Source organism: Lentibacillus sediminis (assembly GCF_002763455.1).
In the GTDB taxonomy this organism is placed as follows: domain Bacteria; phylum Bacillota; class Bacilli; order Bacillales; family Amphibacillaceae; genus Lentibacillus_D; species Lentibacillus_D sediminis_A.
The window spans coordinates 1-57,173 of the sequence record NZ_NIXK01000009.1 but is presented as its reverse complement, the minus strand read 5'-3'; the positions used below and the strand labels follow the sequence as shown (position 1 = coordinate 57,173).

The window sequence follows — 57,173 nt, the reverse complement described above, 5'->3', positions numbered from 1 at the left end:
CCATATATGAAGACTGTAAATCCTATCGAAAGTATTAAGGCCATATAAACTTTCGTTGCTCTTAAATACGTCATTGCGACAAAAAGAAAAACTGGCGTTACTATGAAATATCCGATAACATCTATAAGAATTATATACAGAGCTATCAAAATGGTAAAAAGGACCACTCTCTTGACGTTTATCTTTTCAGCCTCTTTCTTCACCGCACTCTTTACGTCTGTTTTCTTATTTTTAATAAAAGCTTCGATAAACATCCCAATAGCTAACAAAGCCACTAATATAATCAAAATTTGCGGTAGCCTTGCAGCAGAAGCAGGATAATTCAGAGATTCTAAAAAGAAAACAGTACAAAAAATTAAAACTAATACACTTGCAATTGAATGTCTTACTAGATATGTCATTGTTCAACCCCCCCTATAATCGCCTGTAAAATGAGAGAAGAATTACTTCCTTCTCTCATTTTTACAAGTTATTGTTCATATTGATCTTTTACATTTTCCCATAGCTCAGCCGCTGCCTCTTCCTCTGCTTGAAGGTAAGAAGCATAATCCTCTCCTAATTTCAGATCCATAGGAAGAGCTAAATTTTCTAAGCTTTCCTTGAATTCCGCGTTGTCTTCTAGCTGAGCAAAGGCATCAATTAGCGTTTGTTTTGCCTCCTCTGGTATACCTGCTGGTGCACTATATCCTCTAGAAGAACCTGAGACTAAATCTAATCCTAATTCTTTCGCAGTAGGAACATCAGGTATTGACTCAATTCTCTCTTCGCTAAAAACAACTAATGGCTTTAAATTACCTTCACTAACTTGTGGATATACTACACCTAGATTGTTAAAACTCGCATCTACGTCTCCACCAGCAGCCGCCTGCCAAGATGGACCATCTCCCTCATATGGAATAAGTTCCATTTCCAATCCGGTTTCTTCCATCCACTTTAATTGAGTGAAGAAATCATCTCCTCCAACCCCCGAGTTAGAAGCATTCAATTCGCCAGGGTTCTCTTCTAAATAAGTTGCGAATTCCTCATAAGTATCAAACTCACTATCCTCTGGAACTACTATAATTCCTGGGTCTGTAACAACATTTGCAATAGGTTCAAAGTCCTCTAAACTATAGGTGATTTCAGAGTTCATTATATAATTCGTCATAAGCATCGGACTGTTTGTAATACTAATTGTATATCCATCATTCTCAGATTGTTGGGCAAGCCTAGTCCATCCAACTGCACCTGCAGCACCTGGAACATATTCATTAGTGAAAGACACACCCAAGGATTCTTGAAGATGAGGCTGTGTTACCTGAGCCAATTGATCACTTCCACCACCTGGGTCGAATCCTTGAATAACTGTAATTGAGTTATTCGGAAAATTTGATGCACCATCGGCACCTTCACTACCACAAGCTGCTAAAACTAAGATCAATGTAAACATAAACATGGTTAAAAACATCTTTTTAAAATTTACAGTTTTCATTTCCATCCCCCTTGTTTGATAACGCTTACTTTCGTAATAAAAAAATAAATCTTGTTTCTTGGATAGACTTTCTTATAGTTATACAAGAAAAATTTCTTACCGCTCGTATCTCAAAATCTCTAGACCGTTAAGATCCCTCCTTACCATTGTTATCCATTTGTGCTTCTTAAGATTAATCGTTTTCATTAAACCATAATGCACAACCACCTTTCCTTTATCGCTAAAAAATAAGCAAACAAATAAATGTTAGGTGAAACCAATCCCTATTCAAAATAAGGGTTGAAGCTCTCTTCTTACTAGTTCTTATATAGATGTATTCAAATAGCTTACAGGGTTGATCATATCTTTCATATACCTGCCGCATGTTATACTAGTACATCAACAAACAAATATCTTTTTTAACTATGAAACTAAAGATGACCGTATGGCATGGAAATTTCTAGCATAATTGTTCTGATGAATTTATAATACATCGGATGTAAGCGGTTGTCAACACATTCTTTGAAATTAATTTTTATTTTCTTAATAACAATTTAGCTCGACCATATAATTGAGCTATATTGACAGATAGGTATTGTATTGAAGATCAAATGTACAATATTTCTAATGATATAAAGAAGATATTTAGTTAATTATGTCGCTATATCACTGACATAACACCCACAATGCAACGATTTTTTTGGTAATAAAATTTATTCTTAGGACTGAATTTCTTGAATTTTATTCATGTGTTGCAAATGATGCCTCCTAAAGCGGATTATCCTATTAATTACCTTTCAATTCATCAGATGATTAGGTTGGCACTCTAAAAAAACATTCGGAAAAATTTATAGGAGATCAAATTTACTTAGAGTAGAATCTCCTGTTCAGTACTCCTCATTTCAATAAGGTTTTCCTTACACCGATTTCCCCAACAACCGGTTAACCGCTTTAACAACTAAAGAAAATCAATTAACCATATCGGAGTGTCTGGTTCTTCCAAGAACGGACACAGTGAAACTTATCACTTACTGAAAGTAGAACTACTAAAAGCAGTACGCAGAATTGCCGGAGGAATGTTGTAATAACCTAATGAAAGTGCCCTCTGCGGTACAGACATTGGTAGTTATTGTAACCAGACGAAAGCATGCCACAGTATGCTTAACCATAAAAAAAGACCCTCAACCAACACGATTGAGAGCCTTGTATAGTTACTAATCTTAACGCTTCGAAAACTGAGGAGCACGACGAGCTTTTTTAAGTCCGTATTTCTTACGCTCTTTCATACGTGCATCGCGAGTCAGGTAGCCTTCGCGTTTTAGGCTTGGGCGGTATTCCGGGTCTGCTTCGAGCAGGGCGCGGGCAATACCGTGGCGGATAGCGCCAGCCTGTCCGGTAAATCCTCCACCATGAACATTTACCAGAACATCATAGGTTCCTTCTGTTTCTGTTGCAGCAAGCGGCTGGTTCAGAATGAGAAGCTGTGTTTCATATGGAAAATAGTCTTTAGCCACACGGCCATTGATGGTGACGTTTCCTGTACCTGGTACAAGACGTACACGTGCTGTTGATTTTTTGCGGCGGCCTGTGCCGTAATATTGTACTTGAGCCAACTTGATTTACCTCCTTTGATTACCCGCGAAGCTCGTAGACTTCCGGTTGTTGTGCTTGATGTTTGTGTTCATTGCCTCTAAAGACATGCAGTTTTTTACCCATTTTGCGGCCAAGCGGACCTTTTGGAAGCATCCCTTTAACAGCCTGCTCGATCATTTGCTCCGGGTAGTTGTTACGCATTTCGTTTGCATTGCGTTGTTTTAACCCACCTGGATGGCCAGAATGACGGTAATACATTTTGTCATTCATTTTCTTCCCAGACAGTTCGATTTTTGATGCATTGATGATGATCACATTGTCACCAGTGTCCGCATGCGGTGTATATGTTGGTTTGTTCTTGCCGCGAAGGATGGAAGCCACTTCGCTTGCCAGACGTCCCAGACGCTTTCCTTCTGCATCCACAACATACCATTTGCGTTCAATGTTATTTTCATTTGCCATGAAAGTTGTGCGCATGATTGATTTCCCTCCATCTTTCAAGTTTCGTTTCATCGTTTTTTTATTATCTTAACACAATTAGTTTCCGGGGCTAATCATGGTTTAGAAATAAATTGCCATAGATCATAATACCTCATCCCCGGCCAAATGTCAAGGCTGGTGCGAAATTTTTCACGTTTCAACGTCATATTTCACTTCCCACAAATACAGCCCCTCAGGCGGGACAGTGGTGCTTGCTAGCCGGCGGTCTTTTTGCGCGATCAGGTCGGGAATATCAGCTTCAGAGCGTCTCCCCTGGCCAATGTCCAGAAGCACCCCAACGATGATCCGCACCATGTTATACAAGAATCCGCTGCCGCGAAAGATAAACTCTATTTCGCTGCCATGGCGCTCGCACGTGGCCTCATAAAGGTTCCGCACCCTACTCCCCCTGGCAGATGCCTTGGCGGAGGAAAAAGTGGTGAAATCATGCGTGCCCATCAGGTGGCGGCACGCTTCCTGCATTGCCTCCACATCCAGCTGGTACGGAAAATTATAGCGATAATTGCGCTTAAAAATGTCCGGTTCCTTCTCATTCCAGAGATAATAGCGGTATTCCTTTTCCACCACATCATACCGGGCATGAAAGGAGGCCGGCACGAACAGCACGTCTTTCACATAAACATCATCTGGAAACACCGTGTTCAGCGCGCGCTTCCAGTTGGGCTCGGCAAACCTGAGGGCTGTTTCAAAATGGATCGTCTGGCCGACAGCGTGCACCCCGCTGTCTGTGCGGCCGGATGCGTGCACCCGCACATCCATGCCCTTATGGATTTTCTTCAGCGCTTTTTCAATTTCCCCCTGCACGGTGCGGTTTTTCGGCTGGATCTGAAATCCTGAAAACTGCGAGCCGTCATAGGCCAGGGTGCATTTGATTTTTCTCATCTTCTCCAGCCTTTCTATCCGTAGCTTCTCGTGATAAACAACCCGGCAACCACTGCCGCAAATAGCAGATAAATGAGGATATCGCGCTTCTCCACCTTTAATGCACGCAATTTGCTTCGGCCCTCGCCACCCTGGTAGCCACGTGCTTCCATTGCCATCGCCAGCTCTTCCGCCCGTTTAAAGGCACTGACGAACAGCGGCACCAAGAGTGGAACGACTGCTTTGATACGCTCTTTGATCGGTCCTGTGCGAAAATCCACCCCGCGCGAACTCTGCGCCTTGGAGATCTTCTCCGTCTCCTGCATCAGCGTTGGAATAAAGCGGAGCGAGATCGACATCATCAGCGCCAGTTCATGTACTGGAAAACGGACTTTTTTCAAGGGATCGAGCATTTCCTCAATCGCATCGGTGATCTCAATCGGTGTCGTTGTCAGCGTCAGGAGCGATGTTACCAGAATCAGCAGAAAAAACCTCAGCGAGATTGCAAACCCCTGGATTACCCCGCCGGTATAAAACTCGAAAATAAAGAAATCAAAAAAGAGCGTGCCCTCTTTTGTTACAAATAAGTGCAGAATAAAAGTAAATATAATTAAAAACCATACCGGCGTTAATCCTTTTAAAATATAGCGGATCGGCACCCGGGAAGTGAACATGGCTCCAAGGGCAAATGCTGTCACAATGCCGTAGCTTGGCACGTTATTGGCCACAAACACAACGATCACGAAGAAAAAGATAATCGTAATTTTTGTCCGCGGGTCGAGCCGGTGCACCAGCGAATTGCCTGGGACGTATTGTCCGATAATCAAGGCATTATTCATCGCGTTTTCTCCCTTCCCAGCAGCCGCTCCATTTCCTCAGCTAGTTCGCCGATGGACTGCCGATGGAAGGGAATCCGCTTGCCAAACCGCTCCTCGAAGCGGGTGAGAAACTGCACGATTTCCGGAACATCCAGTTGCACCTCTTGCAGTGCGTCGCTGCGTGTGAACACGTCTTCAGGGGCCCCTTCCATGTATTTGCCGCCATTGTTTAAAATCAGCACATGGTCGGCGTATTTAACGGCATCTTCCATGCTGTGGGTGACCAGCACGGTGGTGAGTCCCTGTTCCTGATGCATATTATAAAACATTTCCATGATTTCTTTTTGTCCACGGGGATCGAGTCCCGCTGTCGGTTCATCCAGCACTAGCACCTCCGGCTGGGTTGCCAGTACGCCAGCAATCGCCACCCGGCGCATCTGCCCGCCGCTAAGATCAAACGGAGAGCGCTCAAGCAGCTCCTCGCCTAGACCGACCGCCGGGAGAATCTGCTGGATTCGCTCATTGATCGCAGCTTTGTCTACACCGAAATTTTCCGGACCAAAGGCGATGTCTTTTGCCACCGTCTCTTCAAACAGCTGATGCTCGGGGTACTGAAATACCACGCCTACCTTGCTGCGCAGTTTTTTTAGATTGTCTGGTTTTTCGTCATTGGTCAACCGGTAATCACCGATGCTCACTTCTCCCTCACTCGGGCGGACGAGTCCATTTAAATGCTGCAGCAGGGTCGATTTGCCGGAACCGGTATGGCCGATGATGGCCACAAACTTTCCAGTTGGAATGTGGAAGGAGATATCATCCAATGCCTTATGGGCAAACGGGCTGCCCTGCTGATAAATATAGCTTACGTTCTTGAATGTAATGTCCATAGCTCCTCCAGCAATTCTGCATGATTTAATGGTTCCTTGGTGATCGTGATGCCTGCCTTCTCTAGTTCATCAGCCAGCTGCGCCACAAACGGCACATCCAATCCAATTCCGCGGAGTTCCTTTTTTCGGGAAAAAATATCGCGGGGGGCTGCCTCGCCCCAGACTTCTCCCTCGTTCATGACCAGTACACGTTCCGCCTTCACTACTTCCAGAAGATCATGGGTAATGGTGATTAGCGAGAGGTCTTTTTGCATCTGCACCTCGGCCACCGTTTCCATAATTTCTTTGCGGCCGCTCGGATCCAGCATGGCCGTAGCCTCATCTAAAATCAGCACCTGCGGGTAAATCGCCAGGACGCTGGCAATCGCCACACGCTGCTTTTGCCCGCCGGACAGCCGATGCGGCTCGGTTTGACGGTAATCCTGCATGCCAACGGCGGACAGATTCTCATCAATCCTTCTTACCATCTCTTCCCGCTCGATGCCGCGATTCTCCATTCCAAACGCGACATCATCCTGTACGGTGGTGCCGACAAATTGGTTATCCGGATTTTGAAAAACCATCCCGACATTTTTTCGGATATCCCAGATCGTTTCCTGGTTCACCGGTTTACCGCCAATGATAATCTCGCCTTCCTGGGGGAACAAGAGCCCATTCAGCAGCTTGGCAATCGTCGACTTGCCGGAGCCGTTGTGTCCGATAATCGCAACCCACTCTTTTTCATCTATTTCAAAGGAGCAATTTTTCAGCACCCATGGCTGATCCTCCCCATATCGGAAGGAGACATTGTTGAACTCGATCAATTTCTTCCGCACGGCTTTTCCCCCTCTTGCGGTGTGCGTTTGCATCGCCGCACGTACTGCCAACTTTTCCAAAGTCTCTGTTGCTTATTTATTTCGCAGCTGATAGAAACTGCAACGCGCTCTCGGGCAGAAGTTTTCGTTCTCCCGCCGAAGTTCTCGTTCTCCCGCCGAAGTTCTCACTCTCGATCGGAGGAATTCCTCACTCTCGACCGAAAACACATCACCCAGCGGAGGAAGTACCCTGAGACTCCTGCGGGAAGAAAAGCCTAGGTGAGACCTCGCAGTGCGCCAGCACAAGAAGGCTCACCAGCTTCCCGCGGAAAGCGAAGGGTATTTCCGCAGCGGCAGGCTATGTCGCACTTGCCTTCTCAAATTACAAAAAAAGGGCCTGGATTCACCTCTGGAGAAGAGATTCAGTCCTGCCCTTGACGCATATCTTATCCGTTACACCAGTTCAATGATTGCCATTTTGGCGCCGTCGCCCTGACGCTCACCAAGTTTGAGGACACGAGTGTATCCGCCTTGACGTTCTTCATAGCGAGTGGCTACATCACCGAAAAGCTTTTGCAAGACACTTTCGTCTTCATTTGCTTCCTGGTTGTAAAGGAAAGATGCAGCTTGACGACGTGCATGCAGATCACCGCGCTTACCGAGTGTGATCATTTTCTCTACAACGGATTTGAGTTCTTTCGCTTTTGCTTCGGTTGTTTCCAGCCGCTCATGAATAATCAAATCAGATGCAAGATTGCGAAGCAGCGCCATACGCGCATCTGTCGTACGACCTAATTTTCTAGCCATGGACTATCCCTCCCTTTCTTGTTGCTTAGACGATAAAAGTTATGACTCCTCAGATCAGTCGTCATCCCGCAAGCCGAGTCCGAGATCATTGAGTTTTACTTTAACTTCCTCTAATGATTTGCGGCCCAGATTGCGCACTTTCATCATGTCTTCTTCGGATTTATTTGCAAGTTCCTGGACAGTATTAATGCCAGCACGTTTTAGGCAGTTGTAAGAACGCACAGAAAGATCCAGTTCTTCAATGGTCATTTCCATCACTTTTTCTTTCTGGTCTTCTTCTTTTTCTACCATGATTTCCGCTTTTTGCGCTTCATCCGTTAATCCTACAAATATATTAAGATGCTCGGAAAAGACTTTCGCACCTAATGAAACCGCGTCCGGCGGCTCAATGCTTCCATCTGTCCATACATCCAAAGTTAATTTATCATAGTTTGCCACTTGCCCGACACGGGTATTCTCCACTTGGAAAGTGGCACGGGAAACCGGGGTGAAGATGGAATCTACAGGAATCACGCCGATTGCCTGATCATCCCGCTTGTTTTCCTCGGCCGGCCGGTAGCCGCGTCCGCGCTGGGCAGTAATTCTCATATGCAAGTTGCCTTTAGCATTGAGTGTCGCGATAGGCAGTTCCGGATTCAGCACTTCTACATCACTGTCATATGTCAGATCTGCCGCCGTAACTTTTCCTTCTCCCTGTACATCGATCTCCAATGTTTTCTCGTCATCAGAGTAAATTTTCAGAGCCAGTTTTTTCAGGTTTAAAATGATTGTCGTTACATCTTCAACAACGCCTTCAATCGTTGAAAACTCATGGAGTGCTCCATCGATTTGAACGGATGTAACAGCAGCACCGGGAAGTGAGGATAGTAGGATACGACGCAAGGAGTTTCCTAGAGTGGTACCATACCCACGTTCGAGCGGTTCTACTACAAATTTTCCAAATGTAGCGTCCTCGCTGATTTCCACCGTTTCAATCTTTGGCTTTTCTATTTCGATCACAACAAAACCCTCCTTTAAAACGTCGAAACCCCGGTTAGACACTTCGTCTAACCGAAATTCCCCAAAATAGGCAGTTGGCGTTTCTGCACTATTGTATTCTACCTGCGCATTGCTTCGTACTTGTTTGTCTCGGATGCTGTATATAACGTTTTTAGCTATCATAACCCATTATTGACAGGGTGACAAATTCTATACGGTACAAATTATACACGACGACGTTTAGGCGGGCGGCAGCCATTGTGCGGAACTGGTGTTACGTCGACAATCGCTGTCACTTCCAAGCCTGCTGCCTGAAGGGAACGGATTGCTGCTTCACGACCGGCACCTGGTCCTTTAACGGTTACGTCCAAGGTTTTCATGCCATTGTCCACTGCAGTTTTTGCAGCTGTTTCGGCAGCCATTTGTGCAGCAAATGGTGTAGACTTACGAGAACCTTTGAAACCAAGCGCTCCTGCTGAACTCCAGCCGATGGAGTTCCCTTGCTTATCCGTAATCGTTACAATGGTGTTATTGAACGTGGAACGGATATGAGCTATACCGGTTTCTATATTCTTTTTCACACGGCGTTTGCGTGTATTTGTTCTGCGTGCCATGGATTAACTTACCTCCTTTACATTACTTTTTCTTGTTGGCCATTGTTCTGCGCGGACCTTTACGGGTACGGGAGTTGTTCTTCGTTTTTTGACCACGAAGCGGCAGTCCGCGGCGGTGGCGGATTCCCCGGTATGAACCGATTTCGGTCAGACGCTTGATGTTTAGAGAAACTTCACGGCGAAGATCCCCTTCAACATTATGATTATCCATTGCTTTACGGATTTTGCTTAATTCGTCTTCTGTCAGATCACGTACGCGCGTGTCCTCGGAAACACCTGCTTCTTTGAGGATCTCTTGTGCAGTAGACTTTCCAACTCCATAAATATAGGTTAAAGAAATGACTACCCGCTTGTCGCGCGGAATATCGATACCTGCAATACGTGCCATAGCGATGTGCACCTCCTGTTTTTTGCTTTCTTTGCACCCCGGTGAGTCCCACGGCTTCTTAGGACTTTTAAGGGTGCGTTTTATCCTTGTTTCTGCTTGTGTTTCGGGTTATCGCAAATCACCATTACTTTGCCTTTGCGTTTAATAACCTTGCATTTTTCACAAATTGGTTTTACAGATGCTCTTACTTTCATCCTTTTTTTACCTCCTTTTATATCGGAGCCGCTTATTTATAACGGTACGTAATTCGTCCTCTAGTCAGATCATACGGAGAAAGTTCCACCGTTACTTTATCGCCTGGCAGAATGCGGATGAAATGCATACGGATTTTACCAGACACATGCGCCAGAACCGTGTGGCCATTCTCAAGCTCCACATTAAACATTGCGTTTGGCAATGTATCGGTTACGGTGCCTTCCACTTCAATTACATCATCTTTTGCCATCGGGCTTACTCCCTTCTTCCATCAGTCATTTGTGACACGACCAGTTTCCAGAAGGCTGTTTTGGACTCTTAAGGGATGTTCAAAAAGCTCCGGTGAAAATGACACGTCGAATTTCTTCGTTGGCTTGCTTTTCCGCTACTCACGTATTTAAAAGTATACGCTCCGTTGCTCAAAGCTACGCCGCCTCGAACTTCTCGGTCATTTTCATCCTCGTTTTTGAACAAACACCTTTCGGGAAAACGCAGTCCATCTGTTCCATCGATGAGCGTTCTGTATCTTTGGCTGATCCTATCTACGTTTTTCCCCATCTGCTCACAGGACATACCGATTACCTGAAAATGTTGCAGGTAACCGCAGCCTGCCCTGCCTTAAGCTGCTTTATTATACGAATGAAGGAAAAAGAATCCTCTTCGTTTAACATTCGAATCACTTTGTTCATTATATCTTTTTTTGCGCGGATTTGCATCCTTAGGGGGTTAAAACCCCGGCAGTACTTACTAGTCGATTTTCGCCTGAATACCGCGGAAAACTTCATCAATCTCCTGATCTCCGTTCACGGTAACGAGATACCCTTTTTCCTGGTAGTAATCCAGGAGGGGTTTCTGTTGTTCCATATTCACGGAGAGGCGATTTTTTACCGTTTCCGGCTTATCGTCCTCGCGCTGGATCAATTCAGTACCGTCCTTGTCACAGATCCCTTCCTTCTCGGGAGGGTTGTATAGGACATGATACGTTGTTCCGCATGTCGGGCAGACCCTGCGGCCGCTCAGACGCTCCACTAGTTGTTCTTCCGGTACATCGACATGCACAACTTTATCCAGCTCGTCATTCATCTCCGTCAGGATTTCCTCCAGGGCATCTGCCTGGGCAATTGTGCGTGGAAATCCATCCAGCAGGAAGCCATTCTTGCAGTCGTCTTTATTCAGACGCTCTCTGACAATCCCGATCGTAACTTCATCTGGTACAAGCTCCCCCTGATCCATGTATTCCTTCGCTTTCTTTCCAAGGTCTGTGCCTTCTTTGATTGCTAAACGAAACATGTCTCCAGTCGAGATATGGGGGATGCCATACTCCGCGTTTATTTTCTCGGCCTGCGTGCCTTTGCCAGCACCAGGGAGTCCCATTAGAATTAAATTCAATTTCTTTCCCCTCGCTTCTCTTGGCAGCGGATCTTACTTGATAAATCCTTTGTAGTGACGTTTTACCAGCTGGCCTTCCAGCTGCTTCATTGTGTTCAATGCGACCCCTACAACGATCAGTAGACTTGTGCCGCCGACTTGTACTGCACTGGGCAAACCTGCAAGGCCGCCCACAATGATCGGCAGAACAGAAACCGCCGCTAAGAACAGCGCACCAACAAAGGTCAGACGTTGCAAGACACGCGTCAGATACGTTTCTGTATTTTTGCCCGGACGGATGCCTGGAATGTATCCGCCTTGCTTTTGCAGGTTTTCCGCCATTTGTTCCGGATTAACCTGTACAAAGGTATAGAAATAGGTGAAGGCAATAATTAGCGCAACATAGATAACCATTCCGACCGGCTGTGTATAATCAAAGAGTGTCTGAATGGTCGTGGCCACCTGATTACCTTCAAAGAAACCGGCAATCGTGGTAGGTGCCATAATAAAGGCAATCGCAAAAATTACCGGAATAACCCCTGCCGCATTTACTTTGATCGGCAGATGAGTGGAATGGCCGCCCACCGGCGAACGATTCACAAGTTTCTTGGCATATTGAATTGGTATTTTACGCAATGCTTCGTTCACAAAGACAACACCAACGGTCACTGCGATGATCACTAACACGATCAGCGCAACGATAATAATGTTGATAAACAGCTCATCCCCAGGATTTACGAAATACTGGCTGTACAGCTGTCCGACTCCGTTCGGCACTGCTGAGACAATCCCTGCAAAGATCAGAATCGAAATTCCGTTCCCTACACCATGTGCGGTGATCTGCTCACCAAGCCACATTAAGAATGTTGTACCACTTGTCAGGACAATCGCAATCAAGAGGAACGTAATAAAGCTTGGATTCTGGATCAGCATCCCGCCAGCCATCGCGTTAAAACCGACGGACATGGCAATTGCCTGGACAAACGCAAGACCGACCGTTGCATAGCGCGTCACCTGTGCTATCTTCTTCCGGCCCATTTCGCCTTGCTTTTTCCATTCAGTAAACTTAGGCACGACATCCATCTGCAGGAGCTGCATAATGATGGATGCAGTAATGTAGGGCATGATCCCCATGGCGAAAATGGAAAAGTTTTGCAACGCCCCACCGCCGAATGTATTCAGGAATCCAAAGACATTCTGCTGGTTCATGAAGTCAATTGCATCACGGTTTGTATATGGCACGGGAATGAATGTGCCGAGACGGAACACAATCAACATCAATAAGGTGAAAATTATTTTCTCTCTAATATCTTTTACGCGCATAAAATTGGAGATCGTACGGAACATTAAATCACCTCTGTTTGACCGCCCGCTGCCTCAATTGCTTCTTTTGCCGAAGCAGAGAACTTATTCGCTTTTACTGTGAGTTTCTTTTCAACCGTACCATTGCCCAGTACTTTGAGCCCGGCGTTCAATTTCTTTACGACGCCTTCTTCCACAAGCAGCTCAGGTGTGACTTCTGTGCCTTCGTCAAAACGATTCAGCGCATCCAGGTTGACAATCGCGAATTCTTTGCGGTGAATATTGGTAAAGCCGCGTTTTGGCAGACGCTGGAACAGTGGCATTTGGCCGCCTTCAAAACCTGGGCGGGTTCCGCCGCCGGAACGTGCTTTTTGCCCTTTATGTCCTCTTCCGGATGTTTTTCCATTTCCGGATGACATGCCGCGGCCTACACGGTTCCTTTTTTTACGAGCTCCTTCTGATGCCTTCAGTTCATGCAGTTTCATACGTGCACCTCCTCTTTACGCTCCTGAATTTATTATACTTCTTTTACTGTGACGAGATGGGATACTTTGTCGACCATACCGCGTATAGCCGGTGTATCTTCACGAACGACGGATTGGCGGATTTTCTTGAGGCCCAGTGCTTTTACTGTTTCCCGCTGTCTTTCTTTGCCGCCAATAACACTGCGTGTGAGGGTGATCTCTAACTTTTTAGACATAGTGTTTCCCTCCTTATCCTAACAGTTCTTCTACAGACTTTCCACGTAATTTTGCTACATCTTCTGCGCGTTTCAGGCTGCCTAAGCCATTCAGTGTCGCGCGGATCATGTTGATTGGCGTGTTGGAGCCAAGTGATTTGGCCTGAATGTCGCCAATCCCAGCCAGTTCAACGATTGCACGAACCGGTCCGCCGGAGATAACTCCAGTACCCTCTGATGCTGGTTTGAGCAATACGTTTCCGGATCCGAAGCGTCCGTGGATTTGGTGTGGAATAGTAGTTCCGACGATCGGTACTTCAATTAAGTTTTTCTTCGCATCGTCTACTGCTTTTTTGATTGCTTCCGGTACTTCCTGTGCTTTACCTGTGCCAAAACCTACATGACCATTTTTATCACCGACAACCACTAGTGCCGCAAAGCGAAAGCGACGTCCGCCTTTTACCACTTTAGCTACACGGTTGATGGCAACAACGCGTTCTTCCAGGTCCAATTGGTTCGGATCGATTTTTGAAGTCATATAAGGGTTCCCTCCTTTATCTGTTAAAATTCCAGCCCTGTTTCGCGGGCTGCATCTGCCAATGCTTTCACACGTCCATGATAAAGGTAGCCTCCGCGATCGAAAACAACCGCTGTGTAACCTTTATCCTTGGCACGTTTTGCAATTAATTCTCCGACTTGCTTTGCAGCATCCACATTGCCGGTTGCTTCAACACTCAGTTCATTGTCGTTTGTAGAAGCACTTGCTACTGTGGCACCCGTTGTATCATTAATCAGCTGTGCATAGATGTGTTTATTGGAACGGTACACATTCAAACGAGGGCGTTCCTGTGTGCCCGATACGTGTTTGCGCACACGCTGATGCCTTTTTTTACGTGTAACGTTTTTGTCGAGTTTCGTGATCATCCAGGTCACTCCTTTCTGTTCCTGAAGCCTTACCTTACTTCGCAGTTTTACCTTCTTTACGTCGTACATGCTCGTTTTGATAGCGAATGCCTTTGCCTTTGTATGGCTCTGGCGGACGGATTGCCCGAATGTTTGAAGCAACAGCGCCAACGAGTTCTTTGTCGATTCCTTTTACGGTGATTAGTGTGTTTTTTGGCACGTCGATTTCAATGCCTTCAATCTCATCCAGTTCTACCGGGTGGGAATAACCGGCATTAACCACGGTTTTGTTCCCCTGCTTTTGCGCACGGTAGCCGACACCAATGATTTCGAGAGTTTTTTCAAAGCCTTTGGACACACCTTCTACCATGTTGTTAATCAGTGAGCGGGTTGTGCCGTGCAATGCACGATGATCTTTATGATCGCTTGGGCGTTCCAGCGTGATGACATTATCATTCATGTTGACTTTGATATCCGGATGTAAATCTCTTGATAGTTCGCCTTTTGGTCCTTTTACGTTCACCGTGTTTCCGTTAAATGTAACTTCCACACCTTCTGGAATTTCAATTGGTTTAAGTCCTACACGAGACATTCCATGCACCTCCTTATCAAAAAATGTTGATTACCAGACATATGCCAGTACTTCGCCGCCAACAGCTTGGGACCGTGCTTCTTTGTCAGATAACACACCTTTTGATGTTGAAACGATGGCGATGCCTAAACCATTCAGTACACGCGGCACTTCATCGGCTTTCGCGTAAACGCGCAGGCCTGGCTTGCTGATTCGTTTGATTCCTGTGATTACTTTTTCGTCATTTGCACCGTACTTAAGGAAAATACGCAGAACACCCTGCTTATTGTCCTCTACAAATTCATAGTCGGATACAAAACCCTCGCGTTTCAGAATATCAGCGATTTCTTTTTTTATTGTCGAAGCAGGAAATTCTAACTTTTCATGTCTTACCATGTTCGCATTGCGAATGCGAGTCAGCATATCTGCGATTGGATCTGTCATAACCATTTGATTACCTCCTTCCCGAATCGGGGTTTACCAGCTTGCTTTTTTGACGCCAGGAATTTGCCCTTTGTAGGCAAGTTCACGGAAACAAATACGGCACAATTTGAATTTGCGGATGACCGAATGCGGACGACCGCAGCGTTCACAGCGTGTATATTCGCGCACTTGATATTTTTGCGGGCGTTTTTGTTTCGCAATCATTGATTTTTTAGCCATCATTTTCCCTCCTTGTATTTGTCAGGGGGGCCCCCAGCTTATTTCTGGAAAGGCATGCCCAGCTGACCCAGCAGTTCACGGGCTTCTTCGTCCGTATTGGCGGTTGTGACGATGACAATATCCATACCGCGCACTTTGCTTACTTTATCGTAATTGATTTCCGGGAAAATCAATTGCTCTTTGACACCGAGTGTGTAGTTGCCGCGTCCGTCAAAAGCTTTGTTGGAAATACCGCGGAAGTCACGTACACGCGGCAGGGAAACCGAAACAAGCTTTTGCAGGAATTCGTACATGCGCGCTCCGCGAAGGGTTACTTTGGCGCCGATTGGCATACCTTCACGCAGACGGAATCCGGCGATGGATTTCTTTGCGCGTGTAACCACTGGCTTCTGTCCTGAAATCAGCGCGAGTTCCTCAACAGCACTGTCCAGATTTTTGGAATTTTGCACAGCGTCGCCAACACCCATGTTAACAACGATCTTTTCGAGTGCCGGAACCTGCATTACAGATTCATAGTTGAATTTATTCATCAGAGATGGTGTGATCTCTTCTTGGTATTGTTGTTTTAATTGGTTCATCATGTCGCCCTCCTTTCACAACTCAGAATTACTTATCGATTGCTTCTCCGGATTTTTTCGCAATGCGGACTTTCTTTCCGTCACGATTCTCATAGCCAACACGGGTTGGTTCACCGGATTTTGGGTCGATCAGCATTACGTTAGATACATGGATTGCTCCTTCAATATCAAGGATTCCGCCCTGTGGGTTTTCCTGGGAAGGTTTCGCATGTTTTTTTACCATGTTGACTCCCTCGACCAATACACGGTCTTTTTTCGGGAATGCTTCTAAAATAACGCCTTCTTTACCGCGGTCTTTGCCGGATAAAACTTTTACTTTATCACCTTTTTTTACATGCATACTTGACGCACCTCCTTGACAAGTCAATTTATAAGCTTATAGAACTTCTGGAGCTAGAGATACGATTTTCATGAATTTAGCATCACGCAATTCACGCGCAACCGGTCCGAAGATACGTGTTCCTCTTGGACTTTTGTCGTCACGGATAATTACTGCTGCATTTTCATCAAAACGAATATATGACCCGTCTTTGCGGCGTGCACCGGACTTGGTACGCACGATGACAGCTCTCACCACTTCACCTTTTTTGACAACGCCGCCTGGTGTTGCTTGTTTGACCGTGCAAACAATTACATCACCAATGTTGGCTGTCTTGCGTCCTGATCCGCCGAGTACTTTTATAGTCAATACTTCACGAGCACCAGAGTTGTCTGCAACTTTTAATCGTGTTTCCTGTTGAATCATAACACTGTGACCTCCCTTCGGATCTGTATAAGCAAAACATTAGCTTATATGATTACCGCTTCTTCTACCACTTCAACCAGACGGAAGCGTTTGGTTTTAGAAAGTGGGCGAGTTTCCATGATGCGTACAATGTCGCCATTCTTTGCTTGATTGTTTTCATCATGTGTCTTGAATTTTTTGGAATACTTGACACGTTTGCCGTACAGCTTGTGAAACTTGTAAGTCTCTACCACTACGGTAATGGTTCTATCCATTTTATCGGATACAACGCGTCCGGTATATACTTTACGATCATTACGTTCAGTCATTCGAGGCTAACCTCCTTCTTGAATCAGTTATTAACACTTAGTTCACGCTGGCGTACAACGGTTTTCATGCGGGCAATCGTTTTCCTTACTTCACGAAGGCGTGCAGTGTTTTCCAATTGTCCGGTTGCAAGCTGGAAGCGCAAGTTGAAAAGCTCTTCTTTCAGCGACTTTACATTTTGTTCAATTTCGGCAGTGGTCAGATCTCTGATTTCATTAGCCTTCATTGGTTTCACCACCAATTTCTTCACGTTTTACAAATTTGGTTTTGATCGGCAGTTTATGTGATGCCAGGCGCAATGCTTCCCGGGCAACTTCTTCCTCTACCCCTGCGATCTCAAACATGATTTTTCCAGGTTTTACAACGGCCACCCATCCTTCAGGCGCACCTTTACCGGAACCCATGCGAACCTCAAGTGGTTTCTGCGTATATGGCTTATCCGGGAAAATTTTGATCCATACTTTACCGCCACGTTTCATGTAACGGGTCATTGCAATACGGGCAGCTTCGATCTGGCGGCTTGTAATCCAGGATGCTTCTGTCGCCTGGAGGCCATATTCACCAAAAGCCACGGTTGTACCGCCTTTTGCGCGGCCTTTCATTTTACCACGATGCTGTCTGCGATATTTTACACGTTTAGGCATTAACATAATGCGTCTGCCCCCTTCCTTATTTATTGTCAGATTTGGTTGGAAGGACTTCTCCACGATAGATCCACACTTTGACACCCAGTTTACCGTAAGTGGTGTCAGCTTCGGCTGTACCATAGTCAATGTCAGCTCTTAATGTGTGCAGTGGTACCGTTCCTTCACTGTAATGTTCCGCACGAGCGATATCCGCACCGCCCAAACGTCCGGATACTTGTGTTCTAATTCCTTTTGCACCGGCACGCATTGTGCGTTGAAGTGTTTGTTTTTGTGCACGGCGGAATGAAATCCGGTTTTCCAATTGACGGGCAATGTTTTCCGCTACCAATGTTGCATCAAGATCTACTTTCTTGATTTCGACAATGTTGATATGGACACGTTTGCCTGTCAGGCTGTTCAGCGCCTTGCGCAATGCTTCTACCTCAGAACCGCCTTTACCGATTACCATGCCTGGTTTGCCGGTATGGATGGTGATGTTCACACGATTTGCTGCGCGCTCGATATCAATGGAAGAAACAGCAGCAATTTTCAAGCGGTTTTCAAGATATTCTCTGATTTTAATATCTTCATGTAGTAAGTCTGCATAGTCTTTGCCGGCATACCACTTGGACTCCCAGTCTTTAATCACGCCAATGCGAAGACCTGTTGGATTTACTTTTTGACCCACTAACTATCCCTCCTTCTTTTCTGATACAACTACAGTCACATGACTTGTGCGTTTGTTGATTTTGCTTGCACGTCCTTGAGCACGCGGACGGAAACGTTTCAGTGTTTGACCTTCATTTACATATGCTTCCGAGATAACCAGATTGTCCGGGTCCATCTCATAATTGTGTTCTGCATTTGCGATTGCTGATTTCAGCACTTTTTCCACAACCGGTGAAGCACCGCGTTGGGTGTGGCGTAATATAGCAACTGCTTCGCCGACGTTTTTTCCTCGAATTAGATCCACTACGAGACGTGCTTTACGAGGAGCAATACGAACTTGTTTTGCAACGGCTTTAGCTTGCATATGGAATGCCTCCTCTCATTAGCGTCTTGTTTTCTTATCGTCGCCGGAATGCCCTTTAAACGTACGGGTTGGCGCGAATTCACCCAATTTATGTCCAACCATATCCTCTGTAACATAAACAGGTACATGCTTGCGTCCATCATATACTGCAATCGTGTGACCGATGAAAACAGGGAAAATCGTGGAACGGCGGGACCAGGTCTTCACTACCTGTTTCTTATCCGTTTCGTTCAGGTTCTCGATCTTTTTCATCAAATGGTCATCAGCAAAAGGTCCTTTTTTCAAACTGCGGCCCATGGATAAACCTCCTTCTTAGCATTGTAAGACGGGTATGGTGCCCCGTCCGTCAATCCATTTACTTCTTGCGTTTCCGAACGATATACTTATCAGATGGCTTGTTGCGCTGACGTGTTTTGTAACCAAGCGTCGGTTTGCCCCATGGAGACATAGGCGATTTACGTCCGATTGGCGCGCGTCCTTCACCACCGCCATGCGGGTGGTCATTCGGGTTCATAACAGAACCGCGTACAGTCGGGCGCTTGCCTAACCAGCGGGAACGTCCTGCTTTTCCGACACGGATAAGTTCATGTTCAAGATTGCCGACTTGGCCGATGGTTGCACGGCAAGTGGACAAGACCAAACGAACTTCACCGGATGCCAGACGTACCAGTGTATATTTATCTTCGCGTCCGAGAATTTGCGCTTGAGCACCTGCTGAACGTGCCAGCTGTGCGCCGCGTCCCGGTTTTAATTCAATATTGTGGATAATTGTACCCACTGGGATATTTGTAAGCGGAAGTGCGTTTCCAAGCTTGATATCCGCTTCTTTACCTGATTCAATCTCTGTTCCAACTTTAATTCCTTTTGGTGCCAGAATATAACGTTTTTCTCCATCGGCATAATGAATCAGCGCAATGTTGGATGAGCGGTTTGGATCATACTCAACCGTAGCAACGCGTCCTGGTATACCATCTTTGTCACGTTTGAAATCAATGATGCGGTAATGACGTTTATGCCCGCCGCCTTGGTGACGAACAGTCAGTTTCCCTTGGTTATTGCGTCCGCCGCGTTTGTAAAGCGGGGATAGCAGTGACTTTTCCGGCTGATCTGTGGTGATTTCCGCAAAGTCGGAAGTAGACATATTCCGTCTTCCGTTCGATGTTGGTTTGAATTTTTTAATTGCCATCCTGGTTTCCCTCCTTCACGATTGATTTTTAGCCTTCAAAGAATTCCAGTTCTTTGGAGTCCTCGGAAAGCTGCACGATAGCTTTTTTACGATCCGAGCGGTAACCGCCGTAACGGCCCATCCGCTTGAATTTACCTTTAACGTTGGTTGTGTTTACTCTTTCTACTTTCACACCGAAAACGAGTTCCACAGCATGTTTAATCTCTGTTTTGTTTGCTTTCGGGTAAACTTCGAACGTATATTTTTTCTCTGCCATCAAATCAGCAGAGTGTTCCGTAATGACAGGGCGCTTAATAATATCACGTGGATCTTTCATTATGCAAGCACCTCCCCTGCTTTTTCCGCTGCTTCTTTTGTCAGAATCAGCTTGTCATGCGCAAGCAAATCAAGTACATTCAATTCTTCTACTGTCTGTACATTGACTCCCTGCAGATTGCTTGCTGAACGGGCTACGGTTTCGTCTTTCGCCGCTGTTACGATCAGCACTTTTTTGTCGACATTCAATGCACCGAGCATTTTCACGACTTCTTTGGTCTTAGGAGCCTCGATTGCGATTGAGTCCAGCACCACGACATCCTCTTCCTGCACTTTTACAGACAGTGCAGATTTCAATGCCAAGCGGCGCATTTTCTTTGGAAGCTTGTAGCTGTAGCTGCGTGGTGTCGGACCGAATACGGTTCCGCCGCCAACCCATTGCGGGGAGCGAATTGAACCTTGACGAGCGCGTCCAGTACCTTTTTGACGCCACGGTTTTGCACCGCCGCCGCGTACTTGGGAGCGATTTTTCACCGCATGTGTTCCCTGACGCCGTGATGCACGCTGCATAACTACTGCTTCATGTAAAACATGTTTGTTTGGTTCAATGCCGAATACGGAATCGTTCAATTCCACATCTCCAGCCTGTGAACCGTCTTGTTTCAATAGTGCTATTTTAGGCATGACAGATCCTCCCTTCGTTTTAAATGATTACTTCGCCCTATTTGCACTCGCGATTTTAACGAATGATTTTTTTGCACCTGGTACATTGCCTTTGATCAAAAGCAGGTTCCGTTCGGTATCCACATTAACGACATCAAGGTTTTGAACCGTTACTTGGTCGCCGCCCATTTGTCCTGGTAATTTTTGTCCTTTGAAAACTTTCGCAGGGTCTGCTGCCATTCCAACAGAACCAGGACGCCGATGAAAATGTGACCCGTGGGACATCGGTCCGCGCTGTTGATTATGGCGCTTGATAACCCCTTGGAATCCTTTACCTTTGGAAGTACCTGTTACATTAATTTTATCTCCAGCTTGAAAAACATCTACGCTGAGTTCCTGACCAACTTCATATTCATCAAGAACCGCGTTACGGATTTCACGAACGTAGCGCTTAGGGTTCGTGCTCGCTTTTTCAGCATGGCCTTTCTCTGCTTTGTTCGTACGGCCCGGCTTCTGATCAGCAAACCCTAGCTGGATCGCTTCATAGCCGTCATTTTCCAGTGTTCTTTTTTGCAAAACGACATTTGGTTCTGCTTCAATAACGGTAACAGGAACTAATTCGCCTGTTTCCGAGAACAGCTGGGTCATGCCGATTTTACGACCTAAGATTCCTTTCGTCATCCGTTACACCTCCTATAGTTAACCTTTATTTTTATAGTTTAATTTCAATGTCCACACCGGATGGCAGATCCAGACGCATTAGTGCATCCACGGTCTGTGGTGTCGGACTGACAATGTCGATCAAGCGTTTATGTGTACGCATTTCGAATTGTTCACGTGAGTCTTTGTACTTGTGCACCGCACGCAGTACTGTATAAACGGATTTCTCTGTCGGCAATGGGATCGGTCCTGAGACATTTGCTCCGGAACGCTTTGCCGTGTTGACGATCTTTTCCGCTGACTGATCCAGAATTCTGTGATCATACGCTTTTAAACGGATTCGAATCTTTTCTTTTGCCATTATTTTCCCTCCTTTTCGCCCATATTATTATAGACATACTCCACGAAAATTCCTTGGCAGCCCGCCATGGCAAAGGGGCCGGGTGTGCCAACAACCTTTCGTTTCATCGCCTTTCGTGGCCAACGTTCTTATTATATAGAAATATGGCCGCTAGTGCAACCCTTTAATCAGAAACTATTGGAATGCACATCTATGTATTATACTTGCTATTGCTGTTGAATGCAAGGGTTGAGCGGGATTTTTTCGTTGATTTTTGAGGAAAATAGTGTTATTTGGGAGATTAGAGTTTTGAGTGGTTGTTTTAAGCGCGAAATTTGCGGCAGTGATTCCACTTCCAACCGAAAAAAGTGTGATGCTTTTATCGCAAAACTTATGTTTACTGACATGTGTGCGTGTTGATTTCCATAGCAGCCAAGGGAACTTTACCCTCGGTTGATATCTCCTTGCTTTTCTTACCGAACTGCCGTGATAGTCTTTTTCTCGGTCAATTCTTCCTGTTCTTCCTTCCCTATCTGCCGTGACAGCTTTTCTCTCGGTAAAAAAGCACCACGCCAGCGGAGGAAATATACGGAGACTCCTGCGGGATGAAAAGCATAGGCGAGACCCCGCAGCGCGGCAGCGCAAGGTGGCTCGACAGCTTCCCGCGGAAAGCGTAGTATATTTCCGCAGCGGTGGGCATGCACACCTTTTCTATAAACTTCGACAAAATCCGGGAAGTGACAGGCACCGCTCCCGGGCACCGCCCCCAAACACAAAAAAATGAGCAGCGTCGTCACGCTGCTCATTTTTAAAAGTTGATCTGCTTATTTTTCAATTACTGATACAACACCAGATCCAACAGTACGTCCGCCTTCACGGATAGAGAAACGGGTTCCGTCCTCGATGGCGATCGGGGAGATCAGTTCTACTTGCATTTCCACATTGTCACCAGGCATTACCATTTCCACGCCTTCTGGAAGGGTAATAACACCAGTAACGTCTGTTGTACGGAAATAGAATTGCGGACGGTAGTTGCCGAAAAATGGCGTATGGCGTCCACCTTCTTCTTTTGACAGTACATAAACTTCCGCTTTGAAGTTTGTATGCGGTGTAATCGAACCAGGCTTAGCCAGAACTTGACCGCGAGTGATATCGTCACGTGCAACACCGCGCAAGAGAGCGCCAATGTTGTCACCAGCTTCTGCATAGTCAAGAAGCTTACGGAACATTTCCACACCAGTTACAGTAGTTTTTGATTTGTCTTCTGCAAGACCGATGATTTCTACTTCATCACCGACTTTAACTTCACCGCGTTCTACACGGCCAGTTGCTACAGTACCACGGCCAGTGATGGAGAATACGTCCTCAACAGGCATCATGAATGGTTTTTCTTTGTCACGCTCTGGAGTTGGGATGTACTCATCCACAGCAGCCATCAGCTCAACGATTTTTTCTTCGTATTCTGCATCGCCTTCCAGTGCTTTCAGTGCGGAACCTTTTACTACTGGCAAGTCATCACCAGGGAAGTCATACTCAGTAAGCAGGTCGCGTACTTCCATTTCAACAAGTTCAAGCAACTCTTCGTCGTCTACCATGTCTGTTTTGTTCATGAATACAACGATAGCCGGTACACCAACGTTGCGTGAAAGCAAGATGTGCTCACGAGTTTGTGGCATTGGGCCGTCAGCTGCAGAAACAACCAGGATCGCACCGTCCATTTGCGCAGCACCAGTGATCATGTTTTTAACATAGTCAGCGTGACCTGGGCAGTCTACGTGTGCATAGTGGCGAGTGTCTGTTTCATACTCCACGTGGGAAGTAGCGATCGTGATTCCACGCTCTCTTTCTTCCGGTGCATTGTCGATTTTGTCAAACGCCATTGCAGTACCTTTGCCGGAAGTTTTGTGCATAACGGTGGTAATAGCAGCAGTCAACGTCGTTTTACCATGGTCAACGTGTCCAATTGTTCCGATGTTAACGTGACTTTTCGAGCGGTCAAATTTTTCTTTACCCATTTATAGTTCCTCCTTTAAGTAAATAAAAGTAACTTTTCATTTTTATTTTCAGCTAAGAACAAGGATAGCCCAAATTCTTTAGCCTTTACTACAAGTTATACTTCAATTTCTGTTAAAAATCAATTATTCACCAGCATTTTTCTTAATAATTTCTTCTGAGATGCTTTTCGGCACTTCCTCATAGTGATCAAAATGCATGGTGTAGGTTCCGCGTCCCTGCGTGTTTGAACGGAGTGCTGTTGCATAACCGAACATTTCAGAGAGTGGCACAAAGCCTCTGACGACCTGTGCTGGTCCACGGTTTTCCATTCCTTCTACACGGCCGCGGCGTGCCGTAACATCGCCCATAATATCGCCCATGTATTCTTCCGGAATGACGATTTCCACTTTTACCATTGGCTCCAGTAGTACCGGCTGACATTTATTTTTTGCAGCCTTTAAGGCCATGGAGCCGGCTACTTTAAATGCCATCTCGTTGGAGTCCACATCGTGGTAGCTTCCATCGTACAGTGTTGCTTTCAAATCGATGAGCGGATAGCCTGCCAATACCCCGTTTTCTGTCGCTTCTTTGATACCAGCTTCAACAGATGGAATGTATTCACGCGGCACGACACCACCGACGATTTTGTTTACAAATTCAAACCCGGCACCTTCTTCGTTTGGCTCAAATTTAACCCAAACGTGTCCGTATTGCCCGCGTCCGCCAGACTGACGGACAAACTTGCCTTCCACTTCCGCGCTTCCGCGGAATGTTTCACGGTAGGCAACCTGTGGCGCGCCGATATTTGCTTCGACTTTAAATTCACGTTTTAGACGGTCAACGAGAACGTCCAGGTGAAGTTCACCCATACCGGAAATAATCGTTTGGCCGGTCTCCACGTTTGTTTCCGTTTTGAACGTTGGATCCTCTTCTGCAAGTTTGCCAAGCGCAATTGCCATTTTATCCTGGTCAGCTTTTGTCTTCGGCTCAATCGCAACCGAGATAACCGGATCCGGGAAGTCCATGGATTCCAGAATGACAAGATCTTTCTCATGACAAAGGGTGTCCCCTGTGCTTGTGTCTTTCAAACCAACAGCTGCTGCAATTTCTCCGCTGTATACAGTGGAGATTTCCTCACGGGAGTTGGCATGCATCTGCAGGATACGGCCGACACGTTCCCGTTTGTCTTTCACCGAGTTCTTCACGTAAGAACCGGAATCAAGTGTACCGGAATAGACGCGGAAGAACGTCAGCTTACCGACATACGGGTCTGTCATTACTTTAAATGCCAATGCAGAGAATGGTGCTTTATCGTCTGCAGGCCGGGTCACTTTTTCTTCAGAATCTGGCAGAATCCCTTCAATTGGAGGGACATCTGTCGGTGCCGGAAGATAGTCAATCACACCGTCAAGCATCAATTGCACACCTTTGTTTTTAAAGGCAGAACCGACATAGACAGGGTAAAGTTCCACATTCAGGGTTGCCTGGCGAATTGCTTTCTTCAATTCATCTGTGGAAATCTCTTCCCCTTCCAGATACTTCATCATCAGGTCTTCATCCAGCTCAGAAACTGCTTCTACCAAACCGGCACGCAATTCCTCTGCTTGCTCCTTGTACTCATCCGGAATTTCGCGTGCCTCGGCACGGGTTCCCAGGTCATCGGCATAGTAGTATGCCTGCATGGTGACAAGATCGATAATTCCTTCAAAGTTGTCCTCTGCCCCAATTGGCAGTTGGACAGGATGAGCATTTGCCCCAAGGCGTTCTTTCAGTGTTCCGGTAGAGTACATGAAATCCGCCCCGACTTTGTCCATTTTATTAATGAACACGATTCGCGGTACGCCATAGGTAGTTGCCTGGCGCCATACGGTTTCGGTTTGCGGCTCCACACCGGACTGAGCATCAAGGACAGTTACCGCGCCATCAAGTACACGGAGGGAACGTTCCACTTCTACCGTGAAATCCACGTGCCCTGGCGTGTCAATGATATTAATGCGGTGTTCTTTCCATGATGCGGTGGTAGCAGCAGAAGTAATCGTGATTCCGCGTTCCTGCTCCTGCTCCATCCAGTCCATTTGCGAAGCACCTTCATGGGTTTCGCCAATCTTATGAATACGTCCTGTATAGAAAAGAATACGTTCCGTTGTAGTGGTTTTCCCGGCATCGATATGTGCCATGATCCCAATATTACGTGTCTTTTCCAAGGAGAACTCTCTAGCCATGTATTCTTCTCCTTCCTTTTCAAACAGTTATTTAGTCTTATCTGCTAGCTCCAGCGCCCAGCGCCTAGTGGACTTCCTTCACCTTCGTACGATAAGTCAACATCGACTCGAAGTTTAAGGAAGGCCGGCTAATTACGGCCTTTGCGGCCAACGCCGGCACACCCCTTTTGCAGGGGCGTGTTTCCTTTATCTCCTCCGAAGGAATGACCAGCTAAATTCACCGCTTTGCGCGGCAACGCTGATCCACCTGGCATGGCCAGGCGCAGCCCATACGCCGCTAAACGGGCGCTTCCGCTTTAGAACTTACCAGCGATAGTGAGCGAATGCTTTGTTGGCTTCTGCCATTTTGTGCATTTCCTCACGGCGTTTCACTGATGCTCCGGTGTTGTTGGATGCATCCAGGATTTCGTTCGCCAGGCGTTCTTCCATTGTTTTTTCACCGCGCAGGCGGGAATAATTTACAAGATAGCGAAGTCCGAGAGCCTGACGGCGTTCCGGGCGCACTTCCATTGGCACCTGGTAGTTCGAGCCGCCGACACGGCGAGCGCGCACCTCAAGTACTGGCATTACATTTTTCATTGCCTGTTCAAATACTTCCATTGCATTCTGGCCGCTTCTTTCACCAACCAGGTCAAATGCTTTGTAAAGAATTTTTTGGGCTTTCCCGCGCTTCCCGTCAATCATAATCTGATTGATCAGGCGAGTCACTAATTTTGATTTGTAAAGCGGATCAGGCAAGACATCGCGTTTAGGTACTGGTCCTTTACGTGGCATGCTTCATCCTCCTTTCCCATTTGTGGTCATGTCGTTTATTTTTTAGGTTTTTTGGTTCCGTATTTGGAACGCCCTTGTGCACGTCCCTGTACTCCGGCCGTGTCAAGCGCACCGCGTACAATGTGATAACGTACCCCCGGCAAGTCTTTTACACGACCGCCTCTTAAAAGTACAACACTGTGCTCCTGCAGGTTGTGCCCGATTCCAGGAATGTAGGCAGTTACCTCCATGTTGTTGGACAGACGAACACGTGCATATTTACGCAGCGCCGAGTTCGGTTTCTTTGGTGTCAGTGTACCGACACGGGTGCAAACACCGCGTTTTTGCGGAGAGTTTTGGTTTGTAGCCTTTTTCTTAAAGCTGTTGTACCCTCTGTTCAGTGCAGGAGAGTCAGACTTTTTCGGTTTACTGACGCGTCCTTTGCGTACAAGCTGATTAATTGTTGGCATGATGTTTCCTCCCTTCTTTTATCCTTATTCATGTGAAAATGAAAGCTATTGATCCCCTGTTTCGGTTGGCTTTGTAAACCCACATATCCAGGTGGTTCATCTTAACGCAAAAAATGAGCTTTCGCGGAAAAAATCCCGCCAAAACTAATGTGTTTACTTTGCTGCAAGGTTTGCTTTCAGTGTTTGTTTCGTTCCACTTGTCATACTTTTTCATAAGACGTAAGAATGTGCTTAAAAAAGCAACAAGTATCGGAAGCACCTTTGATATTCTATCACTGGCAATTTTTAATGTCAATATAAAAAATATCAATTTTTCGGTGCTTCCTTGGGATTACTTGTTTCTTTCATCCAGTCCCCGTCTTGCTACTGCACGGTTTCGGATGTTTCTATTTCTTCCTCTTCCGTCTCTTCTGCTGGCTCATCAAGCGTGGCTCCGACATCGCGGTAGCGCTGCATGCCTGTGCCGGCTGGGACGAGTTTGCCGATAATGACATTCTCTTTAAGCCCGAGCAGTTCATCACGTTTTCCTTTAATCGCAGCGTCCGTGAGCACACGGGTTGTTTCCTGGAAGGAAGCCGCAGATAAGAAGGAGTCGGTTTCCAGAGAAGCCTTCGTGATACCAAGAAGGACAGGTTTTCCGGTTGCCGGCTGCCCGCCGCTGTTGAGCACCTGATGGTTGGCATCTCTGAATTGATGCAGCTCCAAGAGGGAACCTGGCAGCACATCGGTCTCGCCCGCATCAACCACACGGATTTTCCGCATCATCTGACGGACCATCACTTCGACGTGTTTGTCACCAATTTCCACCCCTTGCATGCGGTAAACCTTCTGTACCTCACGCAGCAGGTATTGCTGCACACCTTCTACGCCTTGAACACGGAGTAGCTCTTTTGGATCCACCGAGCCTTCTGTCAGCGCTTGGCCGGCAATGACTTCATCACCGACATCCACTTTCATCCGGGCGTTATAAGGAACCGTGTAGGCACGCTGCTCAACGTCGCCTTGGACAACGATCTCCTGTCTGTCCTTGACTTCGTTTATTTCTTTCACTGTACCGTAAAGTTCCGTAATGACCGCTTGCCCTTTCGGATTGCGCGCTTCAAAAATCTCCTGGATACGCGGCAGACCCTGGGTGATGTCATCTCCAGCAACCCCGCCGGTATGGAAAGTACGCATGGTCAGCTGTGTACCAGGCTCACCGATAGATTGGGCGGCGATAATGCCAACTGCTTCACCGACTTCGACTTCATCACCGGTAGCAAGATTGCGTCCATAACATTTCTGACAGACACCATGCTTCGTATTGCAGGTGAAGGCAGAGCGAATGATTACTTTTTCAATGTTTGCATCATCTATTTGTTTTGCCTGATCTTCACTGATTACCGTGTCAGCCTCGACAATTGTCTCGCCGGATTCCGGATGGGTGACTTTTTCGAATGCCGTCCGGCCGATTAAGCGGTCGATTAATGGCTCGATCAACTCGTTGCCATCCTTAAGTGCCGATACAGTCAAACCGCGGTCGGTGCCGCAGTCCGGATCCCTTACGATAACATCTTGGGCAACATCCACAAGACGTCTGGTCAAGTAACCGGAGTCCGCTGTTTTCAGCGCCGTATCAGCAAGCCCTTTACGCGCACCGTGGGTGGAAATAAAGTATTCCAATACGGTCAGACCTTCACGGAAGCTTGATTTAATCGGCAGTTCAATAATCTTACCAGCCGGGTTGGCCATCAGACCGCGCATACCGGCAAGCTGGGTAAAGTTGGACGCATTACCACGAGCACCCGAATCACTCATCATAAAGATCGGATTGCGATTGCTCAAGGTACCCATCAGTTTATCCTGAATCGTATCTTTTGCCTGTGACCAGACAGCAATCACACGGTCATACCGCTCTTCTTCAGTAATCAGACCGCGGCGGAATTGTTTCTGCACGTTATCCACTTTCGTCTGCGCCTCATCAAGAATCGTCTGTTTCTCGGAAAGGACGACAATATCAGAAACCCCGACGGTCATACCGGCTTTGGTGGAGTAACTGAAGCCGAGATCTTTCATGCGGTCCAGCATTTTCGATGTTTCACTGATTTTGAACCGTTTAAAGACTTCTGCGATAATGTCCCCTAAAAAGCCTTTCTTAAATGGCTTCACAATCTCACGGGACGCTATTTCCTTCTTCACTTCAGTCGTGGAGTCCACAAAATAAACTTCAGGAATTTTAACTTCCAGATTGTCCTGTGTAGGCTCATTAATATACGGGAACGAATCCGGCAGAATTTCATTGAAAATCAATTTCCCGACAGTCGTCAGCAGCAGCTTATTCTGCTGCTCTTCATTAAATTTACCAGCCAAACTGGATGCCTGGACGGCAATCCTTGTATGCAAATGAACAAACCCATTCTGGTAGGAAAGCAGTGCTTCATTAATGTCTTTGAAAACAGCGCCTTCTCCTACTGCGCCTTCCCGTTCCATTGTCAGGTAATAGTTTCCTAAAACCATATCCTGGGACGGGGTGACGACTGGCTTGCCGTCTTTTGGATTCAAAATGTTTTGAGCAGCAAGCATCAAGACACGCGCTTCTGCTTGAGCTTCGGCGGACAGCGGTACGTGGACCGCCATTTGGTCCCCGTCAAAGTCCGCGTTGTATGCTGTACATACAAGCGGGTGCAGGCGAATCGCCCGGCCTTCAACCAGTGTTGGCTCAAACGCCTGAATGCCAAGACGGTGCAGGGTTGGTGCACGGTTTAAGAGCACTGGATGTTCTTTAATGACATCCTCCAGCACATCCCAGACATCGGGATGAACCCGTTCAATTTTTCGTTTTGCTGATTTAATATTGTGCGCAATGCCTCGTGCCACCAGCTCTTTCATGACAAATGGCTTAAACAGCTCCAGTGCCATTTCTCTCGGCAGGCCGCATTGGTACATTTTCAAATGCGGACCGACAACGATAACAGAGCGTCCGGAATAGTCCACCCGTTTACCGAGCAGATTCTGACGGAAACGTCCCTGCTTACCCTTAAGCATATGGGAAAGGGATTTTAATGGACGATTGCCGGGTCCGGTAACCGGACGGCCGCGGCGTCCATTATCGATTAAGGCATCGACTGCCTCTTGCAGCATCCGTTTTTCGTTTTGCACAATAATGCTTGGTGCGCCGAGATCCAGGAGCCGTTTCAGACGGTTATTTCGGTTGATCACACGACGGTACAGATCATTTAGGTCTGACGTTGCAAAACGCCCGCCATCGAGCTGTACCATTGGGCGAATCTCCGGTGGAATGACCGGCAATACATCCAAAACCATCCAATTCGATTCATTTCCTGAATTACGGAAGGATTCAATGACTTCCAGCCGCTTGATGGCCCGGGTTCTCCGCTGGCCATGTGCGGTTTTCAGTTCTTCCCGGAGTGCATCCACTTCTTTTTCCAGGTCAATATCCTGAAGAAGCTTGCGGATAGCCTCTGCTCCCATTTGCGCTTTAAAGGATTTGCCGTACTTATCATAGTAGGCACGGTATTCCTTCTCGGAGAGCAGCTGTTTTTTCTCCAGCGGGGTATCCCCTGATTCGGTGACAATGTATGCCGCAAAATAGATGACTTCCTCAAGCGCACGCGGTGACATGTCGAGCACCAGACCCATACGGCTCGGAATGCCTTTGAAATACCAAATATGGGAAACAGGTGCCGCCAGTTCAATATGACCCATGCGTTCCCGGCGGACTTTGGACTTGGTTACTTCCACGCCGCAGCGGTCACAGACAACGCCTTTGTAGCGCACGCGCTTGTATTTCCCGCAGTGGCACTCCCAGTCTTTTTGCGGACCGAAAATGCGTTCACAGAACAAGCCGTCTTTTTCCGGCTTCAAGGTGCGGTAGTTAATGGTTTCCGGCTTTTTCACCTCACCGTGAGACCAGGAACGGATCTTTTCGGATGAAGCCAAACCGATTTTCATATACTCAAAGTTATTTACATCTAGCAAGGGGCCTTCCTCCCTTTCAAGTGTACAGTTTTACCTCTGGAATGCCTGAGATGTTACGAAACTTGACTTGTCGCCAAGCTGTAGCCGTGCGGCCTTCTTGCATTTATACAGGATAAGAAAAGGTAAACTCCCTTATCTGCTTTAAAAAGCTGGAAGACGGCACTCTTGAGCGCCTGTCTTCCAACATGCTTTAATTTTCTCCGACTTCTACGTTCAGCTTGCTTGCGGCTTGTGTGTCCTCTTCTTCCAGTTCGCGCATATCAATTTCCTGCTCGTCACTGGAAAGCATTTTAACGTCCATCCCCAGACTCTGAAGCTCTTTAATCAGTACTTTGAAGGATTCCGGAACTCCAGGCTCAGGGACATTGTCGCCTTTGACAATGGATTCATAGGTTCTCACCCTGCCGACAACATCATCGGATTTCACGGTCAGGATCTCCTGGAGCGTGTAGGCTGCGCCATAAGCTTCCAGTGCCCAAACCTCCATTTCCCCGAAACGCTGTCCGCCAAATTGCGCTTTACCGCCAAGCGGCTGCTGCGTAACAAGGGAATAAGGACCAGTAGAACGGGCGTGCAATTTATCATCAACCATGTGTGACAGCTTAATCATATACATGACACCGACAGACACACGGTTATCAAATGGTTCTCCGCTTCTTCCGTCATAGAGAATGGATTTGGCGTCGCGGGACATCCCTGCTTCTTGCAGGGTTTCCCATACATCTTCTTCTCTGGCTCCGTCAAATACCGGAGTCGCTACATGCAGACCCAGCTGGCGGGCAGCCATTCCCAGATGCATTTCAAATACCTGTCCGATATTCATCCGTGACGGTACACCAAGCGGGTTGAGCATAATATCGATTGGCGTGCCATCTGGCAAATAAGGCATATCCTCTTCCGGCAGGATTTTGGAGATAACCCCTTTGTTCCCGTGGCGGCCGGCCATTTTGTCGCCCTCGTTGATCTTACGCTTTTGCACGATATAGGCACGGACCAGCTGATTGACACCAGGAGGCAGTTCATCTCCGTCTTCCCGGTTAAAGATTTTCACATCCAGTACGATCCCCCCGGCGCCATGCGGCACACGAAGCGAGGTATCGCGGACTTCACGGGCCTTTTCGCCGAAAATTGCATGGAGCAGGCGCTCTTCTGCAGATAATTCGGTAACACCTTTTGGTGTCACTTTACCTACTAAAATATCACCATCGGTCACTTCTGCGCCGACACGGATTATTCCTTCCTCATTGAGGTTCTTCAGCGCATCTTCCCCGACATTTGGAATATCTCTGGTGATTTCTTCCGGTCCAAGCTTCGTATCACGAGCTTCGGATTCGTATTCTTCAATATGAATGGAAGTATAAACATCATCTTTCACAAGCCGTTCGCTCATGATGATCGCATCTTCATAGTTGTAGCCTTCCCATGTCATGAAGCCGACAAGCACATTTTGGCCAAGTGCCAGTTCGCCGTCTTCCATGGAAGGTCCGTCTGCCAGTACTTCGCCTTTCGTTACCCGGTCGCCTTGACTGACAATCGGACGCTGGTTGTAACAGGTTCCCTGGTTGGAACGGATATATTTCTGCAAGGTGTAGCGGTCGATATCTCCCTCTACTTCTTTTCCGTCCACTTCGGAAATGCGGCGGATATGGACTTCTTTCGCTTCCACCCGCTCGACAATTCCTTCATTGCGGCAAATGATCGCCGCACCGGAATCTTTCCCGTTCACATATTCCATGCCTGTTCCGACAATCGGCGCCCTCGGCTGCATCAGCGGAACAGCCTGACGCTGCATGTTGGCACCCATCAATGCACGGTTGGAGTCATCGTTTTCCAAAAATGGGATGCACGCAGTTGCAGCGGACACCACCTGTTTCGGTGATACGTCCATGTAATCGAGCTGTTCCCGCTTTACGACGGTGTTATCTCCGCGGAAACGGGCAATAACTTCCTCGTCGCGGAATGTACCATCCTCATTCAGTTTGGCGTTGGCCTGGGCCACGACATAATTATCCTCTTCGTCAGCCGTCAAGTAATCGATCGTCGCAGTGACTTTTCCTGTTTCATGATCAACCCGGCGGTAAGGTGTTTCAATAAAGCCGAACTCATTCACCCTCGCATAGCTGGACAAGGAGTTGATCAGCCCGATATTCGGCCCCTCCGGCGTTTCAATCGGACACATGCGCCCGTAGTGGGAATAGTGCACGTCACGCACTTCGAAACCGGCGCGCTCCCGAGTCAGACCACCCGGTCCGAGCGCAGACAGCCTGCGTTTATGCGTCAGCTCCGCCAATGGATTGGTCTGGTCCATAAACTGGGAGAGCTGGGAACTGCCAAAGAACTCTTTAATCGATGCAATTACCGGCCGGATATTGATTAATTGCTGTGGCGTAATGCTCGATGTGTCCTGAATCGACATCCTTTCCCGCACCACACGCTCCATCCGGGACAGACCAATGCGGAACTGGTTCTGCAGCAATTCGCCAACCGAACGCAGACGGCGGTTGCCCAAGTGGTCAATATCGTCCGTTCCTCCCACTTCATGAAGCAGGTTGAAGAAATAGCTGACAGATGACAGAATATCAGCCGGCGTAATGTATTTCACATCCCGCTCGACATTGCTGTTCCCAATAACGGTCAGTTCGCGCTCACCCTCAGGGTCTGTCGGGTCAATGATTTTAACCGACTGCAGGTGAATCGGCTCTTCCAATACACCATCTTGCGGGTCAAGGGTGCGCGCACCCAAGGCATCTTCCTGTTTTTCCATATATGGGATAATTTTATTTAACAGCTTGCGTTCTAATTTTTGTCCTTTTTGCGCTAATACTTCGCCTGTTTCCTCATCGACCACTGTCTCGGCCAGCACCTGATTGAACAAGCGGTTTTTAAGGTGCAGCTTTTTATTCATTTTGTAGCGGCCGACACGGGCAAGATCATAACGCTTCGGATCAAAGAAGCGGGAGACCAGCAGGCTCTTCGCATTATCTACGGTCGGAGGCTCACCGGGGCGCAGACGCTCATAGATTTCCAGAAGCGCCTTCTCCGATGTTTCTGTGTTATCTTTATCCAATGTATTTTTCAAGTACTCGTTCTCGCCGATCAGGTCCATAATCTCCTGATCTGTGCCAAAACCAAGTGCCCTTAACAGCACGGTAATCGGCAATTTGCGTGTGCGGTCAATGCGCACGTAAGCTACATCTTTTGCATCTGTTTCGAATTCCAGCCACGCACCGCGGTTCGGGATCACAGTTGCGGTCACGCCGCGCTTGCCGTTTTTATCCATTTTCTCATTAAAATAGACACTTGGTGAACGCACAAGCTGGGACACGATAACGCGCTCTGCCCCATTTATGATAAACGTTCCAGTATCTGTCATTAGCGGGAAATCTCCCATAAATACTTCCTGCTCTTTTACTTCACCGGTTTCGTTATTGATCAAACGAACCTTTACCTGAAGCGGAGCATTATACGTTACGTCTCTGGATTTGGCCTCATCCACAGGATATTTGGGCTCACCCAGTGAGTAATCGACGAATTCCAGTGATAGATTCCCTGTAAAATCCTCAATCGGAGAAATGTCTTTAAACATTTCCCGCAAACCTTCTTCCAGGAACCACTGATAGGAAGCGGTTTGAATTTCGATCAGATTTGGCAGCTCTAAAACTTCGCTGATACGCGCATAGCTTCTGCGCTGGCGGTGCCGTCCATATTGAACTAGTTGACCTGTCAACTGCTTCACCCCTTAAAACAAGCATTTTGTAGATGTTTGTGCTGAAATGAATATATATGAAGAAAAACGCTGCTGAGGATATCAGCATGGTTTTTCCAATTGAATGATTAACCCGCTCGGGGACTGCTGTTATAACAGCCTGAAGTAAACCTGTAACCGGAAATAGATTGCAGGTTTTTCGGCGGATTTTAGAGGGTATTGCATGAAAAAACCGGCTTGTCGCCAGAATTTCTTTACAGCAAGAAAAATAGGCTTTCTTAACTGCTCAAAAAACAAGGAGACTCTTCTTTTTAAAACACCCGCGCTAAAAGTGCGCATGATGGGTGAATCCTCAATTCTATCAGTGTCTCCAATTACCGGCAATATATACCTTTTAATTAAATCAAAATTCCTCTTGACAAAAGAATCCTCATCTTAGCATTTACCTATCATATCACAGCGTGATGAGCGGGTCAAACATTAACAGCTTTAAAGATATAATATCTTTTGTCCCTGGCCACTGTGTCCACCTCGGTAAACAACGATTCCAATTTCTTTTTTGCTGATGGTGCCCCTTGTTTCTTTTGAATGACCACCCATAGTTCGCCGCCCGATTTCAGGCTTTTAGCAGATTCCTCAAACATCTGATGAACCACTTGCTTTCCTGCACGGATCGGCGGGTTGGTAATGATGGCAGCGAATGAGCGATTCTCCAACTGAGCAAAGCGGTCACTCTGTAAAATGGCGACATTCTCGACGTGGTTGTGCGCTGCGTTTTCTTTAGACAATTCCAATGCCCGCTCGTTCACATCGCTCATGACAATATGCCGCTCAGGGTAATGGTCTGCCAGCGCAATGCCGATCGGTCCATAGCCGCAGCCCAAGTCCAAAAAATCACCAGCTTTCTCCGGTTCGGTGAATTCTTCAATCAGCAGCCGGGACCCAAAGTCAACTTCATTTTTGGAAAACACCCCGACATCACTGGTGAATGTATACATAGTTCCGCGCAATCGGTATTGCCATGTCTTCGGCGAGCGTTCGGATTGAGGTGTTTGAGAAAAGTAATGATCAGCCATTTGGGCACCTGCTTTTCATAGAGTGATTTTAGGAGAAAGCTGTTTTAAAAGGTATGAGACATAACCTACCGCTACGGAAATACATTCCGCTTTCCGCGGGAGGCTGGTGAGCCCCTTGCGCTATCGCACTGCGGGTCTCACCTATGCCTTTCCTCCCGCAGGAGTCTCCATGTATTTTCTCCGCTGGTGGTGTGTTCTTTAAAATCAAATAAAAGTTGCCTGCTTTCTTGATGGTTGATCTACGGCTGTTGTTTCTTAATTAAACAGAACTAGGTGCGTTGAACTTAAAAAGCACACCCCTAGCGAAGGAAATACCCGTAGACTCCTGCGGGAAGAAAAGCCTAGGCGAGACCCCGCCGTGCGCCAGCACAAGGGGGCTCGGCAGCTTCCCGCGGAAAGCGAAGGGTATTTCCGCAGCGGTAGGCCGAGTCACATTTTTCATTCCACTCACAACATCACAGAAAGCCCGCCGCAGGACGACGAGCTTTCATGGAATTGCTTTAATTATTTTACTTCTACAGAAGCGCCTACTTCTTCAAGTTTGCCTTTGATTTCTTCAGCTTCTTCTTTGGCGATGCCTTCTTTCACTGCTTTCGGCGCATTGTCAACTACATCTTTCGCGTCTTTCAGGCCAAGACCAGTGATTTCGCGTACTGCTTTAACCACTTTGATTTTAGAATCTCCAGCGCCAGTCAGTACTACATCAAATTCGGTTTGCTCTTCAGCAGCGTCTTCTCCGCCGCCTCCGCCTGCAACAGCAACTGGTGCAGCAGCAGTTACACCGAATTCTTCTTCAATAGCTTTTACTAAGTCGTTCAGTTCAAGAACGGACATTTCTTTGATCGCGTCGATCATTTCTTGGTTCGTCATGATTTAAATCCTCCTAAATGGTTTTATTTATGATTACGCATATCCCGCACGAGATTTATGCGCCTTGTTGTTCTTCTTTTTGATCAGCCACAGATTTTGCAGCATAAGCAAAGTTGCGGATAGGTGCCTGCAGCACGCTGAGAAGCATGGATACCATACCTTCGTAATCCGGAAGAGTTGCAAGCTCTTTGATCTCATCCAGGCTGGCAACACGGCCTTCGATGACTCCGCCTTTAATTTCCAGTGCATCATGCTTTTTCGCAAAGTCGTTCAGAATTCGTGCCGGTGCGACAACATCGTCATTACTGAAGGCTACCGCATTCGGTCCTGTCAACAGCTCGTTGAGGTCAGTCAATTCCACGTTCTCCACAGCGCGGCGTGTCATGGTGTTTTTGTACACTTTAAAATCAATGCCGGCCTCGCGAAGTTCTTTGCGCAATTCTGTTACTTCCGCCACATCCAACCCGCGATAGTCTACAATCAGGGTTGTCTGGCTTTGACGAAATTTATCCGTGATCTCCTCGACCACTTGTTTCTTCTGCTCGATAATATTGGACATTCTTCCACCTCCTAATTGACATTCATTATACCGTTTCCTATTCACCGTCGGATGCCATGAAAAAAGCCCCCACGAGACATGGAGGCTTTTCACACAGACAATCCGGACATAAGAATTGTTTGATATGCTTTAAAAACACCTCGGCAGGCCATTAAGCGACATGTCGCTCCTGCTGTCTACGGTACAACGTATTTTTATTTACAACGAGACTCATTATATCCGATTGGTTCAGCTATGTCAACACCCGGCTTAGCGGAAGCTGGAAACGTCCACTCGGATTCCAGGTCCCATCGTGGAAGCGATCGAAACATTTTTCAAGTAAACGCCTTTGGAGCTTTGCGGTTTTACTTTTACAAGCTGGTCAGTAATCGAATTGAAGTTCTCGATTAGCTTGTCGTTATCAAACGAAAGCTTTCCGATTGGCACATGGATATTAGCAGATTTGTCGACACGATACTCGACTTTACCAGCTTTGATATCCTGTACGGCTTTCTCCACTTCGAATGTCACTGTTCCGGTTTTCGGATTCGGCATCAAGCCTTTTGGTCCGAGGACACGGCCAAGTTTTCCGACTTCTGCCATCATGTCCGGTGTCGCAACAACGACATCAAATTCAAACCAGCCTTTGTTGATTTGATCGATGTAGTCGGACTCTCCGACATAATCCGCTCCGGCTGCTTCTGCTTCCTTCGCTTTATCGCCTTTGGCAAATACCAGAACGCGCTGGGTTTTCCCGGTTCCGTGCGGCAATACATGCGCCCCGCGGATTTGCTGGTCCGCTTTTTTCGGGTCAACGCCCAAGCGGAATGCAGCCTCTACTGTTTCATCAAAATTTGCTTTGGCAGCTTCTTTTGCCAAGGCAACTGCTTCTGATACTTCATATTGTTTGGAGCGATCAACAAGCTTGACGGCTTCTTGATGCTTTTTACCTCTTTTTGCCATTGTTTAAATCCTCCTTGATTGTGGTTTTAACGGTAAGACCTCCCACGCGAAAAAGAACATTCTTTTCCGGATGCCAGAGGTTCAAGTGCAAGGAGCCCATTCTAAATGTGAGTATCCCTGCCTCTGCCTCGTGAAAAAGGTTGCGGGAACGAATCCATCGCAACCTGCACTTTTTTACTTAACCTTCGATCGTGATGCCCATGCTGCGGGCTGTGCCTTCAACCATGCGCATTGCTGCATCTACATCGGCAGCGTTAAGATCCTGCATTTTTGTTTCAGCAATTTCTTTAACCTGATCGCGCGTTACATTGGCGACCTTGTTGCGATTTGGCTCCCCTGAAGCAGTTTGAATGCCAGCTGCTTCTTTCAAAAGAACAGCAGCAGGTGGAGTTTTTGTCACAAATGTAAAAGAACGGTCTTCAAATACCGTGATCTCTACAGGAATAATCGTACCCGCCTGTTCTTGCGTGCGTGCGTTGAATTCCTTACAAAATCCCATGATATTAACACCTGCCTGACCCAGAGCCGGCCCAACCGGTGGTGCTGGGTTCGCTTTTCCAGCAGGAATCTGCAATTTTACTAATTTAATTACTTTTTTAGCCACGAGACACACCTCCTTAAGTCCGTGATGTGGTAATAGGGGCCTGCTTATTGGGTCCCCTCCCACTCCAATTTCAGCCTGAACTTTTCAGACCATGAATAACAAAAGAATTTTAGCATAGATTAGAAATTAATGCAAGCGACTCCTCACATTTTTCTGAGGATGTTTTCGCATTGGTTGTTGCTGTCTGACCCGCAGTTCGGATACACTTCGCTTTCCGGGGGCGGCTGGTGAGCCTCCTTGTCTACCCTATTCTTAGTAGTCTCACCGATGCCTATCCTCCCCCACGAGTCTACGTGTATCCGGGCTGCTAATATGGAAATAGTTGCTTAGTCATTTCTGTAAAAACAAGATCTGCAGCAGATTAATTGATTTTCTCTACCTGAGCGAAATCCAATTCCACCGGAGTTTCCCGGCCAAACATGTTAACATGGACTTTGACCTTCTGCTTGTCGGCGTCGATATGCTCGACGGTGCCGGCGAAATCAGTAAATGGCCCGTCCGTCACCTTAACGTTTTCCTTCAATTCGAATTCAACCTGCACCGGACCGCCGCCAACACCCATTTTCTTGAGCAGGGAGTCAATCTCCTCAGGAAGCAGCGGTGTCGGCTTGGCGCCTCCCCCGCTTGATCCGATAAATCCGGTCACTCCCGGCGTATTGCGCACAACATACCAGGAATCATCGGTCATTACCATTTCGGTTAGGACATAGCCAGGGAAAAATTTCTTTTTGACTACTTTCTTCTTCCCGTTTTTAATCTCTGTTTCTTCCTCTTCCGGCACGATCACCCGAAAAATCTTGTCTTCCATTCCCATTGTTTCGACACGTTTTTCCAAATTCATCTTTACCTTGTTTTCATAGCCGGAATACGTATGAATCACATACCAGTTTTTCTCCATTTACTTAAGGACCGCTGTCCGTCCCTCCCTTTATCTTAATTTGCTCAAATTAAAAAACCCGACAACCGGGTTTTTTGCGCGACGTAAGTTTATCTATCTCCATTATAGCATAATGAGAATGAAATTATTCAAAAAAAGTATTTAAAGCCTGCGAGATTCCCAGATCGACAACGAAAAAGAAAACTGCAACGAAAGCCACCGTAGCAATAACCGTAATGGTGTAGGTTGTCAATTCCCTGCCTTTAGGCCAGCTGACCTTCTTCATCTCTCTGGATACATTTTTCAAGAATTTAAACATGGTGTACCCCCTCACTCTGCCCGAAAACCCGACGTTTATATTTACTTTGTCTCGCGATGCAAGGTATGCATACCACATGTTTTGCAGTATTTCCTGGCTTCCAGTCTTGCAGGATGGGTGGCTGCATTTTTGTTCGTTGTATAATTCCTGCTTAAACAAACGGAACAGGCCAAGGTTATTTTTTTCATCACGACACCCCATTTCCAGGGATTTGCACATCTACTAATGTAGCACGGTTAAGGGCTTGTGTCAACGCTGCCCCAGGCCGAATACCGCAGCTATTGAAGCACCTTTTTCGCTGCGATGATCTGCTCAAGCTTGCGTTTCACCCGCTGCAGCGCATTGTCAATTGATTTCACATGCCGCTTCAGTTCAAGAGAAATTTCCTGATACGTCTGACCATCAAGATAAAGTTTGAGGACTTCCTTTTCGAACTCGCTCAAAATTTCAGACAATTTACCTTCCATGTCGCCAATTTTTTCCCGGCCAACCAGCAATTCCTGCGGGTCGATCGCCTTGGAGCCTGCAATTACATCCAGCAGGGTACGTTCGGATTCCTCTTCAAACAATGGCTTGTCCAGCGAAATATAGGAATTCAGCGGAACATGCTTCTGCCTGGTCGCTGTCTTGATTGCCGTGATAATCTGCCTGGTAATGCAAAGCTCGGCAAATACCTTAAAGGATGCCTGCCTGTCCCCATCATAATCACGGATCGCTTTGTACAGCCCAATCATACCTTCTTGGGTAATATCCTCCTTATCCGCCCCGACCAGAAAATACGTGCGAGCTTTGGCCCAGACAAAACTCCGGTATTTATGTATTAAAAAGTCCAGCGCATGGCTGTTGCCCCCATGAATCAGCATCAATATTCTGTCATCATCAAGTGTGTGCAAGTTAATTTTATCTTTCTCTAGTTGACTGACATTCACCAAGAAGACCCCCCAACTTGCCTTTTGTCTCTATACAAAAGTACAAGTTCCTGCAGGCTGAAATTCTAACGATGCATCTTTTGTCCCCGCCTGTCTTATTAAGACGTATTATACCTAAGCGCTTGCAGAGAGTCAACAGGCAAAATGGGGGAGAATAGGCGATTCGACAGCATTCGTCACGCTTACCCATCCCCTCTGCGCCATTTTTCAAATTTCTCTAAGATATCGGCGTCAAGCACAATTTTCGACTGTGGCTTTACGTTTTTATGCTCCTCAATACTCTCACTGATTTCCCGCTCGATGTTGCGCCATTCCATATACAGCTCCGGTGCGGATATTCTCAAGGCACCCCGTCCAAAGATCGTCCGCTGCTCGGCATAGTCAGAGGTAGCGACATACACCTGGTTCCGGACATTTTTTAATCCTTTGACAAGCCGCTCAATGCATTCATCAGCGGTTTCTTTTTCCTTGGTAAAAATCACTTCCACCTTATGGGTGCGATACTTGCTGGAAATCCCCTGGACATAATAGGCATCAAATACGACAATCACGCGCCTGCCCAAATATGCCTGATACTCAGCCATTACTTCGATCAGCCGGTCGCGGGCAGCCGCCATATCCTTCTGTTTCAGCTTGTCCAGTTCCTCCCATGCGCCAATCACGTTATACCCGTCTACTACTAATACATCCATCCGTTAATCACCGACTGGGAACCTTTTGCGGTAGACCTCATACAGCAGCAGGCTGCATGCGACAGATGCATTCAGGGAAGAAACGCGGCCGCGCATTGGCAGGCTCACCGTCCAGTCGCATTTTTTCCGGACTAGCCTGCTCATCCCCTTGCCCTCATTTCCGATCACCAGAGCAATTGGCAGGGTCCCGTCCAGCTGGCGGTAATCCTCCGTGGCCTCTGCTTCCGTACCGACAACCCAGACGGGGCGTTCCTTTAATTCATCGATCGTGTTTGCCATGTTGGTCACACGGGCAACTGGTATATGCTCTAGTGCACCTGCCGCCGTTTTGGCAACTGTCTGCGTCAATCCAACAGAGCGCCGCTTCGGAATAACCACTCCATGCGCACCGACAGCATCGGCCGTGCGCAAAATCGAGCCGAGGTTATGCGGATCTTCCAGCTCGTCCAATAGGATAAAAAACGGTTCTTCCCCTTTTTCCTCTGCCCGCTGAAACAAATCGTCCAGACTGGCGTACTCATAGGCAGCCACATAGGCGATCACACCCTGGTGATTGCCGGACGATAGCTGATCCAGCTTGTGACGGGGCACTTTTTGCACAATCGTTCCCGCTGCTTTTCCTTCCTGGACGATTTTTCCCTGCACCCGGGGGTTGAGCTGTTCGGATACGAGCACTTTGTTGACCGGATGCCCCGAGGTCAATGCTTCAAGCACCGGATTTTTACCGATTATTAGTTCCTGATCCATCCTGTCCCCTCCTCCTTTCGATCACATTTACCGCGTCCTGCATTAATTCGGCCAGCCGCTCCTTTTGCTCCTCGAGATAAACGTAGCCGATCACTGCTTCAAATGCTGTAGCGTAGCGATAGGTCTGCACACTGGTATTTTTCGGAACAGAGCCGGATTTGGCATTCCTTCCTCTTGCCGCAATCCGCTCTTCCTCTTCTGTCAGAAAACCTGTTTCCAGCCAGTGCCGGATTACGGCTGCCTGCTGTTTGCCAGCCACATAGCCAACCGCCCGCTGGTGCAGTTTATTCGGTTGCACCTGGCCGCTCCCGATCAAATACTCCCTTATATAAACTTCATAGACCGCATCTCCCATATAGGCAAGGGCAAGGCTTTTCATTTGTTTCGCGTCACGTGCCATCGTCAGCCTCTTTTCCAGCGCACCCCTTGTGGAGTGTCCTCCAACAGGATGCCTTTACCTTTTAGCGCGTCTCTGATTTCATCCGCCCGGGCAAAATTCCGCTCTTTGCGTGCCTCGTTCCGTTCCTTGATCAATGCCTCGATCTGTTCATCCAGCAAAGCTTCTTCTTCCGACAAGGTAATGCCAAGAATCTCGAGCAGTTCCTCGATAGCCACCTGAAAAGCCTCGATCACCCCGGTGACAGTCTGGTCTTCCTGCAGGTACACATTCGCTTCTTTCGCTAATTCAAATAAAACGGAAATCGCATTGGCCGTGTTAAAATCATCATCCATTTCGCGGGCAAATTGCGCTTTTAACTCTTCCACCTTTTCCAGCCACTGTGCTTCATTGTCTGCCAGATTCATGCTGGAAGCTTTGCGATGTTCCAGGTTGCTGTAGGCCGTCCGAATCCGGTCCAGGCTGTTTTTCGCCCCTTCCAGCAGTTCGTGGGTAAAATTAATCGGATGCCGGTAGTGAACACTCAGCATGAAAAAGCGGATCACCTCAGGGTCGTGCTGTTCAATCAGCTCGCGGGTCAGCACGAAATTGCCGAGGGATTTGGACATTTTTTCATTATCAATATTAATATACCCATTATGCATCCAGTAATTGGCGAACGGCTGCTCATTCATTGCTTCAGACTGGGCAATTTCATTTTCATGGTGCGGAAAAGCAAGATCCTGTCCACCGGCATGGATATCAATCGTCTCGCCAAGGTACTTTTTGGCCATGGCCGAGCATTCAATATGCCAGCCGGGCCGCCCTTCACCCCACGGGGAATCCCAGGCAATTTCGTCTTCTTTTGCCTTTTTCCACAGCGCAAAATCAAGCGGATCTTCTTTTTTCTCGCCGATTTGAATTCGCGCACCGGACCTTAGTTCTTCAATCGACTGATGAGAAAGCTTGCCGTAGCCGTCAAAGGCACGCGGTTTGAAGTAAACATCCCCGTCCACCGCATAGGCAAAGCCTTTGTCGACGAGTCCTTCGATGAAGCGGATAATATCATCCATCGTCTCAACTACTCTCGGATTGTGGGTTGCTTTTTTCACACCAAGTGCCTCGACGTCTTCCAGATAGGCATCGATATAGCGGTCGGCAACCTCCGGCACATTCTCCCCGGCCTCTTTTGCCGCTTTAATGATTTTGTCATCGACATCGGTGAAATTCAGCACATAATCAACATCATAGCCGCTGTATTCCAGATAGCGGCGGACGGAATCAAAGACAATCGCCGGGCGGGCGTTGCCAATGTGGATGTAATTGTAGACGGTCGGGCCGCACACATACATCCGGACGTTTCCTTCCTCAATTGGTTTAAATGTTTCTTTTTCACGAGTTAATGTATTATAAATTTTTATTGGCATGAGCCGCTCCTCCTTGTTTCAGGCTGGCAATTTCCGCTTTCAGTTCATCCACTTCCTGCTGAAGCTCCTTACACCTGTCCGCAACTGGATCCGGAATTTTATGATGGTCGAGATCTGTTCGTATCTTTTCCCCGTTTTGCTTCACTACTCTCCCCGGCACGCCGACCACGGTCGAATGTGACGGTACATCTTTCAACACGACCGACCCGCCGCCGACTTTGGAACTTTCCCCAATGGTAATTGAGCCAAGTACCTTGGCGCCGGTGGCAACCAGGACATTATCCTCAATCGTCGGATGGCGCTTGCCCTTTTCCTTGCCGGTTCCTCCCAGGGTCACCCCCTGGAAAATGGTGACATTATTGCCGATTTCACATGTCTCGCCAATTACAACCCCCATCCCGTGGTCAATAAAGAAACGGCGGCCGATTTTTGCCCCGGGATGAATTTCAATCCCTGTAATAAAGCGGCTGATTTGTGATACCGCCCGCGCCAGGAAAAAGAGACGGCGGTGATATAACACATGCGCGATCCGGTGCGCCCAGATGGCATGCAGTCCGGAATAGGTGAGAAACACTTCAATATAGGTCCGGGCAGCAGGATCCTGACTAAACACAACATCCATATCTTCTTTCATTCGCTTAAATATCCCCATATGACAACCTCCTCCCAGAGGGTTTGTAGTCTTTACAAAAGATTATAGTGCTCTTATCGTAGTTGATAGGAAATACAGTATCACTCTCAGAGGGGGAGACTTCGGCCACGACCAGAAATTTCCGGTCTCTGGCCGAAGTTTTCGTTCTCCCGCCGAAGTTTTCCCTCTCCCGCCGATGTTTTCGCTCTCCCGCCGATGTTTTCGCTCTCCCGTCGATGTTTCCGCTCTCCGGTTGAAGTTCCCGCTCTCCGGTTGAAGTTTCCTCTCTCCGGTTGAAGTTCTCGCCCTCCGGTTGAAGTTCTCGCCCTCCGGTTGAAGTTCTCGCTCTCGGCCGGAAGTTTCCCCTCTCGGCCGGAAGTTCTCGCCCTCGACCGGGAGTTTTCGCCCTCGACCGGAAGTTTCAAAACACGTCACCAGCGGAGGAAATACCCCGAGACTCCTGCGGGAGGAAAGGCTTCGGTGAGACCCCGAAGTGCGAAAGCACGAGGGGGCTCGCCAGCCTCCCGCGGAAAGCGAAGGGTATTTCCGCAGCGGCGATGACAACCATCCCTTTTGATTTACGTTTTTCAAAAAACAGCCTTACAAAAAGCAACTAAAAAGCGCCCCTGTGCCGGATGACACAGAGGCGCCGGATAAGCGCGGTTCCACTCTGTTTGGAGGGCTAAAACTTCCTCCACTTTCGCTCTCATAACGGGAGAGTTCCGCCGTCATGTACTGTATTTCCATGACGGACTCCGAGGGGCACTTCAAAAACGGCGCTTAAAATCACTCCCAGCAACTGTGATTCTCTCTTGGTAAGTCACACGTTTTCTACTTTTCCTCATCCGCATTCACTTTATTTACCTTTACTATATTACATATCCGCATATTTGTGAATGAATTAGGCTCCAAGCTGTTTCAGCAAATCATCAAGCCGTTTGAGCACCGTTTCTTTGCCAAGCAGTTCAATCGCGAGTGGCAGTTCCGGCCCGTGCGTCTGTCCGGTCGTTGCCACCCGGATTGGCATGAACAGCTTTTTGCCGCGATGGCCGGTTTCTTTTTGAGTTGCTTTGAACTGGGCTTTGATCTCACCCTTCTCCCAGGTATCCAGGTGGATCAATTTATCGGTAAACACCTGCAGCACCTCTGGCACCTGTTCCTGCTGCAGCACATCCATGGCGCCTTCCTCATAGCTGATTTCCTGCTGGAAGAACAGCTCGGTCAATTCGACAATTTCCGCACCATATCGAAGTTGCTCCCTGTACAGCGCGATGACGTTTTCTGCCCACACACGCTTCTCTGCCGACATATCTTCCGGCAGCTTTTCGGCCTTAATCAGATGCGGCATAGCCAGGTTGATCACCCGGTCGAGATCTGCTGCCTTAATATATTCATTGTTCATCCAGCGCAGCTTATGCCGGTCAAAAATAGCCGCAGAGGTGGAGAGGCGTTCCGGATCAAAAATATCGATCAGTGTCTCTTTATCAAAAATCTCTTCCTCGCCAACCGGAGACCAGCCAAGCAGGGTAATGAAGTTAAACAATGCTTCCGGCAAATAGCCAAGGTTTTTATACTGTTCGATAAACTGCAGGATATGCTCGTCCCGCTTGCTCAGCTTCTTGCGCTCTTCGTTTAAAATCAACGTCATATGGCCGAACTGTGGCTGCTCCCAGTTAAACGCTTCATAGACCATCATCTGCTTAGGCGTATTGGAAATATGCTCCTCCCCGCGCAGGATATGGGAGATCTCCATATGGTGGTCATCAATCGCCACTGCAAAATTATACGTCGGGATGCCATTTTTCTTCACGATTACCCAGTCGCCGAAATCACTTGATTCGAACGTGATGTTGCCGCGAACGATATCATGGAACGTATAGGTGCGGTTTTCCGGCACGCGCAAGCGAATGCTCGGTGTACGCCCTTCCGCCTCAAATTGGGCAATTTTTTCTTCGCTCAAATTTCGGTGCGCTCCGGAGTATTTCGGGACTTGTCCGTTCGCCCGCTGCTCCTCGCGCTCTTTTTCCAGCTCTTCTTCTGTCATATAGCATTTATAGGCCATGTCTTTTTCCAGCAGCTCATTTACATATTTTTGATAAATATCCAAACGCTCTGTCTGACGGTATGGGCCGTAGTTTCCGCCGATATCGGTACCTTCATCCCATTCAATTCCAAGCCATTTGAGGAATTTCAATTGGCTTTCTTCTCCGCCTTCCACATTGCGTTTCTCATCGGTGTCCTCGGTACGGATAATGAATTTCCCGTCAAAATGCTTGGCATACAGGTAATTAAACAAAGCGGTACGCGCATTCCCGATATGCAGGTGGCCGGTCGGGCTCGGCGCATAGCGCACACGAACTTCTTTTGTCATCGGTGCTCTTCCTCTCTTGATTTATTTAGGCTGTTTTCTAAAAGAATGGGACTGCGGTTACCCGTCCCACCGAAAAGCGTTTGTTGTTTTTATCACAATATCTATAAACTGTGAACGAATCCACCGCTCCGGAAATGCACTTCGCTTTCCGCGGGTGGCTGGTGAGCCTCCTCGCGCTGACTCCGCTTGAGGGGTCTCACCGATGCCATTCCTCCCGCAGGAGTCTTCGTGCATTTCCTCCGCTGAGAATGTGCTTTGCAACTTTCTCACATTTATAACCATAACAGCTATTTACTTTGTTAATGGTTGATTGGAGCGGAGGGCAGTCGACTCCTGCGGGAAGAAAAGCCTAGGCGAGACCCCGCCGTGCGCCAGCACAAGGGGGCTCGGCAGCTTCCCGCGGAAAGCGACTGCCCGCAGCGGAAATCAACGAGCACTCTGTCGCATTTTCCATCAACTGCGAAAAACAACAAAGCTTACGAAAAAGGCCTTTATTTAAGTTATCTAAAGAAAAAATATGTGTTCTGATCAACGTTCCTGTTCGAATAAAAAGTGATAACAATTACATGTTATCACTTTTTGCATCCTCTATAAGTTATACCTGTTTTACTGCGCTTTTTCAAGTAATTTTGGTTTGGCAAAGATCATCCGGCCCGCAGAAGTCTGCAGAACGCTGGTGATCAATACCTCAATCGTTTTGCCGATATAATTGCGTCCTTCTTCCACCACAATCATGGTGCCGTCATCCAAATACGCAACACCCTGATTATGTTCTTTTCCGTCTTTAATCACCTGCACCACCAATTCCTCACCCGGCAGCACGACAGGTTTGACCGCATTGGCCAGATCATTGATATTCAGCACTGGCACACCTTGCAGGTCACATACTTTGTTGAGATTAAAGTCATTCGTCACTACAATACCATCCATCACTTTGGCCAGCTTGATCAGCTTGCTGTCGACTTCGGAGATTTCTTCAAAGTCGCCTTCATAAATTTCCACCGTCACCGGCAGTTCCTTCTGAATTCTGTTCAAAACGTCAAGCCCGCGCCGCCCCCGGTTACGCTTCAGGGCATCGGATGAATCCGCGATATGCTGCAGCTCACCAAGCACGAACTGCGGAATGACAATCGTTCCTTCCAGGAAATTCGTCTGGCAAATATCCGCGATACGGCCGTCAATAATCACACTTGTATCAAGTATTTTCGATTTCGGCTTTGGTGTTTGCACTTCCTCTTCTCCCTGCTCCTGGGGCTTGCGTTTGTCCCGCTCTTTTTTGCTTAGCAGATTCACAAATTCCTCCCGGCGCCTGAATCCCATCTGGAAGCCAAAATAGCCAAGCAGAATCATAATAAACAGAGGAAGCAATTGAGAGACTACCGCAATATTAATATCCTGCAGCGGACGGTTAATGAAATAAGAAATAACCAGTCCCACAATCAGCCCGAGACTTCCAAAAAACAAATCCACCGCTGGAAGCTTGACCAGTGCATCCTCAATCCATTTCAGAAACCCCACAATATAATCAGCCAGCCAGTAAGAAATAAAGAATAATATAATAGCCCCGATAATCATCCCGAAATACGGTGATGTTGCCCAGACTGCATCCGTAAAGTCTAACATGTTAATAATATACGGAATGTATAAATACCCAATGGTTCCGCCTAAAATAATAAAAAATAAATACACAACCGTTTTAAGCACCACTGTCACCTCCTATCCTTATTATTACCTTGTGAAACGAAAAATAATCCCCATTTCAGTATAAACGCTATAAGTGCAATTAAATTGTAACATATCAATGATCAATTATCAATTTTTTTAGAAAAATCAGCCGCATGCCTGCTACCGGTTGTTAAGTTCTTTAGCAGATATGCCGGTCCTTTTTCTCTAAGCCTGCAGCAACGCTGATCCACCTGGTATGGCCAGGCGCAGCCCATACGTCGCTACGACGCACAGGACGTGCTAGTACAGGCGTTGCCACAGGAGGTGGCGTTCTTAGCCTGTAAGGGCACTTCCGCTTTTGGTTCTATCTTTCCAGACTCGTATCCAGCGCTTCCTTAACAGTCTGCACGCCAACAATTTCAATATTTCCCGGCGGATTCCAGCCATCGAGGTTTTTCTGCGGGCAAATCACCCGCTGAAAGCCAAGCTTGGCCGCTTCCTGTACCCGCTGCTCAATGCGGGAGACCCGGCGCACTTCCCCTGTCAGCCCAACCTCTCCGATAAAAATATCATCCGGTTTTGTCGGCTGATCACGAAAGCTTGAGGCAATGCTGACAGCAATCGCCAGATCAATCGCCGGCTCATCCAGCTTGACACCGCCCGCCACTTTAATATATGCGTCCTGATTCTGCAACAGCAGTCCGACACGCTTTTCCAGCACGGCCATCAACAGCGGCACCCGGCTATTGTCAACGCCTGTGGCCATCCTTCTCGGGTTGCCGAAGCTGGACGGCGAAATCAGCGCCTGAATCTCGACAAGCACCGGCCTGGTCCCTTCCAGGGAAGCAACCACCGTCGAGCCGGCCGCCCCTTGAGAACGCTCTTCCAGGAAAATTTCCGACGGGTTCATGACCTCCCGCATTCCTTCTTCCTTCATTTCAAAAATTCCCATTTCATTCGTGCTGCCAAAACGGTTCTTCACCCCACGCAGAATCCGGTACGCATGATGCCGCTCTCCCTCGAAATAAAGCACTGCATCCACCATATGCTCCAGCAGCCTCGGTCCGGCGATCGACCCTTCCTTCGTTACATGACCGACGATAAAAATGGGAATCCCGCCGGTTTTGGCGATTTTCATTAATTCACTTGTACTCTCCCGAACTTGAGAAACACTGCCGGGCGCGCTGGTCACCTCTTCCCGATAGATCGTCTGAATCGAGTCAACGACCACCAAAGAGGGCTGAATTTCTTCAATTTGTTTGGAGATATCAAATAAGTTCGTTTCCGCCAGCACATACAGTAAATCGGAACGGATCCCCAGCCGCTCTGCACGCAGCTTCGTTTGTCTCGGCGATTCCTCCCCGGAAATATATAAAACCGGCAGCTGTTTTTCTGCAAGCTGGGAAGAAATCTGCAAAAGCAATGTGGACTTGCCAATTCCGGGATCCCCGCCGACTAAAACAAGCGAGCCTGGCACAATGCCGCCGCCAAGCACTCGGTTAAATTCCTTCATCTCCGTGGTGATGCGCGGCTCCTTCTGTGATTCAATCGCGGTGATTTTTTCCGGTTTGCCGGTGGTCCTCAGGCCTCCTGCAGTCTGACGTCCGCGTGGGGCCCCTGCTGCCTCGATCTCTTCCACCATCGTATTCCAGTTATTGCAGCCCGGGCATTTGCCCATCCATTTGGGTGACTCATACCCGCATTCCTGACAAACATACTTTGTTTTGCGCTTAGCCATATTCCTCAGGTCCCTTCCCCTTATTCTCTATTATATAAAAAAATCATCGCTGGCAGGTTACAGATTCCTTTCATTTTCTAGTAATCCTTACCTAAGTCATGCCACAATTTTGCTTTCGCGCAAATGCCTTCGTGGCACTTATATAGGATAGAAATCCGAAAAACCCGCACCTAATAGGCAAAAAGCCGGAAGATCACACTTCCAGCTTATCTTTGCCATGGCTCAAATCATGGGAGAATGATAAATTCACCCTTGTTGTTGAGACCGATTTTCACTTTTTCCCCTTTGGATATGGTTTCCTTAAGCAGCTCCTCGGAAAGCAGGTCCTCGATATTTTTCTGGATGGACCGGCGGAGCGGACGCGCACCGTATTCCGGATCAAAGCCTTCATTGGCGATTTTATCCACTGCTTTATCCGTCAGCGTAAACTCGATTTCCTGTTCTTTCAGACGTTCCTGCAGCTGTTCGACCATGAGAAGCACAATGTCTTTCATGTGTTTTCTCTCCAGGGAATGGAAGACAATTGTTTCATCAATCCGGTTGAGAAACTCTGGACGGAACGCTTTTTTCATTTCGTCCGTGACCTTGGATTTCATACTTTTGTAATCCTGCGATTCATCTTCCAGATTAAAACCAACATGTTTATTGCGGCGCAGTTCATCAGCACCGACATTGGATGTCATGATCAGTACGGTGTTGCGGAAGTCAACCACCCGGCCTTTGGAATCGGTAAGCCGTCCGTCTTCCAGCACCTGCAGGAGGACGTTGAATACTTCCGGATGGGCTTTTTCCACTTCATCCAATAATACGACCGAATATGGCTTGGTGCGGACTTTTTCCGTCAGCTGACCGCCTTCTTCATAGCCGACATAGCCGGGAGGGGAACCAACCAGACGGGACGTGGAGTGTTTCTCCATATACTCGGACATATCAATCCGGATCATCGACTCCTCATCGCCGAACATGGTCTCTGCCAGCGCACGGGCCAGTTCGGTTTTCCCGACCCCTGTTGGTCCAAGGAAAATAAACGAACCAATCGGACGTTTCGGGTCTTTCAAGCCAGATCGGGCACGGCGGATGGCTTTGGCTACTGCATCCACCGCTTCTTCCTGCCCGATCACCCGGCTGTGCAGCGTCTCTTCCATATTCAAAAGCCGCTCACTCTCATCTTTGGTCAAGCGGGAAACCGGCACCCCGGTCCAGATGGAAACAACACTGGCAATATCCTCCACGGTCACTTTGGAGTCCGTTTTGCCCTGTTTTTCCTTCCAGTCCTTTTTCGTTTCCTCAAGTTCTTCGCGCAACCGCTGCTCGTTATCTCTTAAAGAAGCAGCTTTTTCAAATTCCTGGCTTTGCACCGATTCGTCCTTTTCCTTGCGTACCTCTTCCAGCCGCTGCTCCAGCTCTTTCAAATTCGGAGGAACGGTATAGGATTGAAGGCGCACTTTGGAGCCTGCCTCGTCAATCAGGTCAATCGCTTTATCCGGCAGGAAACGGTCGGTAATATAACGGTGGGACAGGTTGGCTGCTGCCTCCACTGCCTCATCGGTGATCGTCACACGGTGATGTGCTTCATAGCGGTCACGCAGTCCATTTAAAATCTGCACCGTTTCTTCCAGTGTCGGTTCATCGACTTGGATCGGCTGGAACCTCCGCTCAAGAGCAGCATCTTTTTCAATATATTTGCGGTATTCATCAAGTGTCGTCGCACCAATGCACTGCAATTCCCCGCGTGCGAGCGATGGTTTTAAAATATTTGATGCATCAATTGCTCCTTCTGCACCGCCAGCACCAATCAAAGTGTGCAGTTCATCAATAAACAGAATGATATTCCCCGCCTGGCGGATCTCTTCCATTACCTTTTTCAGACGGTCTTCAAATTCCCCGCGGTATTTCGTTCCGGCAACCACGGTACCCATATCCAGGGTCATTACCCGTTTATCGCGCAGTGTTTCCGGTACCTCCCCGTCAATCACCTGCTGGGCAAGGCCCTCTGCCACAGCTGTTTTACCAACACCAGGCTCCCCGATTAACACCGGATTGTTCTTGGTGCGGCGGCTTAATACCTGTATCACCCGCTCAATTTCCTTGGCACGGCCAATCACCGGGTCAATGCTGCCTTCTTTGGCAATTACTGTTAAATCTCTTGCCAGTGAATCCAGTGTTGGCGTGTTGGCGGTGGACTGCTGTGCCCCGCGCCCCTGCCGGCCACCTTGTGATTCATTGCTGCCCAAGAGCTGCAGCACCTGCTGTCTCGCTTTATTCAGGCTGACACCAAGATTGTTCAGCACCCGTGCAGCAACCCCTTCGCCTTCACGAATCAGCCCAAGCAGAATATGCTCAGAACCCACGTAAGAATGCCCAAGCTTCCTTGCTTCATCCTGGGATAATTCCACAACTTTTTTCGCTCTAGGGGTGTAGTGGATCGATTGCATCGGCTGTTTGCCAACACCAATCAGCTCCTCCACCTCTTCCTGGATCTTGGAAACTTCCAGCCCTAAAGACTGCAACGCTTTGGCAGCAATGCCTTCCCCTTCACGGACAAGCCCAAGCAGAATATGTTCCGTGCCGATGTTGTTATGGCCAAGCCGGACCGCTTCTTCCTGGGATAAAGCCAATACTTTTTGCGCTCTTTCGGTAAAACGTCCAAACATCATCGTTCTTCCTCCAATCTATTTCTCCAATTGCAGCCGTTCGCGGATCAGCGTGGCCCTGAGTTCATCGCGCTCACTTGCCGAAAGCGTCTTTTCTGCATATTGTTGCAGAAATCCCGGCTGTGTAAGAATCACCAGTTCATTCAAAATGTTGCGGGAGACTTGCTCAATCATCCCTAAATCAATACCAAGCCGGACATTGGACAAGCATATCGCAGCCTCTTTGGACTCGATAATCCGACTATGTTCCAGCACCCCGTAAGAGCGGTGAATCCGGTCTTCCAACTGCTTGCCTGACTGCTCCATCAGCCGGGTGCGCGCTTTTCGTTCATGCTCAATCAGCTGCTTCACAACACCGCGCAGGTCGCCGATGATATCCTCTTCGGTAATCCCTAAGGTGATCTGGTTGGAAATCTGAAAAATACTGCCGCGCGCCTCGCTTCCTTCTCCGTAAATTCCGCGCACGACCAGTCCCAGCTGGTTAATCGACGGAATCATCCGGTTGATCTGCTTGGTCATGGCAAGTGCCGGCAAATGCATCATCACCGAAGCACGCATCCCTGTGCCGACATTGGTCGGACAGCTCGTCAAATAGCCTCTCGTCTCATCAAACGCATAATCGATTTTTTCCTCCAGCCAGTCATCCAGCTCAAACGCCTTTTCCAGTGCCTCGGTCAGCTGGAAGCCAGGAAAGTACAGCTGCAGCCGAATATGGTCTTCTTCATTAACCATGATCGACACCTGTTCGTTTTGCGAAATCAGCGCCGCGCCAGCATGCTGATTTTTAGCCAAATGCGGACTGATCAGATGCTTCTCCACCAGTACGCGTTTTTCTACAGCCGTTAAATCCTCCATGGAGAGCAGTGCAAAATCCTCATAGTCCTGAAAAGACTCATGTTCATACTTATTCTGGAAGAACTGCCGGATCTCCTGCAATTTTTCTTTATTTCCTGCCAGAGGAAAAGATATATCCGAAAAGTTGCGCGCCAAGCGGATACGACTGCTTAAAACAATGTCGGAATCCGGGCCCTCATCACGCATCCATGGACTGATTGCTTCCTTCATAAAATGCTGTAAGGTCATTCCTTCTCCCCCGTTTCCGATCCGCCTTTTAGTGCCTTGATCTTATCTCGTACCTCTGCCGCCTCCTCGAAGGCTTCTTCTTTAATCAGACGATCCAGTTCTTCTTTGTAGGCATCCAGCTCTTTCCGTTTGCGCAAATCGCCGCCCCTGCGTTTGGGAATTTTTCCGAAATGCTTTGTGTTCCCGGAATGCACCCGGCGAAAAATCGGATCCAGCCTGGAAGAAAATGTTTCATAGCAGGAGGCACAGCCAAATTTTCCAATCCGCTTAAATTCAGACAGTCCCATGCCGCATTGCGGACATTTCGTCTCCTGTATTTGCTTAAATTGCTGCTTGCTCCCCTGCGCCCCGGTTATTGCCGAATCAATGTTAAACAGATCTGTAATCAAATGATGGAGGCCATACCCTTCTTCCTGATAGGGCATGTATCCATTTTCCTTGGCACAGACTTCACATACATGTATTTCCGTTTTGTTCCCATTAATGGATTGGGAAAAATGGACGGTCGCGGGTCGCTTATGGCAGTCCTGGCATTCCATTATTGTCGCCCCCTTTGGGTAAGGATTTCTGAAACGTTATTTATTTAAATATTTCAATGTGGAAAGCATCGCGGTCATCACACGGGCGCGCACTTCATCCCGAAGCGGCAGTTGAAATGCCAGCGTGCTCCGGTCCAGCGCACTCAGCATAATCTTTGCTTCCCGCTGGGTTACCAGATTTTCCTCCAGCAGCCTCTCCAACACATCTACCGCAGCCTGCTGCGTGACGGTCGGGTTAATCATTTCAATAATTTCATCAATAAGTTCAGAATGCTCCTGATGCATGACCCTGATAATCCGGATATACCCTCCGCCGCCGCGTTTGCTTTCCACTATATATCCTTTTTCCACAGTAAAACGCGTCTTAATCACATAATTTATCTGCGAGGGCACACACTGAAACTGATCGGCAATTTCGCTTCTCTTGATTTCCACTGTATTCTGGCCTTCGCGCTGCAAAATCTTTTTTAAATATTGCTCAATCACATCAGAAATGTTGCTCATCATGCCCACCCCCTCACCTTGGTCATTTCCTTTGACTTTGACTATCTTTGACTATATTTTTATTATACGCGAAAAACACTGGAATGCCAACCCAAAGTTCTCTAAAACAGCATTGACAAATTAAATAAAGAAAAAACCTTACAGCATGTTTTATGTGTAAAGTTTTTCCATTGGATGTTTGTAGAGTTTGGGCCCCTTTATGTAAGCAAACAGGAAAGATAAAACACTTCCTGCCTGCACAGCATCCCGGGAAGCCTCTTCTCCCCAGACAGCCGTCTAATTAATATTCCTTACTTGTTCTATACGGGAAATTTCCTCATACAACGCAAGCTGATCCGTTTCGATAACTGGTTCCGTCTTAATAAAAATGCGCCGTGCATTGTTTTCTGACTTCACAATCTCCACACTTTTAATAATCAGCTCATATTTCTCCACAATAGTGACCACATCTTGAATTTTTAAATCATTTAATGCCACAATCTCTATCATACTGGACGATCTGGATTTGGTAAACATTTTCTCAAAGTTGTTCAGAAAGACCAGGCTTAACAGGATGATCAACGTCGTAAACACGGCAGGTCCGTACATGCCAGCACCTACCACAAGCCCGATCCCGGCAACCGTCCAGATCGAGGCAGCTGTGGTCAGCCCGCGGATCGTCCCTCCGTAGACAATAATCGTTCCTGCCCCGAGAAATCCGATGCCGCTGATGACATAGGAGGGAATTCTCGCCGGGTCAAACCGCACATTGTCATACTCTTCCATAAACTCGACAAACCCAAATAAGGAAAGAAGCATCATTAAACATGCTCCCACCCCGACAAGAATATGGGTGCGAAACCCCGCAGAATGGTTATTCATTTCCCGTTCAAAACCGATAACACCAGATAACACCAGTGCAACCAGCACCCGCACCATCATCAGCCCAAAATTCTCCCCCAACATTGGGGCCAATAATGCATCCATGGCCTCGCATCCCCCCTTTTCCCGATTAATTAATTACGAATTATGACTTATCGCCAATTTTGTTGGGGCAGGTCTTACCTTCACTTAATGCAAAATAAGAGCTGCCAAAACAGAGTACTGAGCTTCTTCATATATATGTCTATCCCCTATAATTTATCCTGAAACACAATCAAGTTAATTTCCGCTTGCTGCTCCTGCCGTGATCAAATTCAGTCATACACAAACCGGGAGATCATCTCTGATTCTCTTTAATTAATGAATATCCTCTATTAAAAAAATCAGCCTTGGTTGGCCGAAAACGCCATAACACAGTATTTTTAAGGACTTACCGGACTAAAGGGCCCTCACTGCCAAAGTGAGACACATATCTCCAGACTCTGGAAACCCGTGATGTAATACACTCTCTGGTTTCCCAAGTAATTTTAAAACCTAACTTACCATCAAGGCTCCATTGCTTCCTGTGCAACAGGAACGTATTTATGCTAAAGTTGTGGCGCCAAGCCAAAGCTCGCACTTATACAGGATAAGAAAGAATATACATTCTTATTTGCTAAAAAAGCTGAGGGGCTTTTGGCTCCTCAGCTTTTTTGCTTATTCGATTGCCTGGCGGCGTCCTACTCTTGCAGGGGCAAGGCCCCAACTACCATCGGCGCTGGAGAGCTTAACTGCTGTGTTCGGCATGGGAACAGGTGTGGCCTCTCCGCCATTGCTGCCAG

General features: G+C 47.5%; 65 protein-coding genes, 1 rRNA gene and 2 other annotated features (1 of these 68 running past the window's edge). All 66 genes read right to left on the bottom strand.

All coding sequences use genetic code 11. The features are described 5' to 3' along the window. Window positions 1-401, bottom strand: the 5' portion of a protein-coding gene (locus CEG13_RS14840) for a tripartite tricarboxylate transporter TctB family protein (RefSeq protein WP_100012679.1). It extends 52 nt beyond the left edge of the window; 401 of the gene's 453 nt are visible here — the first part of the coding sequence; it begins with the start codon at window positions 399-401; the stop codon falls past the left edge of the window. Window positions 402-469: 68 nt separating this feature from the next. Beyond that, entirely contained in the window at window positions 470-1,471 is a 1,002-nt protein-coding gene (locus CEG13_RS14835) for a Bug family tripartite tricarboxylate transporter substrate binding protein (protein ID WP_204758495.1), read from the bottom strand. 1,199 nt (window positions 1,472-2,670) lie between these two features. Then, a complete protein-coding gene (gene rpsI / locus CEG13_RS14830) occupies window positions 2,671-3,069 on the bottom strand; it encodes a 30S ribosomal protein S9 (protein WP_275661811.1) in 399 nt (132 codons plus the stop codon). 13 nt (window positions 3,070-3,082) lie between these two features. Next, the gene (rplM, locus tag CEG13_RS14825; protein ID WP_100012676.1) at window positions 3,083-3,520 is read right to left on the bottom strand and encodes a 50S ribosomal protein L13; all 438 of its coding nucleotides are present in this window, start codon (window positions 3,518-3,520) and stop codon (window positions 3,083-3,085) included. A 153-nt stretch (window positions 3,521-3,673) separates the two neighbouring features. Next, the gene (gene truA, locus CEG13_RS14820) at window positions 3,674-4,426 is read right to left on the bottom strand and encodes a tRNA pseudouridine(38-40) synthase TruA (protein ID WP_100012675.1); all 753 of its coding nucleotides are present in this window, start codon (window positions 4,424-4,426) and stop codon (window positions 3,674-3,676) included. Window positions 4,427-4,440: 14 nt separating this feature from the next. After that, window positions 4,441-5,244, bottom strand: coding sequence for an energy-coupling factor transporter transmembrane component T family protein (locus CEG13_RS14815; protein ID WP_100012674.1), 804 nt, complete (start codon window positions 5,242-5,244; stop codon window positions 4,441-4,443). Next, complete coding sequence (locus tag CEG13_RS14810; protein WP_100012673.1) at window positions 5,241-6,110, bottom strand: energy-coupling factor ABC transporter ATP-binding protein; 870 nt, start codon at window positions 6,108-6,110, stop codon at window positions 5,241-5,243. Before CEG13_RS14810 ends, CEG13_RS14815 begins: the two co-directional genes overlap by 4 nt. After that, entirely contained in the window at window positions 6,086-6,925 is an 840-nt protein-coding gene (locus tag CEG13_RS14805; RefSeq protein ID WP_100012672.1) for an energy-coupling factor ABC transporter ATP-binding protein, read from the bottom strand. Before CEG13_RS14805 ends, CEG13_RS14810 begins: the two co-directional genes overlap by 25 nt. A gap of 432 nt (window positions 6,926-7,357) precedes the next feature. Next, window positions 7,358-7,711, bottom strand: coding sequence for a 50S ribosomal protein L17 (gene rplQ / locus CEG13_RS14800; RefSeq protein ID WP_100012671.1), 354 nt, complete (start codon window positions 7,709-7,711; stop codon window positions 7,358-7,360). Window positions 7,712-7,765: 54 nt separating this feature from the next. After that, window positions 7,766-8,710, bottom strand: a complete 945-nt coding sequence (locus tag CEG13_RS14795; RefSeq protein ID WP_100012670.1) for a DNA-directed RNA polymerase subunit alpha — start codon at window positions 8,708-8,710, stop codon at window positions 7,766-7,768. A gap of 203 nt (window positions 8,711-8,913) precedes the next feature. After that, complete coding sequence (rpsK, locus tag CEG13_RS14790; RefSeq protein WP_100012669.1) at window positions 8,914-9,303, bottom strand: 30S ribosomal protein S11; 390 nt, start codon at window positions 9,301-9,303, stop codon at window positions 8,914-8,916. 22 nt (window positions 9,304-9,325) lie between these two features. Further along, a complete protein-coding gene (gene rpsM / locus CEG13_RS14785) occupies window positions 9,326-9,691 on the bottom strand; it encodes a 30S ribosomal protein S13 (RefSeq protein WP_100012668.1) in 366 nt (121 codons plus the stop codon). An 80-nt stretch (window positions 9,692-9,771) separates the two neighbouring features. Continuing rightward, entirely contained in the window at window positions 9,772-9,885 is a 114-nt protein-coding gene (gene rpmJ / locus CEG13_RS14780; protein ID WP_080876116.1) for a 50S ribosomal protein L36, read from the bottom strand. 32 nt (window positions 9,886-9,917) lie between these two features. Continuing rightward, window positions 9,918-10,136, bottom strand: a complete 219-nt coding sequence (gene infA / locus CEG13_RS14775) for a translation initiation factor IF-1 (protein ID WP_036578640.1) — start codon at window positions 10,134-10,136, stop codon at window positions 9,918-9,920. Between the two features lie 497 nt (window positions 10,137-10,633). Then, window positions 10,634-11,275, bottom strand: a complete 642-nt coding sequence (locus CEG13_RS14770; protein WP_100012667.1) for an adenylate kinase — start codon at window positions 11,273-11,275, stop codon at window positions 10,634-10,636. Between the two features lie 33 nt (window positions 11,276-11,308). Next, complete coding sequence (gene secY / locus CEG13_RS14765; protein ID WP_100012666.1) at window positions 11,309-12,601, bottom strand: preprotein translocase subunit SecY; 1,293 nt, start codon at window positions 12,599-12,601, stop codon at window positions 11,309-11,311. After that, window positions 12,601-13,041, bottom strand: coding sequence for a 50S ribosomal protein L15 (rplO, locus tag CEG13_RS14760; protein WP_100012665.1), 441 nt, complete (start codon window positions 13,039-13,041; stop codon window positions 12,601-12,603). The genes secY and rplO overlap by 1 nt, the downstream gene beginning before the upstream one ends. A 32-nt stretch (window positions 13,042-13,073) precedes the next feature. After that, on the bottom strand, window positions 13,074-13,256 hold the full coding sequence (rpmD, locus tag CEG13_RS14755) for a 50S ribosomal protein L30 (RefSeq protein WP_100012664.1): 183 nt from the start codon (window positions 13,254-13,256) through the stop codon (window positions 13,074-13,076). Window positions 13,257-13,269: 13 nt separating this feature from the next. Further along, window positions 13,270-13,773 carry a 30S ribosomal protein S5 gene (gene rpsE, locus CEG13_RS14750; protein WP_100012663.1) on the bottom strand — a complete coding sequence of 168 codons (504 nt, stop codon included), beginning with the start codon at window positions 13,771-13,773 and terminating at the stop codon, window positions 13,270-13,272. Window positions 13,774-13,796: 23 nt separating this feature from the next. After that, window positions 13,797-14,159, bottom strand: coding sequence for a 50S ribosomal protein L18 (gene rplR, locus CEG13_RS14745; RefSeq protein WP_100012662.1), 363 nt, complete (start codon window positions 14,157-14,159; stop codon window positions 13,797-13,799). 34 nt (window positions 14,160-14,193) lie between these two features. Beyond that, window positions 14,194-14,730, bottom strand: a complete 537-nt coding sequence (gene rplF / locus CEG13_RS14740; protein ID WP_100012661.1) for a 50S ribosomal protein L6 — start codon at window positions 14,728-14,730, stop codon at window positions 14,194-14,196. A gap of 30 nt (window positions 14,731-14,760) precedes the next feature. Further along, window positions 14,761-15,159 (bottom strand): 30S ribosomal protein S8, encoded by a 399-nt coding sequence (gene rpsH, locus CEG13_RS14735; RefSeq protein WP_100012660.1) that lies wholly within the window; start codon window positions 15,157-15,159, stop codon window positions 14,761-14,763. 27 nt (window positions 15,160-15,186) lie between these two features. Beyond that, the gene (locus CEG13_RS14730; protein WP_019375521.1) at window positions 15,187-15,372 is read right to left on the bottom strand and encodes a type Z 30S ribosomal protein S14; all 186 of its coding nucleotides are present in this window, start codon (window positions 15,370-15,372) and stop codon (window positions 15,187-15,189) included. Between the two features lie 38 nt (window positions 15,373-15,410). Beyond that, the gene (gene rplE, locus CEG13_RS14725; protein WP_100012659.1) at window positions 15,411-15,950 is read right to left on the bottom strand and encodes a 50S ribosomal protein L5; all 540 of its coding nucleotides are present in this window, start codon (window positions 15,948-15,950) and stop codon (window positions 15,411-15,413) included. Window positions 15,951-15,978: 28 nt separating this feature from the next. Then, entirely contained in the window at window positions 15,979-16,290 is a 312-nt protein-coding gene (gene rplX, locus CEG13_RS14720) for a 50S ribosomal protein L24 (RefSeq protein WP_100012658.1), read from the bottom strand. A 36-nt stretch (window positions 16,291-16,326) separates the two neighbouring features. Beyond that, the gene (gene rplN / locus CEG13_RS14715; RefSeq protein WP_100012657.1) at window positions 16,327-16,695 is read right to left on the bottom strand and encodes a 50S ribosomal protein L14; all 369 of its coding nucleotides are present in this window, start codon (window positions 16,693-16,695) and stop codon (window positions 16,327-16,329) included. Between the two features lie 44 nt (window positions 16,696-16,739). Further along, complete coding sequence (gene rpsQ, locus CEG13_RS14710) at window positions 16,740-17,003, bottom strand: 30S ribosomal protein S17 (protein ID WP_100012656.1); 264 nt, start codon at window positions 17,001-17,003, stop codon at window positions 16,740-16,742. Between the two features lie 23 nt (window positions 17,004-17,026). After that, complete coding sequence (gene rpmC, locus CEG13_RS14705; protein ID WP_100012655.1) at window positions 17,027-17,227, bottom strand: 50S ribosomal protein L29; 201 nt, start codon at window positions 17,225-17,227, stop codon at window positions 17,027-17,029. Beyond that, window positions 17,217-17,651, bottom strand: coding sequence for a 50S ribosomal protein L16 (gene rplP / locus CEG13_RS14700; protein WP_100012654.1), 435 nt, complete (start codon window positions 17,649-17,651; stop codon window positions 17,217-17,219). Before rplP ends, rpmC begins: the two co-directional genes overlap by 11 nt. Before the next feature lie 19 nt (window positions 17,652-17,670). Further along, window positions 17,671-18,315, bottom strand: coding sequence for a 30S ribosomal protein S3 (gene rpsC / locus CEG13_RS14695; protein WP_100012653.1), 645 nt, complete (start codon window positions 18,313-18,315; stop codon window positions 17,671-17,673). A gap of 3 nt (window positions 18,316-18,318) precedes the next feature. Beyond that, on the bottom strand, window positions 18,319-18,660 hold the full coding sequence (rplV, locus tag CEG13_RS14690; protein WP_100012652.1) for a 50S ribosomal protein L22: 342 nt from the start codon (window positions 18,658-18,660) through the stop codon (window positions 18,319-18,321). An 18-nt stretch (window positions 18,661-18,678) separates the two neighbouring features. Continuing rightward, window positions 18,679-18,957, bottom strand: coding sequence for a 30S ribosomal protein S19 (gene rpsS / locus CEG13_RS14685; RefSeq protein ID WP_100012651.1), 279 nt, complete (start codon window positions 18,955-18,957; stop codon window positions 18,679-18,681). A gap of 58 nt (window positions 18,958-19,015) precedes the next feature. After that, window positions 19,016-19,846 carry a 50S ribosomal protein L2 gene (rplB, locus tag CEG13_RS14680; RefSeq protein WP_100012650.1) on the bottom strand — a complete coding sequence of 277 codons (831 nt, stop codon included), beginning with the start codon at window positions 19,844-19,846 and terminating at the stop codon, window positions 19,016-19,018. A 28-nt stretch (window positions 19,847-19,874) separates the two neighbouring features. Then, window positions 19,875-20,162, bottom strand: coding sequence for a 50S ribosomal protein L23 (gene rplW / locus CEG13_RS14675; RefSeq protein ID WP_100012649.1), 288 nt, complete (start codon window positions 20,160-20,162; stop codon window positions 19,875-19,877). Then, window positions 20,162-20,785: a 50S ribosomal protein L4 gene (rplD, locus tag CEG13_RS14670; protein WP_100012648.1), complete on the bottom strand. Its 624-nt coding sequence runs from the start codon at window positions 20,783-20,785 to the stop codon at window positions 20,162-20,164. Before rplD ends, rplW begins: the two co-directional genes overlap by 1 nt. Window positions 20,786-20,812: 27 nt before the next feature. After that, the gene (rplC, locus tag CEG13_RS14665) at window positions 20,813-21,445 is read right to left on the bottom strand and encodes a 50S ribosomal protein L3 (RefSeq protein WP_100012647.1); all 633 of its coding nucleotides are present in this window, start codon (window positions 21,443-21,445) and stop codon (window positions 20,813-20,815) included. 31 nt (window positions 21,446-21,476) lie between these two features. Further along, a complete protein-coding gene (gene rpsJ, locus CEG13_RS14660) occupies window positions 21,477-21,785 on the bottom strand; it encodes a 30S ribosomal protein S10 (protein ID WP_100012646.1) in 309 nt (102 codons plus the stop codon). A gap of 803 nt (window positions 21,786-22,588) precedes the next feature. Beyond that, window positions 22,589-23,779: an elongation factor Tu gene (gene tuf / locus CEG13_RS14650; protein WP_100012644.1), complete on the bottom strand. Its 1,191-nt coding sequence runs from the start codon at window positions 23,777-23,779 to the stop codon at window positions 22,589-22,591. Between the two features lie 123 nt (window positions 23,780-23,902). Continuing rightward, window positions 23,903-25,981: an elongation factor G gene (gene fusA, locus CEG13_RS14645; RefSeq protein WP_100012643.1), complete on the bottom strand. Its 2,079-nt coding sequence runs from the start codon at window positions 25,979-25,981 to the stop codon at window positions 23,903-23,905. Between the two features lie 303 nt (window positions 25,982-26,284). Further along, the gene (gene rpsG, locus CEG13_RS14640) at window positions 26,285-26,755 is read right to left on the bottom strand and encodes a 30S ribosomal protein S7 (RefSeq protein WP_100012642.1); all 471 of its coding nucleotides are present in this window, start codon (window positions 26,753-26,755) and stop codon (window positions 26,285-26,287) included. Between the two features lie 35 nt (window positions 26,756-26,790). Next, complete coding sequence (gene rpsL, locus CEG13_RS14635) at window positions 26,791-27,204, bottom strand: 30S ribosomal protein S12 (RefSeq protein WP_100012641.1); 414 nt, start codon at window positions 27,202-27,204, stop codon at window positions 26,791-26,793. A 363-nt stretch (window positions 27,205-27,567) separates the two neighbouring features. Continuing rightward, window positions 27,568-31,182 carry a DNA-directed RNA polymerase subunit beta' gene (rpoC, locus tag CEG13_RS14625; protein ID WP_100012639.1) on the bottom strand — a complete coding sequence of 1,205 codons (3,615 nt, stop codon included), beginning with the start codon at window positions 31,180-31,182 and terminating at the stop codon, window positions 27,568-27,570. A gap of 190 nt (window positions 31,183-31,372) precedes the next feature. Continuing rightward, window positions 31,373-34,909 carry a DNA-directed RNA polymerase subunit beta gene (rpoB, locus tag CEG13_RS14620; protein ID WP_100012638.1) on the bottom strand — a complete coding sequence of 1,179 codons (3,537 nt, stop codon included), beginning with the start codon at window positions 34,907-34,909 and terminating at the stop codon, window positions 31,373-31,375. Between the two features lie 452 nt (window positions 34,910-35,361). After that, a complete protein-coding gene (locus tag CEG13_RS14610) occupies window positions 35,362-35,964 on the bottom strand; it encodes a class I SAM-dependent methyltransferase (protein ID WP_100012636.1) in 603 nt (200 codons plus the stop codon). Between the two features lie 504 nt (window positions 35,965-36,468). Next, window positions 36,469-36,834: a 50S ribosomal protein L7/L12 gene (rplL, locus tag CEG13_RS14605; RefSeq protein ID WP_100012635.1), complete on the bottom strand. Its 366-nt coding sequence runs from the start codon at window positions 36,832-36,834 to the stop codon at window positions 36,469-36,471. Window positions 36,835-36,889: 55 nt separating this feature from the next. Beyond that, window positions 36,890-37,393, bottom strand: coding sequence for a 50S ribosomal protein L10 (gene rplJ, locus CEG13_RS14600; RefSeq protein ID WP_100012634.1), 504 nt, complete (start codon window positions 37,391-37,393; stop codon window positions 36,890-36,892). A gap of 50 nt (window positions 37,394-37,443) precedes the next feature. Then, window positions 37,444-37,593, bottom strand: a sequence feature (ribosomal protein L10 leader region). Window positions 37,594-37,642: 49 nt separating this feature from the next. Continuing rightward, complete coding sequence (gene rplA / locus CEG13_RS14595) at window positions 37,643-38,335, bottom strand: 50S ribosomal protein L1 (protein WP_100012633.1); 693 nt, start codon at window positions 38,333-38,335, stop codon at window positions 37,643-37,645. A gap of 178 nt (window positions 38,336-38,513) precedes the next feature. Beyond that, window positions 38,514-38,939 carry a 50S ribosomal protein L11 gene (gene rplK, locus CEG13_RS14590; protein ID WP_143469681.1) on the bottom strand — a complete coding sequence of 142 codons (426 nt, stop codon included), beginning with the start codon at window positions 38,937-38,939 and terminating at the stop codon, window positions 38,514-38,516. A 361-nt stretch (window positions 38,940-39,300) separates the two neighbouring features. Next, complete coding sequence (gene nusG / locus CEG13_RS14585) at window positions 39,301-39,837, bottom strand: transcription termination/antitermination protein NusG (protein ID WP_100012632.1); 537 nt, start codon at window positions 39,835-39,837, stop codon at window positions 39,301-39,303. Between the two features lie 124 nt (window positions 39,838-39,961). Further along, a complete protein-coding gene (secE, locus tag CEG13_RS14580; protein ID WP_100012631.1) occupies window positions 39,962-40,135 on the bottom strand; it encodes a preprotein translocase subunit SecE in 174 nt (57 codons plus the stop codon). A 41-nt stretch (window positions 40,136-40,176) separates the two neighbouring features. Next, a complete protein-coding gene (rpmG, locus tag CEG13_RS14575; RefSeq protein ID WP_420843804.1) occupies window positions 40,177-40,323 on the bottom strand; it encodes a 50S ribosomal protein L33 in 147 nt (48 codons plus the stop codon). A 90-nt stretch (window positions 40,324-40,413) separates the two neighbouring features. Further along, a complete protein-coding gene (sigH, locus tag CEG13_RS14570; RefSeq protein WP_100012740.1) occupies window positions 40,414-41,064 on the bottom strand; it encodes an RNA polymerase sporulation sigma factor SigH in 651 nt (216 codons plus the stop codon). 182 nt (window positions 41,065-41,246) lie between these two features. Next, complete coding sequence (locus CEG13_RS14565) at window positions 41,247-41,756, bottom strand: NYN domain-containing protein (RefSeq protein WP_100012629.1); 510 nt, start codon at window positions 41,754-41,756, stop codon at window positions 41,247-41,249. A gap of 3 nt (window positions 41,757-41,759) precedes the next feature. After that, on the bottom strand, window positions 41,760-42,503 hold the full coding sequence (gene rlmB / locus CEG13_RS14560) for a 23S rRNA (guanosine(2251)-2'-O)-methyltransferase RlmB (protein WP_100012628.1): 744 nt from the start codon (window positions 42,501-42,503) through the stop codon (window positions 41,760-41,762). Further along, on the bottom strand, window positions 42,478-42,903 hold the full coding sequence (locus CEG13_RS14555) for a Mini-ribonuclease 3 (protein ID WP_100012627.1): 426 nt from the start codon (window positions 42,901-42,903) through the stop codon (window positions 42,478-42,480). Before CEG13_RS14555 ends, rlmB begins: the two co-directional genes overlap by 26 nt. Before the next feature lie 2 nt (window positions 42,904-42,905). Then, a complete protein-coding gene (gene cysS, locus CEG13_RS14550; protein WP_100012626.1) occupies window positions 42,906-44,306 on the bottom strand; it encodes a cysteine--tRNA ligase in 1,401 nt (466 codons plus the stop codon). Next, on the bottom strand, window positions 44,287-44,958 hold the full coding sequence (gene cysE / locus CEG13_RS14545) for a serine O-acetyltransferase (protein WP_100012625.1): 672 nt from the start codon (window positions 44,956-44,958) through the stop codon (window positions 44,287-44,289). The genes cysS and cysE overlap by 20 nt, the downstream gene beginning before the upstream one ends. Window positions 44,959-45,576: 618 nt before the next feature. Then, window positions 45,577-45,794, bottom strand: a binding site (T-box leader). 44 nt (window positions 45,795-45,838) lie between these two features. Next, window positions 45,839-47,308: a glutamate--tRNA ligase gene (gene gltX, locus CEG13_RS14535; RefSeq protein WP_100012623.1), complete on the bottom strand. Its 1,470-nt coding sequence runs from the start codon at window positions 47,306-47,308 to the stop codon at window positions 45,839-45,841. Window positions 47,309-47,914: 606 nt separating this feature from the next. Further along, window positions 47,915-49,012, bottom strand: coding sequence for a PIN/TRAM domain-containing protein (locus CEG13_RS14525; RefSeq protein WP_100012621.1), 1,098 nt, complete (start codon window positions 49,010-49,012; stop codon window positions 47,915-47,917). A gap of 325 nt (window positions 49,013-49,337) precedes the next feature. Then, entirely contained in the window at window positions 49,338-50,711 is a 1,374-nt protein-coding gene (radA, locus tag CEG13_RS14520; RefSeq protein ID WP_100012620.1) for a DNA repair protein RadA, read from the bottom strand. A 227-nt stretch (window positions 50,712-50,938) separates the two neighbouring features. Next, window positions 50,939-53,368: an ATP-dependent protease ATP-binding subunit ClpC gene (clpC, locus tag CEG13_RS14515; protein ID WP_100012619.1), complete on the bottom strand. Its 2,430-nt coding sequence runs from the start codon at window positions 53,366-53,368 to the stop codon at window positions 50,939-50,941. A 15-nt stretch (window positions 53,369-53,383) separates the two neighbouring features. Beyond that, entirely contained in the window at window positions 53,384-54,448 is a 1,065-nt protein-coding gene (locus CEG13_RS14510; RefSeq protein WP_100012618.1) for a protein-arginine kinase McsB, read from the bottom strand. After that, window positions 54,445-54,987, bottom strand: a complete 543-nt coding sequence (locus tag CEG13_RS14505) for a protein-arginine kinase activator protein McsA (RefSeq protein ID WP_100012617.1) — start codon at window positions 54,985-54,987, stop codon at window positions 54,445-54,447. Before CEG13_RS14505 ends, CEG13_RS14510 begins: the two co-directional genes overlap by 4 nt. A 36-nt stretch (window positions 54,988-55,023) precedes the next feature. Beyond that, window positions 55,024-55,491 carry a CtsR family transcriptional regulator gene (locus tag CEG13_RS14500; RefSeq protein ID WP_100012616.1) on the bottom strand — a complete coding sequence of 156 codons (468 nt, stop codon included), beginning with the start codon at window positions 55,489-55,491 and terminating at the stop codon, window positions 55,024-55,026. Window positions 55,492-55,767: 276 nt separating this feature from the next. Beyond that, the gene (locus CEG13_RS14495; protein WP_100012615.1) at window positions 55,768-56,457 is read right to left on the bottom strand and encodes an MgtC/SapB family protein; all 690 of its coding nucleotides are present in this window, start codon (window positions 56,455-56,457) and stop codon (window positions 55,768-55,770) included. A gap of 601 nt (window positions 56,458-57,058) precedes the next feature. Next, window positions 57,059-57,173, bottom strand: a 5S ribosomal RNA gene (gene rrf, locus CEG13_RS14490).

Coding starts and splice junctions, on each gene's coding strand:
- CEG13_RS14835 (WP_204758495.1), bottom strand. CDS start 1,471: ATGAAAACTGTAAATTTTAAAAAGATGTTTTTAACCATGTTTATGTTT.
- rplM (WP_100012676.1), bottom strand. CDS start 3,520: ATGCGCACAACTTTCATGGCAAATGAAAATAACATTGAACGCAAATGG.
- truA (WP_100012675.1), bottom strand. CDS start 4,426: ATGAGAAAAATCAAATGCACCCTGGCCTATGACGGCTCGCAGTTTTCA.
- CEG13_RS14815 (WP_100012674.1), bottom strand. CDS start 5,244: ATGAATAATGCCTTGATTATCGGACAATACGTCCCAGGCAATTCGCTG.
- CEG13_RS14810 (WP_100012673.1), bottom strand. CDS start 6,110: ATGGACATTACATTCAAGAACGTAAGCTATATTTATCAGCAGGGCAGC.
- rplQ (WP_100012671.1), bottom strand. CDS start 7,711: ATGGCTAGAAAATTAGGTCGTACGACAGATGCGCGTATGGCGCTGCTT.
- rpsK (WP_100012669.1), bottom strand. CDS start 9,303: ATGGCACGCAGAACAAATACACGCAAACGCCGTGTGAAAAAGAATATA.
- rpsM (WP_100012668.1), bottom strand. CDS start 9,691: ATGGCACGTATTGCAGGTATCGATATTCCGCGCGACAAGCGGGTAGTC.
- rpmJ (WP_080876116.1), bottom strand. CDS start 9,885: ATGAAAGTAAGAGCATCTGTAAAACCAATTTGTGAAAAATGCAAGGTT.
- infA (WP_036578640.1), bottom strand. CDS start 10,136: ATGGCAAAAGATGATGTAATTGAAGTGGAAGGCACCGTAACCGATACA.
- secY (WP_100012666.1), bottom strand. CDS start 12,601: ATGTTCCGTACGATCTCCAATTTTATGCGCGTAAAAGATATTAGAGAG.
- rplO (WP_100012665.1), bottom strand. CDS start 13,041: ATGAAACTGCATGAACTGAAGGCATCAGAAGGAGCTCGTAAAAAAAGG.
- rpmD (WP_100012664.1), bottom strand. CDS start 13,256: ATGTCTAAAAAGTTAGAGATCACCCTCACACGCAGTGTTATTGGCGGC.
- rpsE (WP_100012663.1), bottom strand. CDS start 13,773: ATGACTTCAAAAATCGATCCGAACCAATTGGACCTGGAAGAACGCGTT.
- rplR (WP_100012662.1), bottom strand. CDS start 14,159: ATGATCACGAAACTCGACAAAAACGTTACACGTAAAAAAAGGCATCAG.
- rplF (WP_100012661.1), bottom strand. CDS start 14,730: ATGTCTCGTGTAGGACTTAAACCAATTGAAATTCCAGAAGGTGTGGAA.
- rpsH (WP_100012660.1), bottom strand. CDS start 15,159: ATGGTTATGACAGATCCAATCGCAGATATGCTGACTCGCATTCGCAAT.
- CEG13_RS14730 (WP_019375521.1), bottom strand. CDS start 15,372: ATGGCTAAAAAATCAATGATTGCGAAACAAAAACGCCCGCAAAAATAT.
- rplE (WP_100012659.1), bottom strand. CDS start 15,950: ATGAACCAATTAAAACAACAATACCAAGAAGAGATCACACCATCTCTG.
- rplX (WP_100012658.1), bottom strand. CDS start 16,290: ATGCATGTAAAAAAAGGTGATAAAGTAAAAGTTTTATCCGGCAAAGAC.
- rplN (WP_100012657.1), bottom strand. CDS start 16,695: ATGATTCAACAGGAAACACGATTAAAAGTTGCAGACAACTCTGGTGCT.
- rpsQ (WP_100012656.1), bottom strand. CDS start 17,003: ATGACTGAACGTAATGATCGTAAAGTATATACCGGACGCGTTGTATCC.
- rpmC (WP_100012655.1), bottom strand. CDS start 17,227: ATGAAGGCTAATGAAATCAGAGATCTGACCACTGCCGAAATTGAACAA.
- rplP (WP_100012654.1), bottom strand. CDS start 17,651: ATGTTAATGCCTAAACGTGTAAAATATCGCAGACAGCATCGTGGTAAA.
- rplV (WP_100012652.1), bottom strand. CDS start 18,660: ATGCAAGCTAAAGCCGTTGCAAAACAAGTTCGTATTGCTCCTCGTAAA.
- rpsS (WP_100012651.1), bottom strand. CDS start 18,957: ATGGGCCGCAGTTTGAAAAAAGGACCTTTTGCTGATGACCATTTGATG.
- rplB (WP_100012650.1), bottom strand. CDS start 19,846: ATGGCAATTAAAAAATTCAAACCAACATCGAACGGAAGACGGAATATG.
- rplW (WP_100012649.1), bottom strand. CDS start 20,162: ATGAAAGATCCACGTGATATTATTAAGCGCCCTGTCATTACGGAACAC.
- rplD (WP_100012648.1), bottom strand. CDS start 20,785: ATGCCTAAAATAGCACTATTGAAACAAGACGGTTCACAGGCTGGAGAT.
- rplC (WP_100012647.1), bottom strand. CDS start 21,445: ATGACGAAAGGAATCTTAGGTCGTAAAATCGGCATGACCCAGCTGTTC.
- rpsJ (WP_100012646.1), bottom strand. CDS start 21,785: ATGGCAAAAGAAAAGATTCGAATCCGTTTAAAAGCGTATGATCACAGA.
- tuf (WP_100012644.1), bottom strand. CDS start 23,779: ATGGGTAAAGAAAAATTTGACCGCTCGAAAAGTCACGTTAACATCGGA.
- fusA (WP_100012643.1), bottom strand. CDS start 25,981: ATGGCTAGAGAGTTCTCCTTGGAAAAGACACGTAATATTGGGATCATG.
- rpsG (WP_100012642.1), bottom strand. CDS start 26,755: ATGCCACGTAAAGGACCAGTACCTAAACGCGATGTCTTGCCTGATCCG.
- rpsL (WP_100012641.1), bottom strand. CDS start 27,204: ATGCCAACAATTAATCAGCTTGTACGCAAAGGACGCGTCAGTAAACCG.
- CEG13_RS14610 (WP_100012636.1), bottom strand. CDS start 35,964: ATGGCTGATCATTACTTTTCTCAAACACCTCAATCCGAACGCTCGCCG.
- rplL (WP_100012635.1), bottom strand. CDS start 36,834: ATGACGAACCAAGAAATGATCGACGCGATCAAAGAAATGTCCGTTCTT.
- rplJ (WP_100012634.1), bottom strand. CDS start 37,393: ATGTCCAATATTATCGAGCAGAAGAAACAAGTGGTCGAGGAGATCACG.
- rplA (WP_100012633.1), bottom strand. CDS start 38,335: ATGGCAAAAAGAGGTAAAAAGCATCAAGAAGCCGTCAAGCTTGTTGAT.
- nusG (WP_100012632.1), bottom strand. CDS start 39,837: ATGGAGAAAAACTGGTATGTGATTCATACGTATTCCGGCTATGAAAAC.
- secE (WP_100012631.1), bottom strand. CDS start 40,135: ATGTTTAAATTCTTGAAAAATGTATCCAGAGAGATGAAGAAGGTCAGC.
- rpmG (WP_420843804.1), bottom strand. CDS start 40,323: ATGAAAAAAATAACCTTGGCCTGTTCCGTTTGTTTAAGCAGGAATTAT.
- CEG13_RS14565 (WP_100012629.1), bottom strand. CDS start 41,756: ATGGATGTATTAGTAGTAGACGGGTATAACGTGATTGGCGCATGGGAG.
- rlmB (WP_100012628.1), bottom strand. CDS start 42,503: ATGGATCAGGAACTAATAATCGGTAAAAATCCGGTGCTTGAAGCATTG.
- CEG13_RS14555 (WP_100012627.1), bottom strand. CDS start 42,903: ATGGCACGTGACGCGAAACAAATGAAAAGCCTTGCCCTTGCCTATATG.
- cysS (WP_100012626.1), bottom strand. CDS start 44,306: ATGCCAATAAAAATTTATAATACATTAACTCGTGAAAAAGAAACATTT.
- cysE (WP_100012625.1), bottom strand. CDS start 44,958: ATGGGGATATTTAAGCGAATGAAAGAAGATATGGATGTTGTGTTTAGT.
- gltX (WP_100012623.1), bottom strand. CDS start 47,308: ATGACAAAAGAAGTTCGTGTGCGCTATGCGCCGAGCCCGACCGGCCAC.
- radA (WP_100012620.1), bottom strand. CDS start 50,711: ATGGCTAAGCGCAAAACAAAGTATGTTTGTCAGGAATGCGGGTATGAG.
- clpC (WP_100012619.1), bottom strand. CDS start 53,368: ATGATGTTTGGACGTTTTACCGAAAGAGCGCAAAAAGTATTGGCTTTA.
- CEG13_RS14510 (WP_100012618.1), bottom strand. CDS start 54,448: ATGACCTTACAGCATTTTATGAAGGAAGCAATCAGTCCATGGATGCGT.
- CEG13_RS14505 (WP_100012617.1), bottom strand. CDS start 54,987: ATGGAATGCCAGGACTGCCATAAGCGACCCGCGACCGTCCATTTTTCC.
- CEG13_RS14500 (WP_100012616.1), bottom strand. CDS start 55,491: ATGAGCAACATTTCTGATGTGATTGAGCAATATTTAAAAAAGATTTTG.
- CEG13_RS14495 (WP_100012615.1), bottom strand. CDS start 56,457: ATGGATGCATTATTGGCCCCAATGTTGGGGGAGAATTTTGGGCTGATG.